Origin of the sequence: Streptomyces sp. NPDC059255 (genome assembly GCF_042752355.1) — a bacterium.
In the GTDB taxonomy this organism is placed as follows: Bacteria; Actinomycetota; Actinomycetes; order Streptomycetales; family Streptomycetaceae; genus Streptomyces.
The window spans coordinates 56,307-113,188 of record NZ_JBHYZP010000020.1; the positions used below are offsets into that span (position 1 = coordinate 56,307).

Annotated in this window: 46 protein-coding genes and 1 pseudogene (1 of these 47 only partly in view); 24 read left to right on the plus strand and 23 right to left on the minus strand. The window is 72.2% G+C overall.

The genetic code is table 11. The features are described 5' to 3' along the window. The 4 genes from ACFXKG_RS23090 to ACFXKG_RS23105 form a co-directional block, all read left to right on the plus strand. On the plus strand, positions 1-544 hold the 3' portion of the coding sequence (locus ACFXKG_RS23090) for a TIM barrel protein (RefSeq protein WP_384842108.1). Its footprint begins 299 nt before the window's first position; only the last 544 of its 843 coding nucleotides appear in the window; the start codon falls outside the window, past its left edge; the stop codon is at positions 542-544. Positions 545-610: 66 nt separating this feature from the next. Next, on the plus strand, positions 611-1,501 hold the full coding sequence (locus ACFXKG_RS23095) for a 2-hydroxy-3-oxopropionate reductase (RefSeq protein ID WP_384842111.1): 891 nt from the start codon (positions 611-613) through the stop codon (positions 1,499-1,501). A 216-nt stretch (positions 1,502-1,717) separates the two neighbouring features. Then, positions 1,718-2,560 carry a hypothetical protein gene (locus ACFXKG_RS23100; protein ID WP_384842114.1) on the plus strand — a complete coding sequence of 281 codons (843 nt, stop codon included), beginning with the start codon at positions 1,718-1,720 and terminating at the stop codon, positions 2,558-2,560. 49 nt (positions 2,561-2,609) lie between these two features. Next, positions 2,610-3,227, plus strand: a complete 618-nt coding sequence (locus ACFXKG_RS23105) for a GNAT family N-acetyltransferase (protein ID WP_384842117.1) — start codon at positions 2,610-2,612, stop codon at positions 3,225-3,227. 35 nt (positions 3,228-3,262) lie between these two features. On the opposite strand, the gene ACFXKG_RS23110 is transcribed toward ACFXKG_RS23105, so the two are convergent. Together ACFXKG_RS23110 and ACFXKG_RS23115 are read right to left on the minus strand one after the other, a co-directional pair. Further along, complete coding sequence (locus tag ACFXKG_RS23110) at positions 3,263-4,915, minus strand: AMP-binding protein (RefSeq protein ID WP_384842120.1); 1,653 nt, start codon at positions 4,913-4,915, stop codon at positions 3,263-3,265. Continuing rightward, positions 4,912-6,699 carry an AMP-binding protein gene (locus ACFXKG_RS23115; RefSeq protein ID WP_384842123.1) on the minus strand — a complete coding sequence of 596 codons (1,788 nt, stop codon included), beginning with the start codon at positions 6,697-6,699 and terminating at the stop codon, positions 4,912-4,914. Before ACFXKG_RS23115 ends, ACFXKG_RS23110 begins: the two co-directional genes overlap by 4 nt. Positions 6,700-6,801: 102 nt before the next feature. Between ACFXKG_RS23115 and ACFXKG_RS23120 the strand changes: the two genes are divergently transcribed. Next, positions 6,802-7,650, plus strand: a complete 849-nt coding sequence (locus tag ACFXKG_RS23120) for a response regulator transcription factor (protein WP_384842125.1) — start codon at positions 6,802-6,804, stop codon at positions 7,648-7,650. A gap of 531 nt (positions 7,651-8,181) precedes the next feature. Here the strand turns inward: ACFXKG_RS23120 and ACFXKG_RS23125 are convergent. Next, positions 8,182-9,150 (minus strand): helix-turn-helix domain-containing protein, encoded by a 969-nt coding sequence (locus tag ACFXKG_RS23125; protein WP_384842128.1) that lies wholly within the window; start codon positions 9,148-9,150, stop codon positions 8,182-8,184. Positions 9,151-9,454: 304 nt separating this feature from the next. On the opposite strand from ACFXKG_RS23125, the gene ACFXKG_RS23130 reads away from it, so the two are divergent. Further along, positions 9,455-9,625: an SDR family oxidoreductase gene (locus tag ACFXKG_RS23130; protein ID WP_384842131.1), complete on the plus strand. Its 171-nt coding sequence runs from the start codon at positions 9,455-9,457 to the stop codon at positions 9,623-9,625. Between the two features lie 112 nt (positions 9,626-9,737). On the opposite strand, the gene ACFXKG_RS23135 is transcribed toward ACFXKG_RS23130, so the two are convergent. Next, a complete protein-coding gene (locus ACFXKG_RS23135; RefSeq protein ID WP_384842134.1) occupies positions 9,738-10,604 on the minus strand; it encodes a hypothetical protein in 867 nt (288 codons plus the stop codon). Then, entirely contained in the window at positions 10,604-11,878 is a 1,275-nt protein-coding gene (locus ACFXKG_RS23140) for a VWA domain-containing protein (RefSeq protein ID WP_384842137.1), read from the minus strand. The genes ACFXKG_RS23135 and ACFXKG_RS23140 overlap by 1 nt, the downstream gene beginning before the upstream one ends. A 214-nt stretch (positions 11,879-12,092) precedes the next feature. Here ACFXKG_RS23140 and ACFXKG_RS23145 point away from each other — a divergent pair, with 214 nt between their 5' ends. Beyond that, positions 12,093-13,121 (plus strand): LacI family DNA-binding transcriptional regulator, encoded by a 1,029-nt coding sequence (locus ACFXKG_RS23145; protein WP_384842140.1) that lies wholly within the window; start codon positions 12,093-12,095, stop codon positions 13,119-13,121. Between the two features lie 302 nt (positions 13,122-13,423). On the opposite strand, the gene ACFXKG_RS23150 is transcribed toward ACFXKG_RS23145, so the two are convergent. Together ACFXKG_RS23150 and ACFXKG_RS23155 are read right to left on the minus strand one after the other, a co-directional pair. Beyond that, positions 13,424-13,645, minus strand: coding sequence for a DUF397 domain-containing protein (locus tag ACFXKG_RS23150; protein ID WP_384842143.1), 222 nt, complete (start codon positions 13,643-13,645; stop codon positions 13,424-13,426). Further along, positions 13,642-14,490: a Scr1 family TA system antitoxin-like transcriptional regulator gene (locus ACFXKG_RS23155; RefSeq protein WP_384842146.1), complete on the minus strand. Its 849-nt coding sequence runs from the start codon at positions 14,488-14,490 to the stop codon at positions 13,642-13,644. Before ACFXKG_RS23155 ends, ACFXKG_RS23150 begins: the two co-directional genes overlap by 4 nt. A gap of 233 nt (positions 14,491-14,723) precedes the next feature. Between ACFXKG_RS23155 and ACFXKG_RS23160 the strand changes: the two genes are divergently transcribed. Beyond that, on the plus strand, positions 14,724-15,350 hold the full coding sequence (locus ACFXKG_RS23160; RefSeq protein WP_384842149.1) for a LysE family translocator: 627 nt from the start codon (positions 14,724-14,726) through the stop codon (positions 15,348-15,350). Positions 15,351-15,408: 58 nt separating this feature from the next. Here the strand turns inward: ACFXKG_RS23160 and ACFXKG_RS23165 are convergent, their stop codons facing one another. From ACFXKG_RS23165 to ACFXKG_RS23185, 5 genes are all read right to left on the minus strand, one after another. After that, positions 15,409-16,095 (minus strand): pentapeptide repeat-containing protein, encoded by a 687-nt coding sequence (locus ACFXKG_RS23165; protein ID WP_384842152.1) that lies wholly within the window; start codon positions 16,093-16,095, stop codon positions 15,409-15,411. A 176-nt stretch (positions 16,096-16,271) separates the two neighbouring features. Further along, positions 16,272-17,423 carry an XdhC family protein gene (locus ACFXKG_RS23170; RefSeq protein ID WP_384842155.1) on the minus strand — a complete coding sequence of 384 codons (1,152 nt, stop codon included), beginning with the start codon at positions 17,421-17,423 and terminating at the stop codon, positions 16,272-16,274. A 56-nt stretch (positions 17,424-17,479) separates the two neighbouring features. Continuing rightward, positions 17,480-19,864, minus strand: coding sequence for a xanthine dehydrogenase subunit D (gene pucD, locus ACFXKG_RS23175; RefSeq protein ID WP_384842384.1), 2,385 nt, complete (start codon positions 19,862-19,864; stop codon positions 17,480-17,482). A 5-nt stretch (positions 19,865-19,869) separates the two neighbouring features. After that, positions 19,870-20,430 carry a (2Fe-2S)-binding protein gene (locus ACFXKG_RS23180; protein WP_384842159.1) on the minus strand — a complete coding sequence of 187 codons (561 nt, stop codon included), beginning with the start codon at positions 20,428-20,430 and terminating at the stop codon, positions 19,870-19,872. Between the two features lie 2 nt (positions 20,431-20,432). Next, on the minus strand, positions 20,433-21,332 hold the full coding sequence (locus tag ACFXKG_RS23185) for an FAD binding domain-containing protein (RefSeq protein WP_384842162.1): 900 nt from the start codon (positions 21,330-21,332) through the stop codon (positions 20,433-20,435). A 281-nt stretch (positions 21,333-21,613) separates the two neighbouring features. Here ACFXKG_RS23185 and ACFXKG_RS23190 point away from each other — a divergent pair, with 281 nt between their 5' ends. Next, positions 21,614-23,545: a PucR family transcriptional regulator ligand-binding domain-containing protein gene (locus tag ACFXKG_RS23190; protein WP_384842165.1), complete on the plus strand. Its 1,932-nt coding sequence runs from the start codon at positions 21,614-21,616 to the stop codon at positions 23,543-23,545. A 112-nt stretch (positions 23,546-23,657) separates the two neighbouring features. On the opposite strand, the gene ACFXKG_RS23195 is transcribed toward ACFXKG_RS23190, so the two are convergent. After that, positions 23,658-24,131, minus strand: a complete 474-nt coding sequence (locus ACFXKG_RS23195) for a hypothetical protein (protein ID WP_384842168.1) — start codon at positions 24,129-24,131, stop codon at positions 23,658-23,660. A gap of 572 nt (positions 24,132-24,703) precedes the next feature. Between ACFXKG_RS23195 and ACFXKG_RS23200 the strand changes: the two genes are divergently transcribed. Beyond that, entirely contained in the window at positions 24,704-25,474 is a 771-nt protein-coding gene (locus ACFXKG_RS23200; RefSeq protein ID WP_384842171.1) for a hypothetical protein, read from the plus strand. 39 nt (positions 25,475-25,513) lie between these two features. On the opposite strand, the gene ACFXKG_RS23205 is transcribed toward ACFXKG_RS23200, so the two are convergent. After that, entirely contained in the window at positions 25,514-27,340 is a 1,827-nt protein-coding gene (locus ACFXKG_RS23205; protein ID WP_384842174.1) for an ABC transporter ATP-binding protein, read from the minus strand. Further along, positions 27,337-29,121, minus strand: coding sequence for an ABC transporter transmembrane domain-containing protein (locus tag ACFXKG_RS23210; protein WP_384842177.1), 1,785 nt, complete (start codon positions 29,119-29,121; stop codon positions 27,337-27,339). The genes ACFXKG_RS23205 and ACFXKG_RS23210 overlap by 4 nt, the downstream gene beginning before the upstream one ends. A gap of 614 nt (positions 29,122-29,735) precedes the next feature. On the opposite strand from ACFXKG_RS23210, the gene ACFXKG_RS23215 reads away from it, so the two are divergent. The 7 genes from ACFXKG_RS23215 (at position 29,736) to ACFXKG_RS23245 (ending at position 35,990) form a co-directional block, all read left to right on the plus strand. After that, positions 29,736-30,938 carry an ATP-binding protein gene (locus ACFXKG_RS23215; protein WP_384842180.1) on the plus strand — a complete coding sequence of 401 codons (1,203 nt, stop codon included), beginning with the start codon at positions 29,736-29,738 and terminating at the stop codon, positions 30,936-30,938. Further along, complete coding sequence (locus tag ACFXKG_RS23220; protein ID WP_384842183.1) at positions 30,935-31,345, plus strand: roadblock/LC7 domain-containing protein; 411 nt, start codon at positions 30,935-30,937, stop codon at positions 31,343-31,345. The genes ACFXKG_RS23215 and ACFXKG_RS23220 overlap by 4 nt, the downstream gene beginning before the upstream one ends. After that, the gene (locus tag ACFXKG_RS23225; RefSeq protein WP_365808176.1) at positions 31,342-31,722 is read left to right on the plus strand and encodes a DUF742 domain-containing protein; all 381 of its coding nucleotides are present in this window, start codon (positions 31,342-31,344) and stop codon (positions 31,720-31,722) included. Before ACFXKG_RS23220 ends, ACFXKG_RS23225 begins: the two co-directional genes overlap by 4 nt. Continuing rightward, on the plus strand, positions 31,697-32,287 hold the full coding sequence (locus tag ACFXKG_RS23230) for an ATP/GTP-binding protein (protein ID WP_384842187.1): 591 nt from the start codon (positions 31,697-31,699) through the stop codon (positions 32,285-32,287). Before ACFXKG_RS23225 ends, ACFXKG_RS23230 begins: the two co-directional genes overlap by 26 nt. Before the next feature lie 12 nt (positions 32,288-32,299). Next, the gene (locus tag ACFXKG_RS23235; RefSeq protein ID WP_384842190.1) at positions 32,300-33,673 is read left to right on the plus strand and encodes a cytochrome P450; all 1,374 of its coding nucleotides are present in this window, start codon (positions 32,300-32,302) and stop codon (positions 33,671-33,673) included. Between the two features lie 398 nt (positions 33,674-34,071). Then, positions 34,072-35,028 carry a cytochrome P450 gene (locus ACFXKG_RS23240; RefSeq protein WP_384842193.1) on the plus strand — a complete coding sequence of 319 codons (957 nt, stop codon included), beginning with the start codon at positions 34,072-34,074 and terminating at the stop codon, positions 35,026-35,028. Between the two features lie 194 nt (positions 35,029-35,222). Continuing rightward, entirely contained in the window at positions 35,223-35,990 is a 768-nt protein-coding gene (locus tag ACFXKG_RS23245) for an enoyl-CoA hydratase/isomerase family protein (RefSeq protein ID WP_384842195.1), read from the plus strand. 67 nt (positions 35,991-36,057) lie between these two features. Here ACFXKG_RS23245 and ACFXKG_RS23250 read toward each other — a convergent pair whose 3' ends face one another. Further along, positions 36,058-36,960 carry a GntR family transcriptional regulator gene (locus ACFXKG_RS23250; RefSeq protein ID WP_384842198.1) on the minus strand — a complete coding sequence of 301 codons (903 nt, stop codon included), beginning with the start codon at positions 36,958-36,960 and terminating at the stop codon, positions 36,058-36,060. A 153-nt stretch (positions 36,961-37,113) separates the two neighbouring features. On the opposite strand from ACFXKG_RS23250, the gene ACFXKG_RS23255 reads away from it, so the two are divergent. Together ACFXKG_RS23255 and ACFXKG_RS23260 are read left to right on the plus strand one after the other, a co-directional pair. Beyond that, positions 37,114-37,962, plus strand: coding sequence for a (2Fe-2S)-binding protein (locus ACFXKG_RS23255; RefSeq protein ID WP_384842201.1), 849 nt, complete (start codon positions 37,114-37,116; stop codon positions 37,960-37,962). A gap of 211 nt (positions 37,963-38,173) precedes the next feature. Next, a complete protein-coding gene (locus ACFXKG_RS23260; RefSeq protein ID WP_384842204.1) occupies positions 38,174-39,226 on the plus strand; it encodes a DUF2637 domain-containing protein in 1,053 nt (350 codons plus the stop codon). Positions 39,227-39,400: 174 nt separating this feature from the next. Here the strand turns inward: ACFXKG_RS23260 and ACFXKG_RS23265 are convergent, their stop codons facing one another. After that, a complete protein-coding gene (locus tag ACFXKG_RS23265; protein ID WP_384842207.1) occupies positions 39,401-39,793 on the minus strand; it encodes an ATP-binding protein in 393 nt (130 codons plus the stop codon). Between the two features lie 269 nt (positions 39,794-40,062). Here ACFXKG_RS23265 and ACFXKG_RS23270 point away from each other — a divergent pair, with 269 nt between their 5' ends. Then, a complete protein-coding gene (locus ACFXKG_RS23270; protein WP_384842210.1) occupies positions 40,063-43,212 on the plus strand; it encodes an alpha-mannosidase in 3,150 nt (1,049 codons plus the stop codon). A gap of 104 nt (positions 43,213-43,316) precedes the next feature. Here ACFXKG_RS23270 and ACFXKG_RS23275 read toward each other — a convergent pair whose 3' ends face one another. Both ACFXKG_RS23275 and ACFXKG_RS23280 read right to left on the minus strand, forming a co-directional pair. Next, positions 43,317-45,059 (minus strand): pyruvate dehydrogenase, encoded by a 1,743-nt coding sequence (locus tag ACFXKG_RS23275; protein ID WP_384842213.1) that lies wholly within the window; start codon positions 45,057-45,059, stop codon positions 43,317-43,319. Positions 45,060-45,163: 104 nt separating this feature from the next. Continuing rightward, positions 45,164-46,747 carry a protein phosphatase 2C domain-containing protein gene (locus tag ACFXKG_RS23280; protein ID WP_384842216.1) on the minus strand — a complete coding sequence of 528 codons (1,584 nt, stop codon included), beginning with the start codon at positions 46,745-46,747 and terminating at the stop codon, positions 45,164-45,166. Positions 46,748-47,109: 362 nt separating this feature from the next. Between ACFXKG_RS23280 and ACFXKG_RS23285 the strand changes: the two genes are divergently transcribed. Next, complete coding sequence (locus ACFXKG_RS23285) at positions 47,110-48,102, plus strand: helix-turn-helix domain-containing protein (RefSeq protein ID WP_384842219.1); 993 nt, start codon at positions 47,110-47,112, stop codon at positions 48,100-48,102. Between the two features lie 99 nt (positions 48,103-48,201). Next, positions 48,202-48,573, plus strand: a pseudogene (locus ACFXKG_RS23290) (DUF456 domain-containing protein); the annotation flags it as partial. On the opposite strand, the gene ACFXKG_RS23295 reads toward ACFXKG_RS23290, so the two are convergent. The 3 genes from ACFXKG_RS23295 to ACFXKG_RS23305 all read right to left on the minus strand — a co-directional run bounded on the left by ACFXKG_RS23295 (position 48,525) and on the right by ACFXKG_RS23305 (position 51,972). After that, on the minus strand, positions 48,525-50,204 hold the full coding sequence (locus tag ACFXKG_RS23295; protein ID WP_384842387.1) for an AlkA N-terminal domain-containing protein: 1,680 nt from the start codon (positions 50,202-50,204) through the stop codon (positions 48,525-48,527). The pseudogene ACFXKG_RS23290 and the gene ACFXKG_RS23295 sit on opposite strands and share 49 nt — an antisense overlap. Positions 50,205-50,328: 124 nt before the next feature. Next, complete coding sequence (gene rsgA, locus ACFXKG_RS23300; protein WP_384842222.1) at positions 50,329-51,453, minus strand: ribosome small subunit-dependent GTPase A; 1,125 nt, start codon at positions 51,451-51,453, stop codon at positions 50,329-50,331. 297 nt (positions 51,454-51,750) lie between these two features. Next, positions 51,751-51,972, minus strand: a complete 222-nt coding sequence (locus ACFXKG_RS23305; protein ID WP_382885464.1) for a hypothetical protein — start codon at positions 51,970-51,972, stop codon at positions 51,751-51,753. A gap of 188 nt (positions 51,973-52,160) precedes the next feature. Between ACFXKG_RS23305 and ACFXKG_RS23310 the strand changes: the two genes are divergently transcribed. Continuing rightward, positions 52,161-53,282, plus strand: a complete 1,122-nt coding sequence (locus tag ACFXKG_RS23310) for a zinc-dependent alcohol dehydrogenase family protein (RefSeq protein WP_384842226.1) — start codon at positions 52,161-52,163, stop codon at positions 53,280-53,282. A gap of 43 nt (positions 53,283-53,325) precedes the next feature. On the opposite strand, the gene ACFXKG_RS23315 is transcribed toward ACFXKG_RS23310, so the two are convergent. Next, positions 53,326-55,722 carry a phosphoketolase gene (locus tag ACFXKG_RS23315; RefSeq protein ID WP_384842229.1) on the minus strand — a complete coding sequence of 799 codons (2,397 nt, stop codon included), beginning with the start codon at positions 55,720-55,722 and terminating at the stop codon, positions 53,326-53,328. Positions 55,723-55,920: 198 nt separating this feature from the next. Between ACFXKG_RS23315 and ACFXKG_RS23320 the strand changes: the two genes are divergently transcribed. Then, positions 55,921-56,796: a hypothetical protein gene (locus ACFXKG_RS23320; protein ID WP_384842232.1), complete on the plus strand. Its 876-nt coding sequence runs from the start codon at positions 55,921-55,923 to the stop codon at positions 56,794-56,796. Positions 56,797-56,882 lie beyond the last annotated feature (86 nt).

Sequence of the window (56,882 nt, forward strand, 5' to 3'; positions counted from 1 at the left end):
CCGGTTCCGCGCCAATGTGGCGGTCGCGGCCGAATTCGCCGCCGCCACCGGCTGCACGGCACTCAACGCGCTGTACGGGAACCGGGTCCCCGGCGTGGACCCGGCCCGCCAGGACGCCCTGGCCCTGGAGAACCTGGCCCTGGCCGCCCGCGCCGCCGACGACATCGGGGCGCTCCTCCTGATCGAGGCCCTCAACCGGCCCGAGTCCCCGGACTATCCGCTGGTCAGCGCCGCCTCCGCCGTGGAGGTCGCGGACCGGGTCAACGAGGCCACGGGGCTCGGCAACGCCGCGTTCCTGCTGGACCTGTACCACCTGTCGATGAACGGCGAGGACCTCGCCGCGGCGATCGACCGGTACGCCGGCCGGACCGGCCACGTACAGATCGCGGACAACCCCGGGCGCGGCGCGCCGGGCACCGGGGAGCTGCCGCTGGAGGAACTGGTCGACCGGCTCCGCAAGGCCGGTTACGCCGGCTGGATCGGCCTGGAGTACAAGCCGGGCGACCGTCCCAGCGCCGAGTCCTTCGGCTGGCGCACCCCCTGAGCAGCCCCCGCTGCGCAGCCCCCCGAGCAGCCCCCTGAGCAGCCCCCTGAGCAGAGGAGCATCCTCATGAGCGGACTTCCCCGTGTCGCCTGGATAGGACTCGGCATCATGGGCTCCCCCATGTCCGAGCATCTGATCAAGGCCGGTTACGCCGTGACCGGCTACACCCTGGAGCGGGAGAAGCTGGACCGGCTGGCCGCGGCCGGCGGCACCGCGGCCGGATCGGTCGCCGAGGCGGTGGCGGGCGCCGAGGTGATCATCACCATGGTGCCCGCCTCTCCGCAGGTCGAGGCGGTCGCGTACGGCGACGACGGCATCCTCGCCCACGCGGCGCCCGGGGCCCTGCTGATCGACATGTCCTCGATCACCCCGGAGACCTCCGTGGAGCTGGCGCGGAACGCGGCGGCCAAGGGCATCAGGGTGCTGGACGCACCGGTCTCCGGCGGTGAGGCCGGGGCGGTCGAGGCCGTCCTGTCCATCATGGTCGGCGGCGAGCAGGCCGTGTTCGACGAGGCGAGGCCGCTGCTGGAGGTGCTGGGAAAGACCGTCGTGCTGTGCGGGCCGCACGGCGCGGGCCAGACGGTGAAGGCCGCCAACCAGCTGATCGTGGCGGTCAACATCCAGGCGTGCGCCGAGGCGGTGGTCTTCCTGGAGAAGTCCGGCGTGGACCTTCCGGCGGCGCTGGACGTCCTCGGCGGCGGGCTGGCCGGCTCGACCGTGCTGGCCCGAAAGCGGAACGCGTTCCTGAACCGCGACTTCGCCCCCGGCTTCCGGATCGATCTGCACCACAAGGACATGGGCATCGTCACGGACGCCGCCCGGGCCGTCGGCGCGCCGCTGCCCGTGGGGGCCGCCGTCGCCCAGCTCGTCGCGTCGCTGCGCGCGCAGGGCGACGGGGGGCTGGACCACTCCGCGCTGCTGCGCGGGGTGGAGCGCCTCGCGGGCCGGCAGGTCTGACCCAGGGCCCCGTGGAGGGGCCCCCTCGAACGCCGGACGGCGGCGGCGCCGACACCTGTACGGTCGCGCCCCGGCACCGCCGCCGCCCGGTGCACACCGCCGACGGGCCCCGGACCCCCTCCCGGGCGACCGGCATTCAATGGCCGAACCGCTCCCCGTCGCCTCGCTCTTGGTGGACGATGGAACACTGAGAGCAATCGAACAGAGGGGGCCGTGATGGGTGAGAGCGTTCCGGTGAGCTGTCCGTCCTGCGGCGGCGGGCACACCTTCACGGCGCCGGTCTACCCCTGCGTGTGCGGGGCTCCGGTGGCCCCGCCGCTCGCCGCGGGCGCGCCGGTGGAGCCCGTCACGCACCGCACGTGGGAGGACGAGTGGGTGACGGTCCGCTGCGCGGAGTGCGGTATCGCGTGCGACCAGCCCCGGCCCGAACTGGGCTGCGCGTGCGGGGCGGTGCTGCGGATCCCCGTACGGTTCGAGTACGCCGCCGACCCGTCGGCCGGGGCCGCCGAACCGGCCGAGGCGGCGCCGTCGGCCCAGCGGAGTGAACGGAGTGAGCCTGTCGCTCCGGTCGAACGCCCAAGACGCCCCGAACTCCCAGAACTCCCCCGGCGGGCCGAGCGGTTCGAACAGCCCGAACGGCCCGCGCACATCCCGCTGCCCAGGACCGCCGCCTCGCCCCGCCCTGCGTTCCGCCCGCTGACGATCCGTACCTCCCACGACGCGGTGACCGCGGCCGGGCTCTACCTTCGCTGGCTGGGGTTCAAGAGCGTCGTCCAGGCGGACGAGCGGCCCGCCTCCGGCATCGATCTGCGCGGCCCCGATGTGATCGCCCAGGTCGACCCGACCATGAGCCCGGCGTCCGTACGCTCCGTCGAATGCCTCTGGCTCAACGGACTCAACGCGTCCGCGGTGAGCGTCTACTTCTCCCTGGCGGGGTACGCGGACGATGCCCGGGCGCGCGCCGACGACCTCGGGCTGCCGCTCTTCGTCATGGATCTCACGGGCTCCCCGAAACCGGTCAACGGACCGGCGGACGAGCTGGTCTCCTCCGGGGCGTGACCGGGGAAATCCGGGCGCCGCGGCGACCGGGCGCCGTCATACTCGCTCCATGCTGATCCGGCCCCCGGCCATCCGCCACGCCACCCGAACCGACCTGCCGTTCCTCCAGGACATCGAGGCGGCGGCCGGCGAGGCGTTCCGGGCGCTGGGGATGGCCGCCGTCGCCGACGACGCGCCACCCGCTCTCGCCGTGCTGGAGCGTTACCGGAGCGCGGGCCGGGCGTGGGTCGCCGGGACCGGGGGTGACGGGAGCGCCGGGGACGGGAGCGCCGGGGACGGGAGCGCGGGGGACGGGAGCGCGGGCGGCCGGACCGGGGGCGACGGGCGCCCCGTCGCGTATCTGCTCCACGACCCGGTCGACGGCGCCGCCCACGTCGAGCAGGTGTCGGTGCACCCGGACGCCGCCCGTCTCGGCATCGGCCGGGCGCTGATCGACCACCTCGCGGCGCGGGCCGTCGGCGCCGGGTTCACCGCCCTCACCCTCACCACCTTCGCCGACGTGCCGTGGAACGCCCCGTACTACGCGCGCCTCGGCTTCCGCACCCTCACCGAGGACCAGCTCACCGACGGACTGCGGGAGATCCGCCGCGCGGAGGCCGCGCACGGACTCGACCGCTGGCCCCGGGTCTGCATGCGGCGCGCGCTCCCGACGCCCCTGCGCCGGTGAGCGGCCCCGGCCGGCGTGTACCAGGTGCGCCCGGTTCACCCCGGTCCGGGCGAGAAGCGCTCCCGCAGCTCGACCTTCCTGACCTTCCCGCTGACCGTCATGGGGAAGCTGTCCACGATCTCCACCCGGCGCGGGATCTTGTAGTGCGCGAGCCGTTCCCGGCAGTACGCCGTGATCTCGTCCGGCGTCGGCGGGTCCGCCGGGTCGCGCGGGATCACGCAGGCCACGATCTCCTCGCCGTACTTCGCGTCGGGGACCCCGACCACCTGTATGTCGCTGACCTTGGGGTGGCCGTACAGGAACTCCTCGATCTCGCGGGGGTAGACGTTCTCGCCGCCCCTGATGATCAGGTCCTTGATCCGGCCGACGATCTGCGCGTAGCCGTCCTCCCTGATCACCGCGAGATCGCCGGTGTGCATCCAGCGCCCGGCGTCGATCACCTCGGCCGTGCGCTCCGGCTCGTTCCAGTAGCCGAGCATCACGCTGTACCCGCGGGTGCACAGCTCGCCCGGCTCGCCGCGCGGCAGTGTCACCCCGGTCGCCGGGTCGACCACCTTCACCTCGATGTGCGGCAGGGCCCGTCCGACCGTGCCCGTACGGCGCTCCAGGTCGTCGTCGCGCCGGGTCGCCAGGGAGACCGGCGAGGTCTCGGTCATGCCGTAGCAGATGGCCACCTCCCGCATGTTCATCTCGGCGACGACCCGCTTCATCACCTCGACCGGGCAGGGCGCCCCTGCCATGATCCCGGTGCGCAGGGAGGAGAGGTCGTACGCGGCGAAGCCGGGCAGGTCCAGCTCGGCCATGAACATCGTGGGCACCCCGTAGAGCGCGGTGCAGCGCTCCCGCACGACCGCGTCCAGGGTGGCGGTGGCCTCGAACGATGGCGCGGGGATGACGACGCACGCGCCGTGCGAGGTGGCGGCGAGATTGCCCATCACCATGCCGAAGCAGTGGTAGAAGGGCACGGGCAGACAGATCCGGTCCCGCTCGGTGCAGCCGATCGCCTCCCCCACGAAATAGCCGTTGTTGAGGATGTTGTGGTGGGAGAGCGTGGCTCCCTTCGGGAAGCCGGTGGTGCCCGAGGTGTACTGGATGTTGATGGGGTCGTCGCAGGAGAGCCCGGCCTCCCGCTCCACCAGCTGACGATCCGTCACTTCACTTGCGTGGAGCAGGAGTTCGTCCCAGGTCGGATCTCCGATGTAGTGCACGGAACGCAGTCCGGGGCAGCGTCCGCGTACCCGCTCGACCAGTGCGCGGTAGTCGCTGCCCCGGTGGGCGAGGGACGCGAACAGCACGGAGATCCCCGACTGGTCGAGGACGAACTCCACCTCGTGCGCGCGGTAGGCCGGGTTGATGTTGACCATGATCGCGCCGATCCGCGCCGTGGCGTACTGCACGAACACCCACTCGGGGCAGTTGACGGCCCAGATCCCGACCCGGTCGCCCTTGGCCACCCCGCGCGCGAGCAGCGCCCTGGCCAGTGTTCCGACCTCGGCGCCGAACTCCCGGTAGGTCCAGCGCCGTCCCGACGCCATGTCGACCAGTGCCTCGCGGTCGGGGAAGGCGGCGACCGCCCGGTCCAGGCCGGCGCCGATGGTGTCGCCCAGCAGCTCCGTCGTGCCCGTACCGTGCGCGTACGACAGCGCCACCGGCTCCGTCGTCGCCGGTCTCCCCGTCGTCGCGGTCACCTCAGGTCCCCCTCGTCGTACTCGGCCCCGGAGCCCTCGGCCGTCCGCTCGCGCAGCTCGATGCGGCGGATCTTCCCCGACACGGTCTTGGGCAGCTCGGCGAACTCCAGCCTGCGGATCCGCTTGTACGGCGCGAGGAGCCCCCGCGAGTGGGCGAAGAGCACCTTGGCCGTGTCGGGACCCGGCTGCCACCCCTCGGCGAGGACGACGTACGCCTTGGGCACGGCCAGCCGCAGCGGGTCGGGCGCGGGGACGACGGCGGCCTCCGCGACCGCTTCGTGCTCCAGGAGCACGCTCTCCAGCTCGAAGGGCGAGATCTTGTAGTCGGACGACTTGAAGACGTCGTCGGAGCGGCCGACGTAGGTGATGTACCCGTCGGCGTCGCGGGCACCGATGTCGCCGGTCCGGTAGTAGCCGCCCGCCATCGCCTCGGCCGTACGGCCGGGATCGCCGTGGTACCCGGTCATCAGGCCGACCGGGCGGGCGGCGAGGTCGAGGCAGATCTCGCCCTCGGTGACGCCCGGTTCGCCGGTGACCGGGTCCAGCAGTTCGACCTTGAAGCCGGGGGTGGGCCGCCCCATGGAGCCCGCCTTGAGCAGCTGGCCGGGCGAGTTGGCGACCTGGACGGCCGTCTCGGTCTGGCCGAAGCCGTCCCTGATCGTCACGCCCCACTCGCGGCGTACGGTCTCGATCACCTCGGGGTTGAGCGGTTCGCCCGCCGCTACGGCCTCGCGCGGCGCGGTGCGCAGCAGGGAGAGATCGGCCTGGATCAGCATCCGCCAGACGGTGGGCGGGGCGCAGAAACTGGTCACGCCCGCCTCGTCCATCTCCGCCATCAGCCGCGCCGGGTCGAAGCGCGTGTAGTGGTGGACGAAGACGGTCGCCTCGGCGTTCCACGGCGCGAAGAGGTTCGACCAGGCGTGCTTGGCCCAGCCCGGTGAGGCGATGTTGAGGTGGACGTCGCCCGGCCGCAGCCCGATCCAGTACATCGTCGCGAGATGGCCGACCGGGTACGAGACATGGGTGTGCTCGACCAGCTTGGGGCGGGCGGTGGTCCCCGAGGTGAAGTAGAGCATCAGCGGGTCATCCGCACGGGTGACACCGTCCGGCTCGAAGTCGGCGGACCGGTCGCGGGCGTCCTCGTACGCGTGCCAGCCGGCGGGGGCGCCGCCCACGGCGATACGGGTGAAGTCGCCCGGGATGCCGTCGAACTTGCCGGTGTCCTCCGTGCGGGCGATCACATGGGCGGCCCGGCCGCGCTCGATCCGGTCCCGCAGGTCGGCGGTGCCCAGGAGGGGCGTGGCGGGGATGACGACGGCCCGCAGTTTCATCGCGGCGAGGGCGGTCTCCCACAGCTCGGCCTGGTTCCCGAGCATCACGACGATACGGTCGCCGGCCCGTACCCCGCGCTCGCGCAGCCAGTTCGCGGCCCGGCCGGAGCGGGCCGCCATCTCGGCGTACGTCACGCGGGTGCGGCGCCCGTCCTCCTCGACGATGTGCAGGGCGAGCCGGTCGTTGCCCTGCCCGTCGGGGCCCTCGGCGATCCGGTCGAACCAGTCGAGCGCCCAGTTGAAGCGTTCGAGGCGCGGCCAGGTGAACCCCTCGTACGCCGCCGTGTAGTCCTCGCGGTGGGCGAGGAGGAAGTCCCGGGCGGCCCGGAACCGCTCGGTCCCGGCGCCGGCCGACGGGCCACCGTGCCCGGCGGTGGCCTCGTCCGCGGTGGCGCCCTCGTGCCCGGCCGGACTGCCCGGACCGTTCGGACTGGTCGGTGTCCGTGCCGTCATGTGTCCTCCTCGTTGCGGGACCGTTCACTAACATCGTGTAATCAGTGACGCAGGTCTCACCACCCCCGGACGGGGGTGGTGGCGCGGGCGGAAGGAAAAGGCATGGCCGAAGAGGGCACGCCCGAGGTGACCGAGGCGGTGGAGATGCGGGCCGCCCTGGGGTGGCTGCGCAGGACGACCGGGCTGCCCATCGCCTTCGGCGGGCTCCTGCCCGAGTCGGGACACCTGCGGATCGCCGAGCTGAACGGCGCGGCGACGGGCGCGCTGCGCACCCTGGCGATCTCCTCGGGCAACGGTCTGGGCGGCAAGTCGATCGCGCTGTCGCGGCCCTGCGCGGTGACGGACTACGCGGTGGCCCGGCACATCAGCCACGAGTACGACGCGGCGGTGGCGGCGGAGGGCCTGCGCTCGGTGCTCGCGGTGCCCGTGGTCGTACGGCGCAAGGTGCGCGGTGTCCTGTACGGCGCCCTGCGCAGCGCCCTGCCGATCGGCGAGCGCACCTTCGACGCGGCGGTGGCCGCCGCGCGCGACGTGGAGCAGGCGCTGGTCGTACGGGACGAGGTGCGGCGGCTGCTCGCGGTGACCCGGGAGCCGGCGGCGGGCCCGGACGCGTGGGAGGAGGTCCGCGCGGCCCACAGCGAGCTGCGCGCGCTGGCGCCCCGGATAGTCGACACGGAGCTGCGCGAGGAACTCCTCACCGTCTGCGGCCGCCTGGCGGGCGCGGCCGGCCCGGCCGACGCGCGGTCCGGGCAACCGCCGGCGCTGGCGCCGCGCGAGGTGGACGTGCTGGCGTGTGTCGCGGCGGGCTCGACCAACGCGAAGGCGGCCGAACTGCTGGGCCTGCGCCCGGAGACGGTGAAGGGATACCTGCGCTCGGCGATGCGCAAGCTGGGCGCGCACACCCGGCTGGAGGCGGTGGTGGCGGCGCGCCGGGCGGGGCTGCTGCCGTAGCGGCCGCCGGGCCGCGAGACCTCGGCCGCCGGGACGAGCCCCCGGGGGTGTGTCCCCGGGGGCTCGTTGCGCGGCGTGCGTGACCTGAGGGCGGAGTGACCAGCCGTGAGCGTTGTCCGCGACAAGGCGCCTGGGACGAAGCCCCTTACGCGCGGCTGCAGGCGGTCTGAGCATGGGAAGGGGCCACATCCCTGGTGTTCAGCAGTATGGCGATGCAGCTGGGGTGGGGGCCACCGAGAAACCGGCCGTAGCTGCATGCCGACCGGACCTTAGGTCCGACCAAGTAGCCCTTTCCCGCCAGGTAGTTCACGCACTGGCTCTGCGTGGCCTGTGCCGAGGTGGCCGTCACCATGGGCACTCCCACGGCTCCCACGGTCATCGCGAGAGCGACCAGCGCTCGTTTCATCTTCATGCTTCCCCCTTGTTGGCTCAGGGTGTTTCCCCAGAGGCGTGTGATGGTGACGGGATCGATCGTGCCGGGGTGTCGCCCGAGCGTCTTTGGCGTAGGGACCACACTGCTTGACGATGCGTCTATATCGCCGTCCCGAGCAGTCGCAGCTCCGTCGGGCCCGTGTCCGAGAAGCGTGTCCCGTGGGCCTGGTGACGGTAGTCGCGGGGTGAGAGGCCGTATGCGGCGGTGAAGGCGCGGGTGAAGGCCGCGTGGTGGGTGAAGCCCCAGCGGGTGGCGATGCGGTGGACAGGGGCCGTGTACTGGGTGCGGTCGGCCAGGTCGCGGCGGGCGTGTTCCAGGCGCTGGTGGCGTATCCAGGCCGAGACGGTGCGGTCCTGGTCGCGGAAGAGGGCGTGCAGGTGGCTGGTCGAGATGTGGTGCGCGGCGGCGATCGCGCCGGGGGTGAGATCCGGGTCGTGCAGATGGTGCTGGATGAAGGCCCGGATGCGCAGTGGCAGGCTCCGGTGGTGGGTCTCGGGCGGCAGGTCGTCGTCCGCGTCGAGGTGAGACGCCAGCGTGGCGGTGAACAGATCGATCAGGATCGTCTCCAGCCGCTGTTCATCGGCGGCCTTGTACGCATCACTGTCCTCGGCCAGGCGGGTCAGGAATCCGCCGAGCAGCGCACCCATCCCTTCCTGGGCCGGCAGCCGCCGGGTCAGCAGCCGGCCGACGGCGCCCACGGGCAGCGGCACGAGCGACTTGGGCACTTCGAGCCCCACGCCGCGGAGGGGTCCGTCGAACACACGGCATTCATAGGGCTGTGAGGTGTCGACGACATACATCTCGTTGGCACGGTGCACAGCCTCGCGCCCGGCTTGTGAGACGGCCATCGAACCGTTCATCGGCAGGGAGAGGTGGTAGTTCTCCGGATCGGACTGCCGGATCAGCCAGGGAGTCCGCCGGCAGCGCATCGGCTGCCGCATGGCTCCCGGCCAGATCGAGAGGGAGCCGAGTTGGAGGAGGCGCGTCTCCGCGTGGAACGGCATGTCGTTGCCGCTGTCCCCGTCCACGTTCATATCCATGTCCATGGGACACAGCAACTGGGTCATGCACTCACGCCAGTATCCGAATCGTTCCGTCGCAGGCACGCCCTCGGTCCGGAACACCGTCTCGATCAACGCCGTCCCCTCTCGTACGGGGCTCGAACACACGGCGCGCGGTTCGGGCGGCCACGAGGTTCCCAAGCTTCCACGGTGCACTCCTCCGGCGTTGTCAGGTGGCTATGCCTACGTGGACGGGACGGCTCCCCCAGGTTGTGACATGACCGAAGGTGACCTGCGTCCCCTCTCCCGCGCGGGCGGCTCACCTACGCCAATTTCCCAGACATGCCACCTCGCCTAAACAAAATTCCGAATGAGAAAAGACCGTTCGATTGAAAGGCATTCGGCGCATGCCGTCGGCCGGCCGCTGGGCAGGATCGGCACTCCCGAGGACATCGCCGCCGCCGTCACCTTCCTGGCGGGCCCGGACGCGGACTTCATCACCGGTACGGTGCTCACGGTCAACGACGGGGGCACCGTCTGAGCCAGCGGGGGGGGCGGCGGGGACGAAGTGTGCGGGCAGACTCCGATGTCACCGGAGTCTGCCCGCTGTCACCGGAGTCCGCCCGCCCGGTACTCGTCCGGCGTCGCCCGCGCTACGCGGCCGGACGGCGCGCGGGGCGCGCCAGGGTGTAGCCGCCGATGCCCGCGAGCGCGCCGAGCACGCCCCCGGCGACGGTCCACAGCCAGCGGTTCGACCACCGGCCGGAGGACCAGCCGTCCTCCGGCTCGACGCCGGAGGCGGCGAGCTGCGCGCCCTCGGCCGAGGCGCCGCCGCCCGCCTGCGAGACGGTGGTGCGGCCGGGCGTCAGCGGTACGGCCAGCTTGCCGTCGACCGCGTGGGCGCCGCCCTGGTCGGGGGTCTCGGCCTTGATCTCGGCCCGTACCGGCAGCCCGAGGTCCTTCTCGTCGGCGTCCCGGACGGTGAGCCGTACGTAGTAGCTGCCGGGCAGCGGATCGTTGGACCACGGCTCGGCCCACGCCCGTACGGTACGGAGTACGCAGCGCAGCTCGACGGTGTCCGCGGCGGCCGCGAGCGCCTTCGTCTGGGCGCCGTACATGCACGGCTGGCGACGGCGCAGGCCGTCGTAGACGTCCACCTGCCAGGTGGCCGCGCCCTTCCGCGCGGCGGCGGACTCGGGGAGCGTGACCTTGGCGGTGACGGTGGCGCGCTGCCCGATGTCCACGGGGAAGACCCAGTAGAGGTAGTCGCCCGAGGAGCCGTCCGCCGTCGCCGTCTGTCCCGGGCGGAAGGCGGTGGCCGTACGGAACGACGTACCGGCCTCGGTGGGTGCCCGCCCGCCCTCGGAATCGTCGGAGTCGGTGGCCTCGGCGGAGGGCGTGGGGCTGTCCTCCGCGACGGCGGCGCCCGCCGTGCCGAGGAGCAGGGTGCCCGCGAGGACGGACCCGGCGACCACGGACCGTACGGCCTTGGTGTGTGTGAACAGACCGGCGATACGCATCAGTTGCTCCAGACGATACGAAGGCGCGAGATCCAGCCCCAGAGCAGTCCGGCGAGCAGACCGGTCAGCGCCAGTACGCCGAGCAGCCACCAGCCGTGGCCGAGGCCGAAGGAGGCGACGTCGGACGCGGTGTCGGGCGCGTCGACGAGGTCGACGGTCAGCTCGACGGGCAGGCCCGGGGTGGTCTTGACGGAGGCGGGCGCGGAGAACGCGTTGCTGACCTGGAGGCAGACCGCCTCGGCGGCCGGCTTCTCGTCGGCATCGGCGTCGTCGTTCTCGGGCTTCGGGTAGCGCAGCCCGGCCGAGATCACGTCCGTACGTCCGTCGCCCGCTTCCGAGCCGCGGACGATCTCCCGGCCGTGGACGGTGACCGCGCGCAGCAGCACGCCGTAGTCCTGGTTGACGGCGCGGTCGGCGGCGATGCTCACCGAGGCGCGCAGCTCCTGGCCGGGGAGGACGTCCACCCGGTACCAGCGGTGCTCGGAGAACGTCTCGCGGTCGCTGTAGAGGCCGGGCTTGATCGTCGGGGCGTCGGCGCAGCGCGCGGCGCCCTCGGTCGCGACGGGGGTGACGACCGGGTCGGCGGCGCGGTCGACCAACTGCGTGACGCGGCGTGAGAGCTCGTCGGTGTGCTGGACGGAGGTGAAGGTGCCGCCGGTGGCCTCGGCGATGCAGGTGAGCTGGCGGCGGGTCTTGTCGTCGGGGACCAGACCCAGGGTGTCGATGGTGAGGTGGATGCCCTTGGCGGCGATCTCGCGCGCGACCTCGCAGGGGTCGAGCGGTGCGCAGGTGTCCTCGCCGTCGGTGATCAGGACGATACGGCGGGTGGCCTCGTCGTCCCCTTCGAGGTCCTGGGCGGCGCCGAGGAGGGCCGGGCCGATGGGCGTCCAGCCGGTGGGGGCGAGGGTGGCGACCGCGGTCTTCGCCTCCGTACGGTCCAGCGGCCCCACGGGGTAGAGCTGCTCGGTGTCCTTGCAGCCGACCTTGGTGTCCTTCCCGGGGTAGTTGGCGCCGAGCGTCCGGATGCCCAGCTCCACCTCCTGCGGAACGGCGTCGAGCACCTCGTTGAACGCTTGTTTCGCAGCCGTCATCCGGGACTGGCCGTCGATGTCACGGGTCCGCATCGAGCCGCTGACGTCGAGGACGAGATCGACCTTCGGCGCCGGCTGACCGGTGGGTTCGTCGGCGGCGGCAGCGGCGGGAGGAAAGAGTCCTACGGCCAGGGTGGCCACCAGACCGCACACGGCGGCTGCCGACCGTTTACTTATGATCATCGCCGGATGATAGTGATAGTGCACCCGGGGGGACAAACGGAAACTGACGGACCGTCAGCCGCTTTCCGGGAGATGACGGACCGGTGTCTCCCGGGCCACGGGGTATACACCTCAGGGTGATTTCGTGCATGGGAGCGCTCCCAGTGGTTGGATGACTGAAGCCCGTGCCCTGCGCACCGATCAGGCCGGGTTCAGGCTGACTGGAGGTCGCACGATGGTGACGAAGGCACGCACGGGCCAGCCCACCCTGGAGGAGGTCGCCGCGCTCGCCGGCGTCGGCCGGGGCACGGTCTCCCGCGTCATCAACAACTCACCCCGCGTGAAGGACACCACCCGCCACCTCGTCGAGCAGGCGATAGCCCAGCTGGGCTACATACCCAACCGCGCCGCCCGCGCGCTCGCGGGCAGCCGTACGGACGCGGTCGCGCTGGTCATACCGGAGACGGAGAAGCGGTTCTTCGCCGAGCCGTACTTCTCCGACATCGTGCACGGCGTGGGCGACGGGCTGGCCGACACCGATCTCCAGCTGCTGCTCACGCTCGTCCGTACCGAGAGCGAGCGGCAGCGCTTCCTCCAGTACGCGCGGGCCCGCCGGATCGACGGCGTCCTGCTGGTCTCCGTGCACGGCGACGACCCACTGCCCGACCTCCTCGCGGAGATGGAGATGCCGACCGTCCTGAGCGGCCGGCGCTCCGGCGAGGAGTCGGTGTCGTACGTGGACTCGGACAACGTGGGCGGCGCCCGCGCCGCCGTGCGCCACCTCTGGGAGTCCGGACGGCGCTCGATCGGCACGATCACCGGGCCGCTGGACATGTACGTGGCGCAGTGCCGGCTCCGGGGGTACGAGGAGGCCGTACGGGACACGTCGGGCGGCGGCCCCGGTCCCACGTGGATCGCGCACGGCGACTTCACGGAGGAGAGCGGACGCCGCGCGATGACCGAGCTGCTGACCACGAACCCCGGCATCGACGCGGTCTTCGCGGCCTCCGACGTGATGGCGGTGGGCGCCCTGCACGCGCTGCGCGCGGTGGGCCGCAGAGTCCCCGAGGACGTGGCCGTGGTGGGGTTCGACGACTCCCCCATCGCCCGCCACACCGACCCCCAACTGACCTCCGTACGGCAGCCGGTGGAGGAGATGGGCCGCACGATGGCCCGGGTGCTGCTGGAGATGATCAACGACTCCTCGGCCGCCTGGCAGCACGTGGTGCTCCGCACCGAACTGGTACGGCGGACCTCGGGGTGACCCGCCGGGCGGCCCCCCGGCAATCCGCCGCCCCGCGCACCGGCCGGCAGCGGCCAGGGCCCAACCCCGCGTCTCAGCAACGGTCTTGACAACGGTCGACGCCTCGACAAGGCTCATGGGAGCGCTCCCACACCGGAGGAGGCGGTTCCTTCCATCGCCGCCCCGCTCGGACTGCCGTAACCCGGCGCGGGGGCGCGTCCCTGCCCACCAGGCGGGGCCGGCGCCGTTCCGTCCCGCATCCGTGGGGGACGCGGGACGGAACGGCGCCCGACGGGCCGCCCCTCGGCGCGCCCGCGGCGCTGTCAGGCGCCTATGCCTTCCCGACCGCTCGCGAACCCGACGAACGTGCCCCATCCCGGGTCCGCGATGCGCAGGACTGGGCCGTCGGTGTTCTTCGAGTCACGGACACGTACCGCGCTGAGGTCAATCGCAACCTCCACACACTCGCCGCCGCTGGTGCCGCTGTAGCTGCTCTTGATCCAGGCCAGGTCGGAAGGACGGTCCGGAGACTGGTTGTTACTCATAGCTCTCCCATGACGCGCTCGATGAGACGTGCCGACTCTCCAATGTTGAGGGCCTGCGACCGGAGCATTCCATAGCGCAGTTGGAATTCGCTGACCTGGTGAGCCTCGGAGATCACTACACCGGTGTCCTGCGCCTCGATGTACGCGACGTTGCGGTGCTGCGCAGTCTCCACGAGCACCATGGAACCGTTGAGGCCGGCATGCGCGCCGAACGATGTCGGCATGATCTGCACTTGGACATTGCGCGCCTCGGCGCGCTCCAGAAGCTGCTTGAGCTGCCGCTTCATCACCTCCGCACCGCCCACCGGCCTCCGAAGGACGACCTCCTCGATCAGGAAGACCGACACGAGAGGCGGCTTCTCGCGCTTCAACAGCGCCTGGCGGTCGAGCCTGGCCGCCAAGCGCTCGTCGATGGTTTCGGCATCCAGCGGCGGGAAGTGGGCTGTCAGCAGTTCGCGCGCGTACTCCTCGGTCTGGAGCAGCCCAGGCATGACGTATCCGCCGTACCAGAAGAGGCTGACGGCCTCCAACTCGATCAACGCGAAGTTCTGGAAGAACGCCGGCAGTCGCGCCAGATCGACCTCGTCCTGCAGCACAGTCAGCGCGCCACCGGTGTTCAGTTCCTCGTCCGCAGCGCCGGTGAACGCCGACTTCGCAGGCCGCCGCCCCTGCTCGATCGACGCCACCTGCTCGTACGAGTACCCGACCGCGTCCGCGAGTTCCTGCTGCGTCAGCCCCGCCCGCTCACGGAAGAGCTTGACCAACTTGCCGTAGCCGACCCAGATGCCGGGTCGGTCGTCGGCCTGTGACCGTTGCTTCTTCTGGCGGCTGCCGTTGCTCCTCATGCGCCCTCACACCCCAACGTATCGATGTGCGAATGGTGTTCACGTACACAACGTGGGACACCCCGCCACGTCACGACCCGCGACCCGTACAACGGCGCACCCGCCCCGTACACCTCGTACCGGTACGTGCGTCCGTCCCGTCACGCTATCCGCGTAACGGACCAATCACCGTAGGGAGTCGTGAACTCGCCAACCGCCGTCAACCCAGGTCCCGCGCTGCGTAAGCTCGTTGCGTGCAATGGCATCTGGTATTCGGCTTCGTGGCCGCAGTCACTCCCCTGACATTGATCCCTGGCACGAGCTTGACGCTGGTCACGCATCAAGTGGTTGCGGGTGCGCGGTCCGATGGGGTGCGCGCCGCATTTGGCTCGGTATGCGGGCTCTTGGTCCACGCGACGTTTGCCGCGGTCGGCCTGTCTGCCCTCGTCATGTCGTCGGCCCGGGCACTGACGATGGTGAAGCTCCTGGGCGGTATCTATCTCATCTGGTTGGGCATAACCACGTGGCGTTCAGCACGTCGAGGCGTCGAATCAACGACCGGCAGGCGATGGCGCCTGCCGTGGACCCACCTGGGGGGATTTGGCCAGGGTTTGTGGTCCAACGTCCTCAATCCCAAGGCCGCGTCGGTCTATCTCACCCTGGTGCCCCAGTTCCTGACCTCCAGCCGCCCCATCGCGCCCCAGATCGCCATGCTTGCGGTCGTACACACAGCCGTCGTGCTGGTATGGCTACTGTTCTGGGTGTCCGTGGTCGCCGCCGCGCGCTCGGCAATCGACACACATCGATTCCGGCGTGGGATGACTCGCCTGGCGGGAGCCGTGCTGGTCGCCTTCGGGGTTCGCACAGCGGCAGCGAGCTGAGCCCGCGCGATCTCCAGTCCGGAGTACGCGGGCTACCTGCCGGTCACTGCCTGACGGTCTACGGCTCGAACAGGATTCCCGCTTCGCGGGCAAGGCTCAGAGCCAGCTCCATCGCCCCTGGGCCTTGCACCGTCGCCCCCTTGAGACTGGCGCCGCCGCCTACGTCGATGAGGGTGCAATTCTCGAAGCGGACGACGCCCATTTTTGCGTTTGCGAACTGCGCTCCGGTGAGGTCGCAGTTTTCGAAGCGCACGTTGTGCATTTCGGCTGCCTGAAAGTCGGCTCCGATCATTTTGCAATCGCTGAATACGACGCTGTAGAGCTTCATATGCCGGTACATTGCAGGGCTGATTTGACACCCTTCGATGCGCACGTCACGGAATGTTCCAGACTTCCATGACGCCCCGGTGATGCGGCTGCCGGTGACGTGACAGCGGATGAGCGAGACGTCCTGCGTGACCAGTTGAGCGAAGTCGCAGGTCTCGAACCGCGAGTCGCTGAACTGGGTTTGCCGCAGGTCAGTGCCAGTGAAGCGCACGTTTTCGAAGCTGCATCCCTCGGCTTCGAGGGCTTCGACCGAGAGACCGACGAAGCTGGTCCCGTCGTACCTCACCCCCCTGATGACTGCATCGTGTTCGAATTTGTCACGGGGCATCTCCGCCAATCGTGGATTCGCCGAAAGCTTGGGCGCTGCGGGGTTCTTGAATCTCGCGTTCCTCGCGCCCTTCCGAGCGATCTGAGCCATGCGATTAATCCATTCTCGGGGTTCCTGAGACGCAGCACAGTCTAAGGGAAAAGGCTGTCCACTATCGCCAGTCGATCAGCTTCGGGGCGAATCTGAATCCGACATTCGGAGAGGACGCCTTGCGCCGTTTCCCTTCCGCTCCCCCGTTCTGTACCGGCGCCCGACGGACCGGCCGGTCAGGCGGCGGACCCGAGCCGGCGGCGCCCCGCGCGTGCCCCGTCGTGGTGGATCGGGGTCCGGGCGTCCGTCAGCGGGGCGCCGGTGCCGCCTCGCCGGGTGGCGACGATTTCCGCCGCGATGGACAGGGCGGTCTCCTCGGGGGTACGGGCGCCGAGGTCCAGGCCGATCGGCGAGTGCAGCCCGGCCAGTTCGGCGGCGGTGAGGCCGGCCTCGCGCAGGCGCCGGTCGCGGTCGGCGTGGGTCCGCCGTGACCCCATCGCGCCGACGAAGGCCACGGGCAGCCTCAACGCCAGCTCCAGGAGCGGCACATCGAACCTGGCGTCGTGCGTGAGCACGCAGAGCACCGTACGGGCGTCGACCTCGGTCCGGGCGAGGTAGCGGTGCGGCCAGTCCACCACGACCTCGTCGGCGGCCGGGAACCGGTCGCGCGTGGCGAAGACGGGCCGCGCGTCGCACACCGTCACGTGGTAGCCGAGGAACTTTCCCGCTCCGGCCAGCGCGGCGGCGAAGTCGACCGCGCCGAAGACGATCATGCGCGGGGGCCGGGTGCTCGTCTCGACCAGCAGTGTCAGGGGCCGCCCGCAGCGCGCGCCCCGCTCGCCGATCAGGACCTGGCCCGTGGAGCCGGTGTCCAGCAGGGCGCGTGCCTCGTCCGCCGCCGTGCGGTCCAGCTCCGGACGGCCGCCGAAGCCGCCCTCGTACGAGCCGTCGGGGCGTACGAGCAGGGCGCGGCCGAGGAGTCCGGCCGGTCCTTCGGTGATCCGCGCGAGCGCCGCGGGCTCCCCGCGCGCGGCGGCGCCGAGGGCCTCCGCGAGCACCGCCCCGGCGGGGGTGCGGGGCCGGAGCGGGGTGATGAGGACGTCGATGACACCGCCGCAGGTGAGTCCGGCGGCGAAGGCGTCGTCGTCGCTGTATCCGAAGCGCTCCAGGACCGTGTTCCCGTCGCGGAGCGCCTGCCGGCACAGCTCGTACACGGCGGCCTCCACACAGCCGCCGGAGACCGAGCCGATCACCGCGCCCTCGCCGTCGACGGCGAGGGCGGCGCCCGGCTGCCGGGGCGCGCTGCCGCTGACGGCCACGACGGTGGCGACGGCGATGTCGCGGCCCTCCCCCGCCCAGCGGTGCAGCTCTTCGGCGATGTCCAGCATGTCGGTCGGTCTCCTCGGGGCGGGGCAGGGCGGGAACGGGGCCGCACCAACGGGTGTCAGGTGCCGGTGAGGTGTTCCGGGCGTACGGGCGTACGGTTCAGCTCCAGGCCCGTTGCCGCGCGGATCGCCGCGAGGACCGCCGGGGTGGACGAGAGGGTCGGCGCCTCGCCGACGCCGCGCAGCCCGTACGGCGCGTGGTCGTCGGCCAGTTCCAGGATGTCGACGGGCATGGTCGGCGTGTCGAGGATCGTCGGGATCAGATAGTCGGTGAAGGACGGATTGCGCACCTTCGCCGTGACGGGGTCCACGATGATCTCCTCCATCACCGCGACGCCCAGCCCCTGCGTGGAGCCGCCGTGGATCTGGCCGAGGACGGAGAGCGGGTTGAGCGCCTTGCCGACGTCCTGCGCGACGGCCAGTTCGACCACCTTGACCAGCCCGAGCTCCGTGTCGACCTCCACGACCGCGCGGTGCGCGGCGAACGAGTACTGGACATGGCCGTTCCCCTGTCCCGTACGGAGGTCGAACGCCTCGGTCGGGCGGTGCCGCCACTCCCGCTCCACCTCGACCGCCTCGTCCTCCAGGACGTCCACCAGGGCGGCCAGCACCTCGCCCCCGTCGGTGACGACCTTGCCGTCCTCCAGCAGCAGTTCGGCCGTGGCCCAGGCCGGGTGGTACATGCCGAACTTGCGCCGGCCGATCTCCAGGACCCGCTCCCTGACGTGCTCGCAGGAGTTCTTGACGGCGCCGCCGGTGACATAGGTCTGCCGGGAGGCGGAGGTGGAGCCCGCCGAGCCGACCCGGGTGTCCGCCGGAACGATGGTGACCTGGGTGACGCCGAGTTCGGTACGGGCGATCTGCGCGTGGACGGTGACCCCGCCCTGGCCGACCTCGGCCATCGCGGTGTGCACGACGGCGACGGCCACCCCGCCCACCACTTCGAGCCGTACGCGCGCGGTGGAGTAGTCGTCGAAGCCCTCGGAGAAGCCGACGTTCTTGATGCCGACCGCGTAGCCGACGCCGCGCACCACCCCCTCGCCGTGCGTGGTGTTGGAGAGGCCGCCGGGCAGCGCCCGTACGTCGGCCTCCTCGCCCGCCACCAGCCACTGCCGCTCGGGCGGGAGGGGGCGGGCCTTGACGCGGCGCAGCAGTTCGGCGACGGGCGCCGGGGAGTCGACGCGCTGGCCGGTCGGCAGCAGGGTGCCCTGTTCCATGGCGTTGATCCGGCGGAACTCCACCGGGTCCATGCCGAGCGCGGCGGCCACCTTGTCCATCTGGGCCTCGTACGCGAAGCACGCCTGGACGGCGCCGAAGCCGCGCATCGCGCCGCAGGGCGGGTTGTTGGTGTAGAGGGCGAGAGCCTCGATGTCGACGTCCTCCACGGCGTACGGTCCCGCCGAGAGGGAGGCCGCGTTGCCGACGACGGCCGGGGAGGACGAGGCGTACGCGCCGCCGTCGAGGACGATCCGGCACTTCATGTGGGTGAGCCTGCCGTCGCGCGTCGCGCCGTGCTCGTAGTGGAGCCTGGCCGGATGGCGGTGGACATGGCCGAAGAAGGACTCGAAGCGGTTGTAGACGATTTTGACCGGCCTGCCGGTGCGCAGCGCGAGCAGGCAGGCGTGGATCTGCATGGAGATGTCCTCGCGGCCGCCGAAGGCCCCGCCGACGCCGGAGAGCGTCATGCGGACCTTCTCCTCGGGGAGGCCGAGGACGGGCGCCATCTGGGCGAGGTCGGCGTGCAGCCACTGGGTGGCGACGTAGAGGTCGACGCCGCCGTCCTCGGCGGGCACGGCTAGGCCGGACTCGGGGCCGAGGAACGCCTGGTCCTGCATGCCGAAGACGTAGTCGCCGGTGATGATCACATCGGCGCGTTCGGCGGCCCGGGCGGCGTCGCCGCGGATCACCGGCTGACGGTGGAGCACGTTGGGGTGCGGGACGTGGCCCGCGTAGTGGTCGGTGCGGTGCTCGTGGATCAGCGGGGCGCCGGGGGCGGTCGCGGACGCCTCGTCGGTGACGACCGGCAGGTCCGCGTAGTCGACCCGGATCTTCGCGGCGGCGCGGCGGGCGGTCTCCGGGTGGTCGGCGGCGACGAGGGCGACCGGCTCGCCGTGGTGCCGGACCTTGCCGTGGGCGAGGACGGGGGTGTCCTTGATCTCCAGGCCGTAGTGGGTGACGGCGGCGGGGAGGTCCTCGTACGTCAGCACGGCGTGGACGCCGGGGGTGGCCAGTGCCTCGGCGGTGTCGATGGAGCGGATCTCGGCGTGGGCCACGGTGGAGCGCAGGGTGTGGCCCCAGAGCATGTCCTCGTGCCACAGGTCGGAGGCGTACGCGAACTCGCCGGTGACCTTGAGGGTGCCGTCGGGGCGGAGGGTCGACTCGCCTATGCCGCCGCGGGTGCCGGAGCCCTGGGTGAGGCTGGTGGGGATGCCGGTGGTGGCCATGGCGGTCACACCGCCCTTTCCTGGCGGGCGGCCTGCCGGGCGGCCGCGAGGCGGACCGCGTCCAGGATCTTCTCGTACCCCGTGCAGCGGCAGAGGTTGCCGGAGAGGGCCTCGCGGATGTCGCCGTCGCTCGGGGAGGGGTGGCGCTCCAGCATCTCGTCGGCGGCGACCAGCAGCCCGGGGGTGCAGAAGCCGCACTGAACGGCGCCCGCTTCGACGAACGCCCGCTGGATCGGGGCGAGTTCGTCGCCGTCGGCGGTCTCTTCGGCGGCCGTCCCGTGGGCGGCGGCGGTCCCATTGGCAGCGGCGGCGCGTTTCCTGGCGTGGTCGGCCAGGCCCTCGACGGTGAGGATGTCCCGCCCTTCGGCCTGCCCGGCCGCGACCAGGCAGGCGCACACCGGGACGCCGTCGAGCCGTACCGTACAAGAACCGCATTCGCCCTGCTCACAGGCGTTCTTGGCGCCCGGCAGGCCCATCCGCTCGCGCAGCACGTAGAGCAGGCTCTCGCCCTCCCAGACGTCGTCGGCCTCCTGCTCGCGCCCGTTGACCGTGAAATGGACACGCATGGTTACGCAGCTCCTTCGAGTCCGCCGGGGCCGTGACCGGAGGCCCGGTACCGCTCCCAGGCCCAGCCGAGCTGACGGCGGGCCATGATGCCGACCGCGCGCCGCCGGTAGGGGGCGGTGCCGCGGACGTCGTCGATGGGGTTGCAGGCGGCCGCGGCGAGGTCCGCGAACTGCTTCACGATCGACGGTGTGATGACCTTTCGGCTGTCCCAGAAGCCGCCCTCGTCGAGCGCCGCGTTCAGGAACAGCTCGGCGTCGCGCGCCCTGACGGGGGTGGGGGCGGCGGAGCCGATGCCCGTGCCGACCGTACGGGTGCGGGGGTGCAGCGCGAGCCCGAAGGCGCAGACGGCGATGACCATCGCGTTGCGCGTGCCGACCTTCGAGTACTGCTGCGGTCCGTCCGCCTTCCTGATGTGGACGGCCCTGATGAGTTCGTCGGGCGCGAGCGCGTTGCGCTTCACACCGGTGTAGAACGCGTCGATCGGGATGCGCCGGGAGCCGCGTACGGACGCGACCTCCACCTCGGCGCCCGCGGCGAGCAGCGCCGGGTGCGCGTCGCCCGCCGGGGAGGCGGTGCCGAGGTTGCCGCCGACGCCGCCGCGGTTGCGGATCTGCGGGGAGGCGACGGTGTGCGAGGCGAGGGCGAGACCGGGCAGTTCGGCGCGCAGGTGCTCCATGATGCGGGTGTACGGGACGGACGCGCCCAGCGCTACCTCCGTCTCGCCGACCTCCCAGTCGCCCAGTTCGCGGATGCGGTTCAGGTCCAGGAGGCGGTCCGGCCGCCGGTGGTCGAAGTTGATCTCGACCATGACGTCGGTGCCGCCCGCGATGGGCACGGCGGTGGGGTGCTCGGCCTTGGCGGCGAGCGCCTCCTCCCAGCTTCCGGGACGAAGGAAGTCCATGAGTGGCTCTCTTCTTGGAGCGGCTGGAGCGGCACGTGCACGGCGGTCGGCCGCGGAGCGGCTGCCCACCAGTACACAAGCCGCCGACGCGCCCGGTGCAGTCACCGAAACCATGAAGGAGTTGGCTGGTCCGCCACTCCGTCTTGTAGATTCGAACGAATGATGGGGTTCCGGTAACCGAGAGGTCTTCCCATCGCAACGTAAGGCACTTCCGGTGGGGTGGCAGCTCCGCGCGAGCGGCCCCCGGACAGCGGACGAGGAAAGAGATCGGCGGCGACACGATGCGGCTGCGCGCACTGCTGGAGACCGACGCGCTGGGGCTGCGGCTGCTCGGCGGCGAGGACGAGCTGGACCGGACCGTGCGCGGGGTGATGACCACCGACCTGCGGGACCCGAGCCGCTATCTCTCGGGCGGCGAGCTGGTCCTCAGCGGCCTCGCCTGGCGCCGGGGGGCCGAGGACTCGGAACCGTTCGTACGGATCCTCGCGGGCGCCGGGGTCGCCGGGCTCGCGGCGGGCGAGGCGGAGCTGGGCGACATCCCCGCCGACCTGGTCGCGGCGTGCGCCCGCCACCGGCTGCCGCTCTTCGCGGTGCACGAGAAGGTCGCGTTCGCCACGATCACCGAGCACGTGGTCCGCCAGGTCTCCGGGGTGCGCGCCGGGGATCTGGCGGCCGTGGTGGACCGGCACCGCCGGCTGATGACCTCGGGTCCGGCGGGCGGCGGCCCCGAGGGGATACTCGGCCTCCTCGGCTCCGATCTCGACCTGCGGGCCTGGGTGCTCTCCCCCACCGGGCGGCAGATCGCGGGGTCCGGCGCGCCGCTGCCCGCGGCGCGGGCCGCCGCGCTCGCGGGCGACCATCTCTCCGCCGCGCGCGCGGGCCTGCGGAGTCCGTACCGTACGGCCGTCGACGGCGTCGTGTACTCCCTCTTCCCGGTCCGTGCGCAGGGCGGCGGCGCGGCCGGGGCGCGCGGGGCGGCGCTGGCCGACTGGCTGCTGGCGGTCGAGGCGGACGCGGGCGAGTGGCCGGAGGAGCGGCTCGACCTGCTCCAGGGCGTCACCCAGCTCATCGCGGTGGAGCGGGACCGGCGGGACGCGGCCCGTACGGTACGGCGCCGGCTCGCCCAGGAGGTGCTGGAGCTGGTCCAGGCGGGCGCGGCCCCCGCGGAGACGGCAGCCCGGCTGCGGGTGGCGGCCCCGGTCCTGCTGCCTGGGCTCAGCGGGGCCGTGCCGCACTGGCAGGTCGTGGTGGCGCGGATCGAGTGGGCGGAGCCGGAGGCCGCAGGAGGGGGCGGCGACGGCGCCCCGGTGGTGCGGGCGCTGCTGGAGGAGATCCTGGCGGGACCGGTGGGACCTGCGGGACCGGTGGGACCTGCGGGACCTGCGGGACCGGTGGGACCTGCGGGACCGGTGGGACCTGCGGGACCGGTGGGACCTGCGGGACCGGTGGGACCTGCGGGACCGGTGGGAACCGACTCGGGGGACCGTATCGCGGTAGCCCACATGGGTGACGAGGCGATCGCGCTGGTACCGCTGACGGCTGCGGAGGGGGAGGGCACGGGGACACCGGCGCCGGACCCCGTCCGACCGACGGCACCGGGAACGGCTCCGGCCACTTCGGCACCGGCACCGGCACCGGGGGCCGCTCAGCCGACGGTGCCGGGGGCGGCCTCGGCGCGGGTGCCGGACGCGGCGGGCGGTACGGGGCCGGCGGATCCCCGGCTGCACGCGGAGGCGCTGCTGGCCGCCGTACGGGCGCCGCTCGCCGCGGGGCTCGGGGACGACGGCCGGCTGACGCTCGGTGTGAGCGCCGCGGTGCACTCCGCCGAAGGGCTCAGGGGCGCCCTGGAGGAGGCCCGGCACGCCCGCCGTGTGGCGGCGGCCCGTCCGGGCCGTGTCTGCGCGGCCGGCCACCACGAACTGGCCTCGCACGTCCTGCTGCTGCCGTTCGTCCCCGACGACGTACGCCGGGCGTTCACCGCGCGGCTGCTGGACCCGCTGCGCGACTACGACCGCCGCCACCGGGCCGAACTGATGGCCACGCTGGAGGCGTTCCTCGACTGCGACGGCTCCTGGACCCGCTGCGCGGCGCGACTGCATCTGCATGTGAACACGCTGCGGTACCGGGTGGGCCGGATCGAACAGCTGACGGGGCGCGACCTGTCGCTCCTGGAGGACAAGTTGGACTTCTTCCTGGCGCTGCGCATGAGTTAGGGCCGCGACCGGCACCAGGACCCGCCGTTCGGACCGGGCTCACGGTCCGGTCCGAACGACAGATCCTGGGCGCCGGGCCGCCGCGCCGCCGGGCCCCGCCGCCGAACGGCCGTCAGGACCTGCGGAAGCTGTCGACCGGGCCGCCGAAGCCGCCTTCGGGGCCGGCCCAGTCGATCGCCAGGGCGTCCTCGCCCTTCATCTTGACGGTGCCCGCGCCTCGCCCTCCGTCCGTGCCGTCCCCGCACGACAGGGTCAGGGAGGGTGCGTCCGCCCCGCCCTTCCCGGCCGTGTCGAGGGTGCCGGTGCAGTCGAGCTTCGGGCCCTTGGCCGTGACCTTGCCGTCCGCGACGGTCAGGGTCTCCAGGGCGTCGTCGGACGTCGCGTCCACGATGGACTTCCAGGACCCGGCGGCGCGGTCGGTGAGCGTGCCCCCGGCCGGGGTCTCGGGGCTCGGCGCCGCCTCCCCCGCCCCGGTGTCCGACCCCGCGCCCGTGCCGGTGCTCGCCGCGCTCGCCTTCGGATCCGCCGTGTCGCCGTCACCGCTTCCACAGCCGACGAGCACCAGTCCCGCGACGATCGTGGCCACCGAGGCAACCGTCCTGTGTACCGCCTTGCGCACTTCTCTCCCCCTCCGTTGACTGACCGGACCCACAAGCTAACAGCCGCTGGTCAGACGCCTTTTGCGGGCGGCGATCAGCACGCGACCGCCATACCTTCACCACGCACCGGCCACGTCTGCGCCACGCGGACCACCTCATGGACCACCCCAGGCACCACCTCACGGACCGCCGTGCGCGCTGTCGCGTCCCGTTGACCGCCGTCACCCGAACCGGCCATGGGGCGTTCGGCGGCCGGAGCCTGCGGGAGCCGCGCCGGGCCGTGGCGGGCGGTGACCGGCGGCTGCCGCCCGGCCTCGTCCCGGGGCGGGGCGATCGCCCCAGGTGGCAGGGGTGACGGCCGCGGCTCCTGCCCCGTACGGCCGGAGAGGGGCCACCACGGGCACCCGGGCCGCGCGCCCCCAGTACCACCCCCGGCGCTCAAGTGATTGTGAATTTTTTCACCTGACCTATTGGCCCGGCGTGCTGATCCATGCTGAGATGCGTCCACACTCAACAGCACAATGGCGCGCTTGGGGAGGGCAATGTGGCGTATACCGCCATGTCCGGTTCCGGAACCACCGCTGGTGACGACCCGCTCCAGACCGCGGTATGGCGGCTGCGCTCACGCGGTTGCTGGACCGACGCGGCCGCGTTGCTGGCGCCGCACGCCAACTCCCCCGACCCGGCGCTCCAGCGGGCCGCGCTGCTCGTGGAGCGCTGTCTGTTCACCGGCGACGGCTGGCCGGAGGCCGAGGACGCGCTGCGCGCGGCGGAGGCGGCGGCCCGTGAGGACCACGAGCGGGGCGCCGCGGCGTGCGAACGGGGGCATCTCGCCTACGCCTCGACCGTCCTCGGCGTCCGGGACCGCGCGGACGAGGCGCGCTCGGCCCTGGGACGTGCCGCCGCGCTGCTGGACCCGACCGAGCCGGGCCGCGCCCTGCTCGACTTCCGGCGCGGGCTGGTTGCCGAACACCTCTCGGACTCCCCCCAGTCGGCCCGCGCCGCGTACCGCAGGGCGCACGCCGCGGCGACGGCGCACGGCCACACACTGCTGCTCTCCTTCACCTGGCGCCATCTCGCCGGACTGGCCCTGAGAGAGGGCGAGTTGGCCGAGGCGCGACACGGTTTCGGCGAATCCCTGCGGATCCGGGAGGAGTTGGGCTACCTGGTCGGTACGGCCCCGGCGCTGGCGGCGCTGGCCGACGCGGAGCCCGAACCGGAGGCCTCCCGCCTGCGCGCCGAGGCGGCCCGGCTCTTCCGCCTCCTGGGCGGCGTCCCCACCTGGCTCGCGGAGCAGCTCACGCCGTCGCCCCCGGCGCCGGTGGCCTGACGGGGCCGAGGCCGGGGGCCTGACGGGGCCGGGGGCCGGCTACCGCGACGCGTCCCCGTGCCATGAACCCCACAGCTTCGCGTACGCGCCGCCCTCGGCCACCAGCGCGTCGTGCGTGCCCAGTTCGGTGAGCCGGCCGTCGTCCATCACGGCCACCCGGTCGGCGTCGCGCGCCGTCTGGAGCCGGTGGGCGATGGCGATGACCGTACGGCCGTCGAGGACCGCCGCCAGCGCACGTTCCGCGTGGCGCGCGGTCGCCGGGTCGAGCAGGGCGGTCGCCTCGTCGAGGATCAGCGTGTGCGGGTCGGCCAGCACCACGCGCGCCAGGGCCAGTTGCTGCGAGCGGGCGCCGTCCAGTTCGACCCCGCCCGCGCCCAGCACGGTGTCGAGGCCGTCCGGCAGCTCGTCGGCCCAGTCCGCGCCGACGGTGGCGAGGGCCGCGCGCAGCTCCGGGTCCGTGGCGCCGGGCGCGGCGATCAGGAGGTTGTCCCGGACGCTGTCGAGGAAGACATGGTGTTCCTGGGTGACCAGGACCACCTGGCGGCGCAGATCCTCGGGGTCGAGCGCGGCGATCGGCACCCGACCCACCGTGACCGAGCCCTCCCCCGGCTTCTCGATGCCCGCCAGCAGCCTGCCGAGCGTGGACTTCCCGGCGCCGGAGGGTCCGACGACGGCGAGCCGTTCGCCGGGCCGTACGGTCAGATCGACACCGCGCAGCACGTCGCGCCCGCCGTCGTACGCGTACCGCACACCGGTGACCTCGATCCGGTCGCCGTCCGGAACGAGGCGCCGCCGGGCCGGGCTCCCGGGCCGGTGACCGCCCGGCGTCTCCCCCAGCCCTTCGACCCTGGCGAAGGACGCCCCGCTGCTCTGCACCTGCTCCACCCACCGCAGGATCTCGTCGAGCGGCTGGTCGAGCTGGCGCATGTACAGCGCGCAGGCGACGACGGCCCCGAGACTCACCAGGCCCTGGTCGTGCAGCGCGCCTCCGGCCAGCAGGACCGCCACGACCGGGACGATGTACGAGGCGTCGACCGCGGGGAAGAGGACGCTGCGCAGGAACAGGGTCCTGGTACGGGTGCGTTCGCACCGCTTCACCGCCTCCTCGCAGGCGTCGAGGCGGCGCTGCTGGAGCCCGAACGCCTCGACCGTGCGCGCGCCCGCCGCCGTCGCCGAAAGGATCTCCGCCAGCGCCGAGTTGGCCTCGCCCTCCGCCAGGTACGCGGTGTGCGCCCGGCGCAGGTACCAGCGGGTCGCGAACCAGATGCCGACCAGGCCGATCAGCCCACAGGCACCGAGCGGCGGAGCCAGGGCGACGACCGCGCCCAGGATGAACAGCACCTGGATCCCGGCGATGAAGACGTCCGGGCCCGCATCACGCAGTGTGGTGCCGACGGCGGTGACATCGGTGGTGCCGCGCGCCGTCAGATCACCGGCGCCGGCCCGCTCCACCACGGGGGCGGGCAGCCCGAGGGCCCGGTCGACGAACTGTTCGCGGATCCGCGCCGAGGTCCGTTCGCCGAAGCGGTGTCCGACGTAGCGGGCGTACCGGGTCAGCAGGAGCTGGGCGAGCGCGCACACCAGGATGATCAGCGCGTACCGGTCGACGGCGGCCACACCGCCACCGTCCCGGACGGTGTTGACGATGCGGCCGAGCAGCCAGGGGCCGGCGAGACCGGCCACCGCCGCGAGGGCGTTGAGGCCGATCGCGGCGGCGAAGGCGCGTCCGTCCTGGCGCACCAGCGCGAGCGCGGCACGGCGTACCCGCGGCGGATCGGCCACGGGCAGTCCGGCCGGCGTTCTCCGGGCGCTCTCCGTCCTCTGCTCGCCTTTCTCCCTCTTCTTGTTCTTCTCGCCCGCGGTCATCGCACGGCCTCCTCGTACCGGTCCGGCTCGTCGTCCTCCGTGCCGCGTGCCACGAGGGCGCGGTAGCCCGCCTGTTCGGCGAGCAGTTCCCGGTGGGTGCCGACCGCCTCCGTACGGCCGTCGACCAGGTAGTGGACCGTATCCGCGTGCTCCAGCATCAGCGGGGAGGTGGTGGTGACGAGGGTGGTGCGGCCCGCCCGGGCGGCGCGCAGCCCGGCGGCGAGCGCGGCTTCCGTGTGGGCGTCGACGGCCGAGGTGGGTTCGACGGCGATCAGGATCTCGGGGTCGGCGAGCAACGCCCGCGCCAGCCGAACCCGTTGGCGCTGACCGCCGGAGAGGTTACGGCCCTGGCCGAGGAGGTCGGAGTCGAGGCCGTCCGGCAGGCCGAGGACGATGTCCTGGGCCGCGGCGGCGGCGATCGCCGCTTCGACGGCCTCGTCCTCGCGGCGTCGGCGGCCCTCGACGGCGTCGCGGAGGGTGCCCGCGAAGAGGTCGGCCTCGTTGTCGGCGACGAGGACGCGGTCGCGGATGTCGCGGAGGGGGATCGTGTCGAGCCGGGCCCCGCCCCAGGTCGCGCCGGAGGCGGTGAACCGGCCCAGCCGGTCGGCCACTTCCATGGCGTCCGAGGGGCGGGCGCCGACGAGCGCCGTGAGGCTCCCGGGCGTCACCTCGACGCCGGAGGCGGGATCGCGCAAGGGGGCCGGGGACGCGGGCGCCCGCCCCGGCGTACCGCCGTCGTCCCCGTCGGCCGGATCCGCGCCGGCTCCGGAACGCGCGTCCGCGTCGGCCTGTTCGGGCTTCAGTTCCAGGAACTGTACGACCCGCCGCGCGCAGACCAGGCCGCGGCTCACGTCGTAACCGCCCTCGATGAAGAACCAGACGGGGACGACGAGAACGGCCGTGTAGCCGTACACCGCGACGAGTTCACCGAGGGAGATCTCTCCCCGGGCGGCCAGCCGCGCCGCCAGCCAGGTCACGACGGCCAGGAAGAGCGCGGGCAGGCCGACGCCGAACGCCGCGATCCAGCTGGTCACGGCCCCGACCCGGTACCCCTCGTCCCTGAGGCGCCCGGAGTCGCGCCGGTAGCGCGCCGCGTACACGTCCTTGCCGCCGAGTCCGCCGAGCACGCGCAGCCCGCCGACGATGTCGACGAAGCGTGCGGCGAGCGCGCCCTGCCGCTCGCGGTACGCCGCCTCCCTGCCCTGCAGCCGCCCCAGCAGCGGGCCGAGTACGACCGCGAGCAGCGGTACGCCGAGCAGCACGACGGCGGCGAGGACCGGCGACACGGACATCAGGAGCCCGGCGACCACGACGTAGGCGAGGGCCGCGCCGACGCCGGGGCCGGTGACAGTCAGGGCCTGGCTCATCGCGATGACGTCGGATATGCCGATGGTGACGACTTCTCCGGCCGTGATCCGGTGCGGCAGTGTGGCGCCGAGCGTGGTCGCCTGGCGGACCACGACGCGTACGGTGCGGAACGTGGCGTCCATCCGGACCCGGGTCATGGTGCGGTGCCGCGCCAGGCCCACCAGCGCGTTGGCCGAGCCGACCGCGAGCAGCGCGCCGCTCCAGCCCCACAGGGCCGGCCCGTCTCCCGGTGCGAGGCCGTCGTCGATCGCCCGGGACAGCAGGTACGGCGGGAGCGTGAGGCCGGCCATCCAGACACTGCCCCACAGCGCGCCGGCCGCCACCCGTCCCCGCTGACTGGTCACCAGCCACCACAGGTAGCGCGCGGCGCTCCGCCGGTCCGGCGTGCCGGGATCCTTGTATGTGTCACCCATTCCCGCACCCTAACGAGACCGCCGCCGGGACTCCTCCGAATTGACGGCGGCAGGGACCGGGGCACGGGCCGGTCGAGGGGGCCCACAGGTCCCCACACCTCTCCACACGATCGCTCACGGTCGCGCACGTCCCCACACATCACCACGACCTCCCCACGACCTCCCCATCACCTCATCACGGGCGTGCCTCCGGCATGTGACAGCCCATGGCGCAAAAGGGAGGTTTACCCGCAAGGGCAGGCAACGACACGGGGCCGGACGGGCCTCCGACCGGCGCCCAACGATCACCAACGACCCCAAAAGGGAAACACCGCTGAATTACCGTCAGACGCCAGAAAGAGAACAGAACGACCTGGCCGGAGGCACATGCCGTGGTGATAAGATCGCCGAGCTTGCCAAGTGGTGCCAAACCCGCTATGGCATAGAAGGAAAGTCAGCGCATCGGCCCAGAAATCCGCCGTCCCGGGGAGAACTATGCCATTAGCCGGGCCTTTCAAGGCAGTCCGGCAGGCGAGCGTGCGCGGCCTATCCCGTATGTCTGTGACCGCGAGCCATTCTCAACGCATTCTCCAGACATTCAGTACCCGGTGGCCTACTCGCCCGAAGAGAGCCTTATGACGCAATACCTCCAGGATCCAGCGCTTTGGGGTCTCATCGCTGGTACTCCTCTCGCCGCGACCGCGATCATTCGCGGTAGGAAGTCAATTGCCGAGCTGAGAAAGGAGAAACAAGAGCTCAAGGCGCATTACGCGAATCTTGAGGACCATTACGCCGAGGCCGTCGAAGAGGCCAAGGACAGGGCGGAAGAAGCCACCAAGACCGCGCTGAAGTCGGCGATGCGAACGCTTCAGGGTCTGGCGAGCGAGCAGCAGCTCGCCATCACCAAGCTTCAGGACAAGTACGGGGAACTCCAGATTCTCCAGGACCTCCTCGACATCGACCACATGAACTCGCAGTTCGCGCGGCGCGCCCAGTCCATCGCCGTTCTCTGCGACGGATGGCTGGGCCGGCAGCGCGCCGCCGCGTCGCTCTACGACGTGGTGCGCAGCGCCAAGGGCCGTATCCGCCACTTCACGCGTGTGGAAATCCGCGCCCAGAGTAATTTCGCGATCGTCAGCCGGGCGGTGGAGCCCGTCGCGCTCACGCTCGCCGAACTCCTCGACAACGCCACCAGTTACTCCGCGCCGGAAACGATCATCGAGATCAACATCCGGCCGGTGCCCAAGGGCGTCTGCATCATTGTCGACGACGCAGGTGTCGGCATGAACGAGGAGGAGAAGGCCAGGGCGGCGGGGCTGCTGTCGAGCGAGCGTTCTCCCGGCGTATCGGGTCTCGGCAATCCTCCGCAGTTCGGTTTCACCGTGATCGGTGTGCTGGCCGCGCGGTACGGCTTCACCGTGTCCGTGGATTCCACCTCTCCCTACGGCGGGGTGCGCGCGGTCGTGCTGCTGCCCGAGGAGCTGCTCACCGCCATGCCGGAGCCCGAGGCCAAGCCCGCTCCCCAGCCCGAGCCCAAGCCCTCGCGGCGGCCGGAGCTCAAGCCCGCGCACCGGCCCGAGCCCAAGGAGTTCCCCACCGTGGCCGCGTCCTCCCCGATGCCGCCCGAAGAGACTCCGGCGGCGCCCACGACCACCTTCGGGGGTCTCCCCAAACGCCGTCGCCGAGGCGCGATCTCGATCGTTCCGGCCGCCGAGACCACGGAGGCGCCGACTCGTGACCACGAGCAGGCCGCTTCCGTGATGGGCGCGTTCCAGCGCGGAACGCAGTCCGGCCGCCGTTTCAACAACACAAGCAGTGAAGGGCATGAGAATCAGTGAATTACGATCTGTCATGGATGCTTGACAGTGCTCTGGAAGTGCCCGAAGCACGTCACGCGATTCTCGTCTCTGCCGACGGTCTCCTCATGGCTCGTTCCAAGGAAGTCGGCAAGGACCACGCCGACACCGTCGCCGCCGCGATGAGCGGAATGCAGTCGTTGAGCCGCACCCTGGCCGAGTTCTGCGGAACTCCGCCGAACAACCGGCCCCAGTGGCGACAGACGGTGGTCGAATTCGACCACGGCTGGGCATTCCTCATCTCGGCCGGCGAGGGCGCCTATCTCGGCGTATCGGCAACACCGGAGGTGGACATGGCCGAGATCACCTTCCGCATGCAGCAGCTCGTCGGCCAGCTCGGCAAGGCCTTGACCAGTCCCCCTCGCGAGATTGCTGATACGAAAGCATGACCACACCAGAAGAGCCGGATCAGGAACCAGTCGCCCCGCAATTAGTACGTCCGTATGTCATCACCAACGGCCGCAGTCTGCTCGATGACCACGAGTTCTCACTGATCACGCTGGTCACGACGGTTCAGGACACCCCCAGAGCGGGACATCTCGACCCTGAGAAGCGCGATCTTCTGGAGTTGTGCGCGGGTGGCCATCTCTCCGTCGCCGAAATAGTCGGACACACCCAGCTTCCTGTCGGGGTCGTGAAAATTCTGCTGTCCGATCTCACGCAGGAGGGGTACCTCGTCACCCGTGCCCCCATACCTCCCGCGAAGCTGGTCGAGCGGCACATACTTGAGGAGGTGCTGAATGGCCTTCAAGCCCGTTTTGGATGACGGCGTCTATCTGCGTGAGTCGGTACAGACCGCCGCGAAGATTCTTGTGGTCGGGCATTTCGCCGTCGGCAAGACGACATTCATCGGGACCATGTCCGAGATCCCTCCGCTGCGCACCGAAGAGGTGATGACGCAGGCGGGCGAGGACATCGACGACCTCAAGGGCACGCCCGGCAAGACCACCACGACGGTGGCGATGGACTTCGGCCGCCTCACCCTCAGCGACCGGCTGGTCCTCTACCTGTTCGGCACGCCGGGCCAGCAGCGCTTCGTCCAGGTGTGGGAGGACATGACCCGGGGCGCCCTCGGGGCCCTGGTCCTGGTCGACCCGGAACGGCTGGAGGAGTCCTTCCCCGTGATGGACCTCGTCGAGCACTACGGCATCCCCTACGCGATCGCCGTGAACCGGTTCGACGACCGGCCGAACCACGGGGACCAGGAAATCCGGGAAGCGCTCGACCTGCTCCCCGAGACACCCCTCGTCAGCTGTGACGCGCGGGACGAGCGTTCCTCGGCGAACGCTCTCATCTCCCTCGTCCGTTACCTTCAGTCACGCCTCAACTAGGAGCTTCGGCAGATGCAATCCCCTTCGGATTTCCCCTCCCCGCCACCGGGCTGCCCGGCGCACAACAGCGGGCAGGGGATCCCCCTGTACACGCAGGAGTTCGCCAGGGACCCGGACGCGTTCTACACCTACATGCGGCACTTCGGTCCCGCCGCGCCCGTCGAACTGGCCCCGGGGGTGGATGCGTCACTCGTCACGGACTACGCCGCGGCGCTCCACGTCCTCCAGAACCCCGACACCTTCGTCCGTGACTCGCGCCGCTGGCGTGCGCTCAACGAAGGCCGGATTCCGCAGGACAGCCCCATCGTCCCGATGATGGCCTACCGTCCGAACTGTCTCTTCTCGGACGGCGCGGAGCACATGCGGGTGCGCCAGGCGGTGACGGAGTCGCTCGGCCGGGTCGACACCCACCGGGTCAGCCGGCACGTGGACCGCGTCGCGCGCTACCTCATCAGCCAGTTCACCAGCCGGGGCCGGGTCGACCTGGTCACCGACTACGCGCAGCTCCTCCCGCTGCTGGTCTTCAACGACCTCTTCGGCTGCCCGGCGGAGATCGGCGACCGGCTGGTCTTCGGCATCGCCAGCCTCATGGACGGCGTCGACGTCGAGAAGGCGAACGAGGTGACGACGCAGGCTCTGCTGGAGCTGGTCGCCCTCAAGCGCGCCCAGCCCGGCGACGACATCACCTCCTGGCTGATGCAGCATCCGGCGCGGCTCACCGACGAGGAGATGATCCATCAGCTCATCACCCTCGTGGGCGCCGGCAACGAGCCGACGCAGAACGTGATCGGCAATGCCCTGCTCCTCCTGCTCTCCGACTCGAAGTACGCCGGTGACCAGAACGGCGCGGGTCTCCTCGTCGAGGACGCCATCAACGACGTGCTGTGGAACAGCCCGCCGATAGCCAACTACGCCGTGCACTACCCGGTGTACGACGTGGATCTGTCCGGAAGCAAGCTGGACGCGGGCGACCCCGTGGTCATCAGCTTCGCGGCGGCCAACACCGATCCGAGCCTGTCGACGAGCCGTCAGACGCTCAGCAAGCGCGCCCACCTCGCGTGGGGGGCGGGTCCGCACGCCTGCCCGGCCAAGGACCTCGGGATGCTCATCTCGGTGCTGGCGATCGAGAAGCTGCTCAACAGCCTGCCGGATGTCGAACTCAGTGTTCCCGCCGACAACTTGACCTGGCGGCCCGGCCCGATCCACCGCGCGCTCAATACGCTTCCCGCGCGATTCACACCGGTACGGAAACAAGAGGCGCCGTCGCCTTCCCGCACCCCGGGCACCCTTCGTACACCGGGCGCTGCCGCACAGCCCGCCGAACATCGGGGGCGTGCGCAGAAGGGCGGCTTCTGGAGCGGCTTCCTCACGTGGTGGAAAGCGTGAGATTGGCTACAACACCGAGTGACTGACTGCTGCATGAGCGTTACGGAACAAGGGTAGACAGGGCTGGCGAATCCCGCGTGATTTCTTGACAAGGAGTCCCCATGGATCCCTCCCTGACTTCCGCCGGCGACGGCCGACGGACCATCGTTTCCCTGTTCTCCAGACTGCGCTCCGCGAAGGGTCAGTCAAATCCTCTACCGCTCTACGCAGAATTGAGGGAACTGGGCGACACCATCCCCGCCCCGTGGGGCGGACACCTGGTGACCTCGTACAACCTGTGCGATCAGGTGCTCCGCAGCAGGGAGTGGAAGGTCCCCGACGACACGTGGCGAACCGGTCAGGGAAATAACGCACGCTGGCATTCACCCGCCTCTCGGCAAGCGGCGAAAACACTCCCGATGTTGAATCCGCCGCTGCACACGAAAATGCGCCGTTCCACGGGAACCCTCTTCGACAGGGGGTTCCTGGAACAGATCAAGATGTCGATGGACAGAACAGTGGCGGGACTGGTCGACACACTTGAGGAAGAACTGAGTTCGGGGGAGGCGGACTTCAATTCGCTGATAGCCGAGCAATTGCCGGTGATGTCGATAGGTGGATGGCTCGAACTACCCGCCGACGATTACCCGTTGCTTCGCTCGCTCGTCAATGAACAAGTGCTCACTCAGGAATTGTTTCCGCCCCCCAGTAAACTCACGCGATCGGATATCGCGACGCAGCGGCTCCAGGACTACTTCAGCGAAGTGATACGGGAGCGGCGCAGGACGCCCGGAGACGATCCCATCTCCTCCTGGATCAGGACGTGGGACGCCATGGAGCCCGACCGGGAACAGGCCGACGCGGCGGTCCACGCCCTGGCCTTCTTCGTCCTGGAAGCCGCGCTGGAGACCACGACCCACCTGCTCAACACCATGGCCCTGATGCTGCTGCGGCGCCCCGGCCGGTTCGACCGGCTGCGCGCCCGCCCCGAGCTCATACCCGGCGCGGTGGAGGAGTCCCTCCGCTACGACCCGCCGATCCACATGATCAGCCGGGTGGCGCCCGAGGACACCGTACTGGGCGACTCGAAGGTCCTCCGCGGGGAGATGGTGCAGCTCATGGTCGGTGCCGCGCACCACGACCCGCGGCAGTACAAGGACCCCGAAGTCTTCGACATCCGGCGCGGCGCGTCACATCTCAGCTTCGGCAGCGGAATCCACTACTGCCTCGGCGCTCCGCTGGCCCGGCTGGAGGCCGTGTCCCTGCTCACGGCGCTGCTCGACCGGGTACCGGGGCTGCGGCTCGCCGCACCGCCCGCCTGGGCCGGCCAGGTGACCTTCCGGCGGATCACCGAGTTCAGGGTGGCCCTCGCCTGAGAACGGCGCGGCACCTCACCACCCGCTGTGGCGAATCGTTTCAGCCAATTCCTCCCCGGCCCCAGCCGCCCCCTCCCCCGTCTCTTCTTTCCCGCCCCTTCTTCCTGTCCCTCTCTTCCCACCCGCCCCTCCGCGCGTGCTCTCCCCCTCCAGCCCCTCCAGAGTCGCTCCGCTCCCACAAAAACAAGGACGCCATGTTCGACGATCTCAAGGCTCTTCAGGTCATACATGAAGGCCCCCTGCTGAAGGTTCGGTTCGACAGTCCGGAAACCGGCAACGCTGTTTCCGGACTGCTTCTTGACGAACTCCTTTCCGTTCTCGGCGCACTGGACGATCACCCCGAGATCCGGGTGCTGATCCTCTCCGCGGCAGGCGACGACTTCTGCCTGGGCGGGGACCGCCGGGAATTCCCCTCGCTGCTCTCCGACGAGAACGGGCACGCGGCCATGCGGGCGCTCGGCAACAAGGCCCGCCGCGTGTGCGACCTGTTGGCCAACACCGGGGTGGTGACCATCGCACGGCTGCACGGCGCCGTGGTGGGGGCCGGCGTGGGGCTCGCGGTCCTCTGCGATCTGCGGGCCGGGGCCGACAACTGCCGGTTCCGCCTGCCGGAGCTGGGGCTCGGCGTCCCGCCGGCCTGGGGCGGGATCATGGCGCGCATGTTCCACGAGTCGGGCGCCGCGCGCCTGCGCGAACTGGTTCTGACGGCCGACAACTTCGACGCCGCCAGGGCGGCCGAGCTGTCCATCCTCCACAAGGTCGTCCCCGAGGACCAGCTGGACGCCACGATCGCCCGCTGGACCAAACCGCTGCTCCGCCGTTCCCCCTCCGCCCTGCGCACCGCGAAGGCCATGATGAACTCCTACGCCGGCGCCCACCGCCTCGGCGACGCCACGCTGCTCGACGCGGAGCTGCTGACGTACGCCGTCGCCTCCACCGAAGCGGCCAGGGCGGCCCGCTGAGCTCTCCGGACGCCCACACCCGGTATCCGCAACACGCGGGCAGGGTCCCGCACGGCGCCGTGCCCCGTCAGCGGGCCGCCTCCGTGACATGCGCCCGAACCAGCGACTGGACCAACGGCAGATCGCCCGCCGCCAACGCCTCCAGCAGCGCCAGGTGCTGGGCGGCGTGCGCGATCAGGTCGGCGCGGCGTACGGCGGGAGCGCCGTCCGGCGGCCACTGCGAGCGCCGGTGTACGTCGTCGGCGACAGCGACCAGCTGCCGGTTGCCGGAGAGGGAGAGCACCGCGCGGTGGAACGCGCGGTCGCGCTCCGCGTAGGCCGCGTGGTCACCGAGGGCGGCGGACACACCGGCCGCCTCCGCCAGCGGACGTATGTCCGCCCAGCGCTCGGCCGGGACGGTCCGGGCGAGACGGAGCATCACCGGCACTTCGAGCAGGGACCGCACCTCGGCCAGCTCGGCGATCTCCCCAGGGGTGCGCCGGGTCACCCGGAACCCCCGGTTCGGGACCGTCTCCACCGCCCCCTCCAGCGCGAGCTGCTGCATGGCCTCGCGCACGGGGGTGGCGGAGACCCCGAAGCGCTCGGCGAGCACGGGCGCCGAGTAGACCTCGCCCGGCACCAGCTCGCCGCCGACGAGCGCGTCGCGCAGGGCGGCGAGGATCTGGCCGCGTACCGAATGGCGCCGTACGGAGTGACCAGGATCACCGGACCGGTCCCCGGCGCCGGCCGCCGCCCCCGCCGCCGTCTCCGTCCGGCGCGCGGGCGGCGCCACGGACCGGTCACTGTGCGTGTGCTCTCCACGCGCCGGCTCGCGCGCGTCCGTACGCGCCTGCTCCAGCAGCCGAGCACCTCCGGACCCGGCTCCGGGCGCCCCTCCGGACGTCCGGGGGACCCCCGACATCCCGGGCACGGCGGCCCGGGACGGGTACGGCACCGGCGCGGTGGACTCACGCGCTCCGCCCTGCTCCACTCGGGTCCTCCTCGGCCGTCCGGTCGGTCCGTTCACCAGGAGGTCCGGGTCCTCCCCGTGCACGATAGGCCGACCGGGGCGCAGTTCACACCTCGATCACATCGGGTAAGGTAAGGCTTACCTGCAAAACGATCCCGATTCGGTGGTCCCAGCATGACCGTGCCCACTGTTCTGCCCGGGCTTCTCGCCTCTCCTGTGACGGGCGCCTACGCCCGGCTGACCGAGGTGTTTCCCGCGCTGAGCATCCATCAGCTCACCGACGGCAAGCAGCCGCCCGTCGGCGGCGGCTGGGTGAGCGCGGTGGAGCTGGCGGCGGGCGGCCCGGCCCTGGACACCTTCCTCGCCTGGGACGAGGCGCAGGTGCTGCGCGACCACGGACGGCAAGCCCGGCCCGATGTGATCGCGAGCTTCGCACTGCACCGCTACGCCTGGCCGGCCTGTCTGCTGATCACCGTGCCCTGGTTCCTGCACCGCCGGGTGGTCCGGGTCCCGGTCGAGTCCGTCTCGTTCCAGCGGGCGCTGGGCCGGATGACGGTCCGTGTGCACGAGTTCGCCTGTCTGCCGGACGACCCCGCCGCGGCACTGCCCGGCGCCCGGGTCGTACCGGACGAGGAGGCGCTGCGCGACGAGGTGCGGACGGCCGTCGCCGAACACCTCGGTCCGGTCCTGGACGGGTTCGCCCCGCGGATGCGGCGCGGCAGGCGGGCCCTGTGGGGCATGGCGACCGACGAGATCGTCGAGGGGCTCTGGTACGTCGCGCATCTGCTCGGCGAGGAGCGTCGGGCGATGGCGGAGCTGGAACTGCTGCTGCCGGGGGCGACCAAGCCGTACGTCGGCGCCGCGGGCTTCCGCGAGCTGACCGGCCCCCGCGGCGAATCTTTGCCGACCCGTGACCGAGCGAGTTGCTGCCTTTTCTACACGTTGCGCCCCGAGGACACCTGCGTCACGTGCCCGCGTACCTGCGACGACGACCGGGTCAGGAAGCTCGCCGCGAGCGTCTGACGGTCCGTCACCCGTGGATTCCACGCCTCCGTCAGTAGTGATATTAATCGAACATGACAGCCACCTGCCGAACGGCAGCTCTAGGCGATCGTGCATATTTGTGTGCCACACCGCCCCGTTGGTGTTCTCTTGTCCCAAAACCCCCTGAGGGGCACCGCACTTCCGTCAAGATGGCGTCCCAAACGCCCTACTGCGATGCAAGGAACACCGCATGCGACTGACTGACATATCGCTGAACTGGCTGATCCCCATCGTCGTGCTGGTCGTCGGAGCCCTGGTGACGGTGGCCGTACTCGCCGGTGGCAAGCGCGCCCGGGAGAAGCCGGCTGTCGAGGACTCCTGGGAGCGCAGCGAGGAACGCCGCAGACGCAAGGAGGCCATCTACGGGATGGCGTCCTACGCACTGCTGTTCTGCTGCGCCGCCGTGGCCGCGGCCCTCTCGTTCAAGGGCCTGGTCGGCTTCGGCCAGGAGAACCTGGGCCTCTCCGGCGGCTGGGAGTACCTGGTGCCGTTCGGTCTCGACGGCGCGGCGATGTTCTGCTCGGTCCTCGCCGTGCGTGAGGCCAGCCACGGTGACGCGGCCCTCGGCTCGCGCCTGCTCGTGTGGACGTTCGCCGGTGCCGCCGCCTGGTTCAACTGGGTGCACGCGCCCACGGGCCTCGGCCACGAGGGCGCCCCGCACTTCTTCGCCGGTATGTCCCTCTCGGCGGCGGTGCTCTTCGACCGCGCGCTGAAGCAGACCCGCCGGTCCGCGCTCCGCGAGCAGGGGCTCGTCCCCCGTCCGCTGCCGCAGATCCGGATCGTACGGTGGCTCCGGGCACCGCGTGAGACCTTCGCCGCCTGGTCGCTGATGCTGCTGGAGAACGTACGCACGCTGGACGAGGCCGTCGACGAGGTGCGCGAGGACCGGCGCCAGAAGGAACAGGGACGTCTCCGCAGGCGCGAGCAGGTGAAGCTGGAGCGGGCGCAGATCAAGGCGCTCAACCGGCAGCACCGCGCCTGGGGCCGTGGCCGCGGCGGCCGTCAGGTCGCGCTGCCCTCGGCCGGTCCGGGGGCGGGCTCGCCACCGGCCGTCGAGGCCGCAGCGGAGCCTGCCATAGGAGAGCAGCCGCAACTTCCCCAGCGTTCCCGGCTCTCCCTTCAGGCCGTGAAGGGTACTGAGGCCCGTACGGTGGACCTCACCGCCGAGGACGACACGCAGGCCCTGCCGAGGCTCGACTCCCTGGAGCGCAAACTCAAGGAGATGGAGCGGCAGTTCGGCTGAGCCCGAACGGCCCGGCGAGCAGGCGCCACCGGCGCCACCAGCACGACAGGCGGGACCGCGCGGAGTTGTCGCGGCTCCCTCCTCCGGACCGGCGTGACGGACGACCGTCACGCCGGTCCGCTGCCGTTTCCCCCGCACCACCCCTGGTGACACCGTCCGTTCAGGAACCATCCGTTACGCGGCCTCGCCGTTCAGCTCGAACCAGACCACCTTGCCCAGCGGCCTCGTCCGTATCCCCCAGTCGTCCGCGAGACTCCGGACCAGCGCGAGACCCCTGCCGTTCGTGGCGTCGTCGGGGACCGGCCTGGCCGGCTCGGGCGGCGCGGACAGGCCGGCGACGAAGTCCCGTACCTCCACGCGCAGTCGCGAGTCGGCGAACGTCGCCGTGACCACCGCGCCCCGCTCCGTGTGCACCAGCGCGTTCGTCACCAGCTCACTCATCAGCAGCTCGGCCACGGCGGCGGAGTCCCGCTCCCGCCAGTGGACCAGCATCTCCCGTAAGGCGTGCCGCACCTCGGGGACGGCCGCCAGATCGGCGCCCCCCACTCTGCGCCGTAGCCCACTCATCACTTTCGTCCCCCCGCTCGTCACTTCTGTCCTCCGACTTCTGTCCCCCGCCGGAAATAGCCCGTGGCGCATGCGTACAAGAGGTGTATTCCCCTTGCCGGAATGGGCCACTCATGGTGTGCGTCACCTGTCGTCTCCACGCCGAACGGCGCGCCGCCCGACGCGCCGCCCGGCCTCCGTCCGAGCGCCGTGCGCCACCGCCGGACGGATGCGGACGGCGGGTCCGGGGAAGCTCTGGGGGGAGCGATTCCGAGAAGCGAGGAGCCCCGATGCACGACGACCGCACTCAGGTGGAAGGGCGGCTGGAGCGCGCGCTGCGCCAGTTCATCCGCCCCGCGCAGTACGCGGCGCGGCAGCCGCTCACGCTCGCCGTCTGGCACGCGCCGGGCGAGCCGGTGCCGGTGGAGCGGGCGCTGCGCGGCGCGTACGAGCCGTTCGCGGCCGGTACGGAGTGGGGTTCACCGTGGTCGACGAGCTGGTTCCGGCTGACGGGCACCGTGCCGGACGGCTGGGCGGGGCGCCGCGTGGAAGTGGTGATCGACCCCGGATTCACCGGTGAGGGGCCCGGGTTCCAGGCCGAGGGAATGGTGTACGACGCGTCGGGGGTGCCGGTCAAGGGCGTCCATCCGCGCAACCGGCACGTCCCGGTGGCCGCCCCGGCGGCGGGCGGCGAGTCCGTGGAGCTGTTGCTGGAGGCGGCGGCCAACCCGGCCGTGCTCCATGACTTCGAGCCCACGCTCCTCGGGGACGTGCTGACCGCGGGGGACCGTCCCCTCTACCGGTTCGCCTCGGCCGAGGTCGCCGTCCTGGACGAGGAGGTGTGGCATCTCGTCCTGGACATCGAGGTGCTCTCCGAGCTGATGGCCGAGCTGCCCACCGACCGGTCGCGGCGCCATGAGATCCTGCGCGCCCTGGAGTCAGCGCTGGACGCGCTGGACCTGCACGACGTGGCGGGCACGGCGGCCGGGGCCCGCCGGGAGCTGGCGGACGCGCTGGCGCGCCCCGCCTCGCCGAGCGCGCACCGCCTCTCGGCGGCGGGCCACGCCCATATCGACTCGGCGTGGCTGTGGCCGCTGCGCGAGACCGTACGGAAGGCGTCGCGGACCTTCGCCAATGTCACGGCGCTCGCCGCCGACTACCCGGAGCTGGTCTTCGCCTGTTCGCAGGCGCAGCAGTACGCGTGGGTGCGCGACCATCAGCCGCACATCTGGCGGCGCATCAAGCAGGCGGTCAAGGAGGGGACCTGGGCGCCGGTGGGCTCGATGTGGGTGGAGTCCGACGCCAACATGCCCGGCGGTGAGGCGCTGGCCCGGCAGATCGTCCACGGCAAGCGCTTCTTCCAGGAGGAGCTGGGCGTGGAGACGGAGGAGATCTGGCTGCCGGACTCCTTCGGATACACGGCGGCGTTCCCGCAGTTGGCGAAGTTGGCCGGGGTGAAGTGGTTCCTCACGCAGAAGCTGTCCTGGAACCAGTCGAACCGGATGCCGCACCACACCTTCTGGTGGGAGGGCATCGACGGCACCCGCGTCTTCACCCACTTCCCGCCGGTCGACACGTACAACGCGCAGTTCCACGGCTCCGAACTGGCCCACGCGGAGCGCAACTTCAGGGAGAAGGGGCGCTCGTCCCGCTCCCTGGTGCCGTTCGGGTGGGGCGACGGCGGGGGCGGCCCCACCCGGGAGATGCTGGAGAAGGCGCGGCGGCTGGCATCCCTGGAGGGCTCGCCCCGCGTGGAGATCGAGCACCCGGCGGCGTTCTTCGCGGCGGCGCGGGAGGAGTACGGGGAGCGGGCGCCGGTCTGGTCGGGCGAGCTGTACCTGGAGCTGCACCGGGCGACGTACACCACCCAGGCCAAGACGAAGCAGGGCAACCGGCGCAGCGAACACCTGCTGCGGGAGGCGGAGTTGTGGGCGACGGTGGCGGCGCTGCGCGCGCACCCCGGTCCGGGTTCGCGGCCGTACACGTACCCGTACGAGGCGCTGGACCGGCTCTGGAAGACGGTGCTGCTGCACCAGTTCCACGACATCCTGCCGGGTTCGTCGATCGCCTGGGTGCACCGGGAGGCGCGGGCCACGTACCGGGCGGTGCGGGAGGAGCTGGAAGGGATCGTCGCGGACGCGGTGGCGGCGCTGGGCGGGGGCCGGCCCGCCGTGCTGAACGCGGCGCCGTTCGCGCGCCGGGAGCCGGTCGAGTTCGAAGCGGCCGACGTGCCCTCGTCCGTACGGGCGCAGCCGCTGGCGGGCGGCCGGGTGCTGGCCGCCGCGTTCACCCGGTCGCTGGCGACGGGGTCGTTCACCGGCGCCCTGGACCGGTCGGGGGTCTCCGGTGTGTCCGGGGACAGGTCGATCACGCTCCGGAACCAGCTGGTGGAGGTGGTGATCGACGCGGACGGGCTGCTCACCTCCGTACGCGACCTCGTGGCGCGCCGCGAGGTGCTGGCGCCCGGCGGCCGGGGCAATCTGCTCCAGCTCCACCCCGACCACCCCAATCAGTGGGACGCCTGGGACATCGACCGGCACTACCGGCACCGGCACACCGATCTCACCGCCGCCGAGTCCGTCGAGCTGACCGAGGCGGGTCCGCTGCGGGCGTCGGTGCGGGTGGTGCGGGTGTTCGGGGCGTCCCGGATCACCCAGGAGATCCGGCTCACGGCGGGCAGCAACCGGATCGATGTCGTCACCGACATCGACTGGCGCGAGTCGGAGAAGGTCCTCAAGGCGGCGTTCCCGCTCGATGTGCACGCCGAACGGTCCACCGCCGAGATCCAGTTCGGCCATGTGCACCGGGCCACGCACGACAACACCGGCTGGGACGCGGCCCGGTTCGAGATCTGCGCGCACCGCTGGCTGCGGGTCGCCGAGCCCGGGTACGGCGTGGCGGTGCTCAACGATTCGACGTACGGGCACGACGTGACGCGGACGCCCCACGCGGAGGGCCTGGGCACGACCGTACGGCTGACGCTGCTGCGCGCCCCGCACAGCCCGGACCCGGAGACGGATCAGGGCAGGCACCGGTTCCGCTACGCGCTGCTGCCCGGCGCCACGGTGGAGGAGAGCGTGCAGGAGGGGCTGGCGCTCAATCTGCCGCTGCGGGTGGCGACGGCTCCCGAGCTGGCGCCGCTGGTCGACATCGACAACGCCGCGGTGACCGTGGAGGCGGTCAAGCTCGCCGAGGACCGGAGCGGCGATGTGATCGTACGGCTCTACGAGTCGGCCGGCGGCCGGGCCGAGGCGACGCTGCGCGTCGGTTTCCCGGTGCGCGAGGCGCGGGTGACGGATCTGCTGGAACGGCCGCTGCACGCCGCGGAGCCGGGCGAGGAGGGACTGCGGCTGCGGCTGCGGCCGTTCCAGATCCTGACGCTGCGGCTCACCCCGGGGGTGAGCCCGCCGGCCGGGCGCACGGCCGGGCCGGCGGCCTGACGGAGAGGGGCGGCGGTCCGGCCGGGCCGGCGGCCTGACGGGGCCGGCGGCCTGACGGGGGCGGCGGTCAGGCGGTGGCGGCGGTCCGGCGGTGGACGGCGAGGTCAGGGCCGGGGCACGTTCCGCAGGTTGGAGCGGGCCATCTGCACCATCCGGCCCACCCCGCCGTCCAGGACGATCTTGCTCGCGGAGAGCGCGAAGCCCGTCACCATCTCGGCGCTGATCCTCGGCGGGATGGAGAGCGCGTTCGGGTCGGTGACCACGTCCACCAGCGCGGGACCCCGGTGCTTGAAGGCGTCCTTGAGGGCGCCGGCGAGCTGCCGGGGCTTCTCTACGCGTACGCCGTAGGCACCGGCGGCGCGGGCGAGCGCGGCGAAGTCGGGGTTGTGGTTGGTCGTGCCGTACGAGGGCAGGCCGCCCACCAGCATCTCCAACTCCACCATGCCGAGCGCCGAGTTGTTGAAGAGGACGACCTTCACCGGCAGGTCGTACTGGACGAGCGTGAGGAAGTCGCCCAGCAGCATGGCGAATCCGCCGTCGCCGGACATCGAGACGACCTGCCGGTTCCGGTCGGTGAACTGGGCCCCGATGGCCTGCGGCAGGGCGTTGGCCATGGAACCGTGGCTGAACGAACCGATGACGCGGCGCCGCCCGTTGGGGGTGAGGTAGCGGGCCGCCCATACGTTGCACATCCCGGTGTCGACGGTGAACACGGCGTCGTCGTCGGCGAGTTCATCCAGGACGGAGGCGACGTACTCGGGGTGGATCGGGATGTGCTTCTCGACCTTGCGGGTGTACGCCTTGATCACGCCCTCCAGCGCGTCGGCGTGCTTCTTCAGCATCCGGTCGAGGAAGCGGCGGTCCGCCTTGGCCCGTACGCGGGGGGTCAGGGAGATCAGCGTCTCGCGGACGTCGCCCCACACGGCGAGGTCCAGCTTGGAGCGGCGGCCGAGGCGTTCGGGTCTGATGTCGACCTGGGCGATCTTGACGTCATCGGGGAGGAAAGCGTTGTACGGGAAGTCCGTGCCGAGGAGGAGCAGCAGATCGCACTCGTGGGTGGCCTCGTAGGCGGCGCCGTAGCCGAGCAGTCCGCTCATGCCGACGTCGTACGGGTTGTCGTACTGGATCCATTCCTTGCCGCGCAGCGCGTGACCGACCGGGGACTTGATCCGTTCGGCGAACTCCATCACCTCGGCGTGCGCGCCGGCGGTGCCGCTGCCGCAGAAGAGCGTGACGCGGTCCGCCTCGTCGATCATGCGGGCGAGCTTCTCGATCTCCGTGTCACCGGGGCGTACGGAGGGCCGTGCGGTGACGAGGGCGTGCTCCACCGCCTTCTCCGGGGCGGGTGCGGAGGCGATGTCGCCGGGCAGGGTGACCACGCTGACGCCGCTCAGGCCGATGGCGTGCTGGATGGCGGTCTGGAGCAGCCGGGGCATCTGCCGGGGGCTGGAGATCATCTCGTTGTAGTGGCTGCACTCGTTGAACAGCCGTTCCGGGTGGGTCTCCTGGAAGAAGCCGAGGCCGATCTCGGCGGAGGGGATGTGGGAGGCGAGGGCGAGCACGGGGGCCATGGAGCGGTGGGCGTCGTACAGGCCGTTGATGAGATGCAGGTTGCCGGGTCCGCAGGAGCCAGCGCAGGCGGCGAGCCTGCCGGTGATCTGGGCCTCGGCGCCGGCCGCGAAGGCGGCGGTCTCCTCGTGCCTGACCTGGATCCAGTCGATGGCGGGGGTGCGGCGGATCGCGTCGACGACGGGATTGAGGCTGTCGCCGACGACTCCGTACAGCCGCTGGACACCCGCTCTGACGAGGATGTCGACGAACTGTTCCGCCACGTTCTGCTTGGCCATGGGTCCGCGCCCTCTCCGGTGACGGTCGGGACGGCCGGCCCGCCCCGCACTCCCCATCAACCCATGGCGGGCCCGGACGCGCCTGCTGGGCCTGTCGTTCGGCGTCAGGCCTCCCAGACGGCGACCGCCGTACGGTCGTCGGCGTAGCCCCGCACCCGGAGCGCGGTGTCGGCAAGGAAGGCGGCCGGCCCCGGTGGCTCCGGCGCGTCCCAGCGGCGGGCCAGTTCGCCGGCGAGCGCGGGCTCCGCGCGCAGCGGCTCGGCCAGCCCCGCGCTGCACAGCAGGAGGGTGTCGCCCGGCCGGGCGACCGACGCCCGGAACAGGAACGGCTCGGACGGCGGGGGCGGCGGGCCCTCGATGTAGGGGGCACGGTCGTTCGTGATCGCCAGGTCCATGGTGAGCCGGTCGCCCTCGGGGGTCTCGGCGGGCGGGGAGCCGGCGGTGGCGCGGGCGGCGACCGGGGGCTCCAGGTCCTCCCAGCCGCCGTCCCTGAGCCGGAAGAGCCCTCCGGCGCCGGCCCCGAAGAACACCCGGTTCCGGCAGTCGGGGTCGGCGGTGAGCAGCAGGCAGCGCAGACTCGCGGTGTACGCCCCGGGCGCCAGCCCCAGTTCGGCAGCGCGGGCCCGGAGCTTGCCGAACCCCCGGTCGGTGAGCCGGTGCAGACCGGATTTCAGCTCACCCCTGCGACCGGCCCTGATGTCCTCGGAGAGCCTGCTGTGGTCGCGTCCGACGGCGCCGCCGATCCAGTGGCAGACCTCGGCGGCGGCCCGGTGGCCGCCCTCGCCCGCGCGGGCCCCGCCGGCGACGGCGACGAGGACGAGCGCGCCGGGGCCGGTCCCGAACCGGGCGGTGAGCAGCGCGTCGCGGCGGGGCTCGCCGCGGTGCCGCGCGGCGTCGCCCCGTACGGAAACGGCCCGCAGGGTGTACGACCCGTAGGAGGCGCCGTCGAGGACGGTGTCGGCGACGAGTTCGTCCAGCCGGTCGGGGTGGGCGGCGGGCAGCGCGACCGGCCCGGCGTCATGGCCGGGCGGCCGGTCACCGGGAGAGGCACCCCGCGCGCGGTCCGGGGCAGGGGCGGGAACGGGGGCTTTCCCCGGCGCCGCCCGCGGATCGGGAACGGCCCGTGCACCGGGGGCGTTCGCGGGCGGAGGGGACGGGGGCGGGGCGGGCGAAGGCGGACCCTGCGTCGGAGGGGAAGCCGGAGGCGGTGGCTTCGGAGCCGAAGGGGACGGCGCCTCGGGAGGTACGGCGTCCCCGCCGAAGCCCGGCCCCCGCCGCGCCTCGGCGGGTACGGCGTCTTGGGCGTCCGTCCTCGGCAGCGGCCGGGCGTCGCTCGGCGCGTACGGGGCCGGTGACGGCGCCTGCTCCCACCAGGCCCGTGCGGGCCCCGTCGAGCCTCCGGCGCGGTCGCCCGCCGCTTCCGCGGCGGGAGCCGGCGGCGGGTCCGCGGGGTCCGCCGCCGGCCCTCCCGCCCAACCCGTCGCCGGCCCCGGATCCACCGCCGGACCCGGATCCGCCAACCGACCCTGATCCGCCGTCGCGCCCGCCCGCACCGCGTCCGCCGCGGAGTCGAAGCGGTCGTCGAGCGTGTCCCCGGACTTCGCCGCGGGCCCCGTGTCCGGCGCCGACGCGTCGTACAGGCGGTTCCACCAGTCGTCGTCGGGCGGTCGTTCCCCCTGCTCGCTCATGTCCCTTATTGTCGACCGCTCCAGGGGGGCGAAAACGGCCGTCGCCGAAAATGAGTCCGCCGGGCGACCCCACCCCCCACGGGAAGGACGCCCGGCGAACGGTCACAGATCCAGCGCGGGCGCGGACACGGGCGGCCGGACCGCACGCGTCGTTCACCCGTGCACAATCCGGCCGGAACCTCCACGGAGGCATATGACCGGGACTGTTGCTGCTGTGATGGCGCCACCATGACAGAGTGCCGGGGCTTACAGGGGATGATGGGCGCGGCGGGTTTACGCCGTGGCCGGTATCCGCCACGGCGGGCCGGGGTACGTACGCGTCCGAGGAGGTCGCGCGGGGTGAGCGGGGAGGGGTGGACAGGGTGCTGGGAGCGATAGGCCTTGACGAGAGACACGAGGCGGCGTATCGGGCGCTGGTGTCGATCGGGGCCGCGGAGGTGGCGGATCTGGCACACCGGCTCGCCCTCCCCGAGCCGGACACCGAACGGGCGCTGCGCAGGCTGGAGCGGCAGGGTCTCGCCGCCCAGTCCTCCTCCCGGGCGGGCCGGTGGGTCGCCGCGCCGCCCGCCGTCGCGCTGGGCGCGCTGCTGACCCAGCACCGCCATCAGCTCGAACAGGCGGAGCTGGCTGCGGTGCTGCTCGCCGAGGAGTACCGGGCGGAGGCGGCCGAGCCGGCCGTGCACGACCTGATCGAGGTGGTGACGGGCGCCAGCGCCGTGGCCCACCGCTTCCTCCAGCTCCAGCTCGGCGCCACGGAGGAGGTCTGCGCGCTGGTCACGGGGCAGCCCGTGGCGGTGACGGGGCGGGAGAACGAGGCCGAGGACCGGGCGGCGAGCCGTGGGGTCGCCTACCGGGTGGTGATCGAGCGTGAGGTGCTGATCCAGCCCACCGGGCTCACCGAACTGGCCGCCGCGCTCGGCCGGCAGGAGCGGGTCCGGGTCACCGAGCGGGTGCCGACGAAGCTGGTGATCGCGGACCGCGCGCTGGCGATGGTGCCGCTGACGGGCCGCGGCGCCGGGCCCGCGGCCCTGGTCGTACACGCCAGCGGGCTGCTGGAGTCGCTGATGGGGCTCTTCGAGGCGGTGTGGCGCGAGGGGCTGCCGCTGCGGCTGGGTACGGACGGGGCGGTACGGGAGGACGGCCTGCCCGGCCCCGACCCCACCGACCTGGAGATCCTGTCGCTGCTGCTCGCCGGGATGACCGACGCGAGCGTCGCGAAACAGCTCGACCTGGGGCTGCGGACCGTTCAGCGCCGGGTGAAGGGGCTGATGGAGCTGAGCGGGGTGACGACCCGTCTGCAGCTCGGCTGGCACGCGTACGAGCGGGGCTGGGTGGCCCGCGGCCCCGGGGGCTGAACACGACCGCCAAGGGCGCGAACGCGCCCTGCGGGAACGGGCGCCGTCCGGCACAGTTGGCGGATGGAAGTGTGGCAGCTCGTGCTGGTCGCCCTGGTCATGCTGCTCGGTCTGTTCGGCGTGCTCGTCCCCGGCGTGCCGGGACAGGCGATCGTCTGGGCCGCCGTGCTCTGGTGGGCGCTGTCCGACACCACCCGGGCCGCCTGGGGGCTGCTGATCGGCGCGACGGCGCTGCTCCTGCTCAACCAGGCGCTCCGGCCGCTGCTGCCGGCCCGCAGGACCCGCCGGGCGGGGGTGCCGCGCCGCACGCTGCTGACCGGCGGGGTCGCGGGCATCGCGGGGTTCTTCGTGGTGCCGGTGGTGGGCGGGATCCTGGGGTTCGTCGGGGGGATCTACGGTGCGGAACGGGTGCGGCTGGGCAGTCACCGGGACGGCTGGGCGTCCACCCGTACGGTCATGCGGACGGCGGGGGCGTCGCTGCTGGTGGAGCTCTTCGCGTGTCTGCTGGTGGTGGGCGCGTGGCTGGTCGTGGTGGTCCGGGGCTGACCGGCACGACGGTCGCGGGCCGCGCGCAGATGGCTCCCGGCGTAGGACCGCCAGGGCCGCCACGCCTCCTCGTCCCGCTCCCCCTCGGGCGCCACATCGGGGTCGCCGAGGGCCCTCATGCGGATCAGCGCGGCGGTGCGGGGCGTCACGCCGGGGACGGCCAGGAGCGCCTGTCCGGCCGCGTCCCGGTCGGCCCCCGCGTCGAGCCGTACGGTGCCGTCGGCGAGCGCGGTCGCGAGCGGCCCCGCCACCGGGTGGCCGCGCAGCGCGGCGGGCTCGGGGAAGAGCCGGGTGAGCCCGCCGGGCGCCTGCTCCAGCGTCTGGCCGTACGTCGCCACGGCCTGCCGGGCCGCCGCCGCCCCGAGCAGGGCGCGCAGCGCGTACTCGGCCGGCTCCGCCGCGCCGGGCGAGCGCAGTCCGGGGCGGGCCGCGACGAGGGGCGCGAGGCGCGGGTCGGCGCCGAGGCGTTCGTCCACGGCGTACGGGTCGGCGTCGAGGTCGAAGAGGCGGCGCAGCCGCTGGACGGCGGTGGTGAGGTCACGCAGGTCGGTGAGGTGGATCCGCGCCTCCAGCCAGCCGTTGGCGGTCCGGCCCGCCGGGTCACCGGCGGCCGGGCGTGCCTCGTCCACGGCGACGGCGCCGGGGCCGTGGGGCAGGCGCAGCGTACGGCGGTAGGTGCGGGCGCCCGGCGGGCCCGTCACCTCCTCGACGGAGGGCAGGGCCTCCTGGGCGAGCAGGTCGAAGACGGCGGAGGCGGCGTACGGGCCGCGGTGGGCGAGCCGGAGCGGGATCCCGGCCAGGGCCGGCGGACCGGAGGCACCGCCGGCCGGTACGGGAACGTGCGCGGCACCGGCCGCCGTGGCGGAGCCGGCGGCGCGGGCAGGACCGGTGCCCGTAGCGGCACCGGCGGCCCGGGCGGAACCCGCGGCCGTGGCGGAGCCGGCTGCCCGGGCGGAACCGGCGGCCCGGGTGGTGCTTCGGGCCCTCGCGGCCGTTCCCGTACCGGATTCGGTGCGCAGCGCGCTGGGCGTACGGGCGTAGATCTGCCGGATCGTGTCGTTGAACTGGCGGACGCTCGCGAACCCGGCCGCGAACGCGATCTCCGTGACCGGCAGGCCGGTCGTCTGGAGCAGGACCCTGGCCGTGTGGGCGCGCTGGGCGCGGGCCAGGGCGACGGGTCCGGCACCCAGCTCGGCGGTGAGCTGGCGCTGGATCTGCCGGGTGCTGTAGCCGAGCCGTCCGGCCAGCCCCGACACGCCCTCCCGGTCCACGATCCCGTCGCCGATCATGCGCATGGCGCGGCCGACGAGATCGGCGCGCACATTCCACTCCGCCGACCCGGGCACGGCGTCCGGCCTGCACCGGCGGCAGGCGCGGAAGCCGTGGCCCTGGGCGGCGGCAGCGGTCGGGTAGAAGCGGATGTTCTTGCGTTTGGGGGTGCCGGCGGGGCAACTCGGCCGGCAGTAGATGCCGGTGGTCTCGACGGCGAAGAAGAACGCGCCGTCGAACCGGGCGTCACGGCTGGCCACCGCCTCGTACCTGGTCTCTTCGTCCATCACGAGTCCAGTGTGCGCCGCCCGGGGCGGGGCGTACTCGCGGTTTTCGGACGCCGTGTCCGCCGCTCGCCGCCCCGCCGCCGCTCACCGCTCCCCGGCCCTCCGCCCCCGCCCCCGCCCCCGCTCAGCGGAGGCGGCCGCGCTTCGCCTCCATCGCGGCGCGGCCCTCGGCGCCCTTGCGCTTCCACTCGCGCCGGATCTCGCCGCGCAGCCGGGCGTCGGTCTTGGCGACGATGCGCTGGTTCTCCCGCAGCAGCTTGCGGTAGCTGTCCAGCCGCCGTTCGGCCAGCGCGCCGTCCTCGACCGCGGCGAGCACCGCGCACCCGGGCTCCGCCGTATGGGCGCAGTCCTGGAACCGGCACCCCTCCGCCAGGCCCTCGATCTCCGAGAACACCTGGCCGACCCCGGTCACCGCGTCCCAGAGCCCGACACCGCGCAGCCCCGGCGTGTCGATGAGGACGCCGCCGCCGGGCAGGACGAGGAGGTTGCGGGTCGTGGTGGTGTGCCGGCCCTTCCCGTCCACGTCGCGCGCGGCCTGAACCTCCATCACGTCGGTCCCGAGCAGGGTGTTGGCGAGCGTCGACTTCCCCGCCCCGGACGCGCCGAGCAGCACGCTCGTACCGCCCGAGAGCACGGCGGACAGGACCTCGATCCCCTCCCCCGTCTCCGAGCTGACGGCGAGCACCTGCACCCCGGGCGCGGTGGTCTGGACGTCCTCGACGAGATGGGCCCGTACGGCGGGGTCCGCCACGAGGTCGGCTTTGGTGAGCACGATGAGCGGGAGGGCGCCGCTCTCCCAGCCGAGGGCGAGGAACCGTTCGACCCGGCCGAGGTCGAGCTCGACCGCCAGGGAGATCGCGATGATCGCGTGATCGACGTTGGCGGCGAGGATCTGTCCCTCGGACCGCTTGGAGGAGGTGGACCGTACGAAGGCGGTACGGCGCGGCAGGTACTCCCGGACGAACCGGGGGTCACCGCCCGCCGGGTCGACGGCCGCCCAGTCCCCGGTGCAGAGGACCCGCAGCGGGTCGTGCGGGGTCACGAAGGCCGTGTCGGCCCGCACGACCCCCTCGGCGGTGGCCACGTCGCACTGGCCGCGGTCGACACGGACGACCCGGCCGGGCAGCAGCCCCCGCTCGGCGTGGGGGGCGAACTCCGCGGCCCAGCCCTCGTCCCAGCCGTACGGGGCGAGCGGGTGAGCGGCGGAGGAAACCTCGAAGGAGGCAATTGAGGCAAGCGGGAAAAACAAGGGAAACCCTTCGAAGGGTGGCCCCGGCACGCCCGCACGGGCGTGGAAAAAGAAAGGAGAGTCAGCCGGAGACCACAGGGGTGAGCCTGATGAACTTCTGAACCTGGGCGCCGCCCAGCACCGTGACAGTCATCAATGTCCTCACCCCTTATCTCTCCCGGCGCGCCCGCAGCAGCTCGTGCTCCGCGCGCTCGACGGCCGACGCGCACCACCATAACCGGCCCCCGGGACGCGGCGCGAGGGACTTTCCGCGCCGCGTCCCGGGTCTCCTCGGTGCTCCCCGGTGGTGCGGGGGTGCTACTTGGCGGAGGTGTCGAGCGTGGCCAGCGCCTGCGCCCAGCGGGCGTACTTCAGGTTGGCCAGATCTGCCACCGTCTTGACGCCGAACGCCTCGTCAAGAAGCTTGCCCTGGCGGTCCGAGACCCCCTTCAGCGCGGAGACCGGCGCGTCGAGCACGGCGGGCAGGTCCTTGTCCGCCCACGCCTTGTCCAACACCTTGTCGAGGTCGATCTGGGCCACTGCTGCCTCCTGGAGTACGGTGTGCCCCGCCACTGCGGCGGGCGGCCGCGAGTGCGGCCGCAGGCTGAACGTCCGTGGAAGGTAAAGAGGTTCCCAAGAACCCGGCCGGACGATCGCTTCCGGCCACTCCGCGCACACCCTGGGTGGCGTCGCTTGCCGGTGCCACGCGCCCGTCGCACCCTGGAGTCATGGCTGCTCCCGATCCCGCGTCGGGCCCCGGTCCCACGTCAGGTCCCGGTCCCGCGCCGGCCCCAGGGCTCGCGCCGGACCCAGGGCTCGCGACGAAAACCGGCGCCACCGGGGCCACGCTGAGCGGCTGGGCCGTCGGAACGCCCGGCCCGGTCCGTACCGGCCCGCTGGTACGGGTCCGCCGCCCGGTCCCGGTGCCGGGCCCCGGTGAGCTGCTGCTGCGCGTGGAGGCGTGCGGTGTCTGCCGTACGGATCTGCACCTCGCCGAGGGCGATCTGGCGCCGCACCGCCCGGCCACCGTGCCGGGACACGAGATCGTCGGCCGGGTGGTCGCCGTGGGCGAGGGGGTGGGCCTGTTCCGTACCGGGGAGCGGGCCGGCGGGGCGTGGCTGCGCTCGACCTGCGGTGCCTGCCGGTGGTGCCGGTCCCGGCGGGAGAACCTCTGCCCCCGCTCCCGCTACACCGGGTGGGACGCGGACGGCGGCTTCGCGGACCTCACGGTCGTGCCCGAGGCATTCGCGTACCGGCTGCCGGAGGAGCGCGACGCCGCCACGCTCGCGCCGCTGCTCTGCGCGGGGATCATCGGCTACCGGGCGCTGCGCCGCAGCGCGCTCCCGCCGGGCGGGCGGCTGGGGCTCTACGGCTTCGGCGCGTCGGCGCATCTGGCGGCCCAGGTCGCGCTGGCGGAGGGTGCCACCGTCCATGTGCTGACCCGGTCGCCGGAGGCGCGCGCACTCGCGCTGGAACTGGGCGCCGCCTCCGCGGGCGGTGCCGACGACCCGCCGCCGGAGCCGCTGGACGCGGCGGTGCTCTTCGCCCCGGTGGGCGATCTGGTGCCGGTGGCGCTGGCCGCGCTGGACCGGTCGGGCACGCTCGCCGTCGCCGGGATCCATCTCTCCGACATCCCCGTGCTGAACTATCAGCGCCATCTCTTCCAGGAGCGGGACCTGCGCAGCGTCACCTCCAACACCCGGCAGGACGGCCGCGACTTCCTCGCGGTGGCCGAGCGCGTCGGGATCCGCGTGACGGTCACCCCGTACCCCTTGGACCGGGCGGACCAAGCCCTCGCGGATCTCGCCGCCGACCGGGTGCGCGGCGCCGCCGTGCTCGTACCGGGCTGACGGCGTACTCGTACCGGGCCGGCGCCCCGGCAGCGAGCCCGGCTCAGTCGGGATCGGGGGGCAGAGGGACGGGCTGCCAGCTCCACTCCACGACCTCGGGCAGGTCGGTGCCGTGCGCGCGGATCCAGGCGTGGTGCCTGAGCCGGGCGTCCTCCATGGTCTGGCGTACGCCCGTGGCGCGTACCGCGAGTCCCGGGACGCGGTCGATGACGTCCATGACGAGCCGGTAGCGGTCGAGGTCGTTGCGGACGACCATGTCGAAGGGGGTCGTGGTGGTGCCCGACTCCTTGTAGCCGCGTACGTGCAGGTCCGGGTGGCCGGTGCGGCGGTAGGCGAGGCGGTGGATCAGCCACGGATAGCCGTGGTAGGCGAAGACGACGGGTTTGTCCGGGGTGAACAGCGCGTCGTACTGGCGGTCGGAGAGTCCGTGCGGATGCTCCGTGTCCGGCAGCAGCCGGGCGAGGTCGACGACGTTGACGACCCGGACGGCGAGCCGTGGCAGATGGCGGCGGAGCAGCAGGGCCGCCGCCAGGACCTCCTGGGTCGGGACGTCCCCCGCGCAGGCGAGCACCACGTCGGGCGCGGCGCCCTCGCGTTCGGTGCCCGCCCACTCCCAGACGCCGGCGCCGCGCGCGCAGTGGGCGCGTGCCCCGTCCAGGGTGAGCCAGTCGTAGCAGGGCTGTTTGCCGGCGACGACGACATTGACGTGGTCGCGGCTGTGCAGGACGTGTTCGGCGACGCAGAGCAGGGTGTTGGTGTCCGGTGGCAGGTAGACGCGTACGACCTCGGGGGACTTGTTGAGCACATGGTCGACGAAGCCGGGGTCCTGGTGGGAGAAGCCGTTGTGGTCCTGGCGCCACACGTGCGAGGTGAGCAGGTAGTCGAGGGAGGCGATGGGGCGGCGCCACGGCAGGGCGCGGGAGACCTTCAGCCATTTGATGTGCTGGTTGACCATGGAGTCGACGATGTGGACGAAGGCCTCGTAGCAGGAGAAGAGGCCGTGCCGGCCGGTGAGGAGATACCCCTCCAGCCAGCCCTGGCAGGTGTGTTCGGAGAGGATCTCCAGCACCCGGCCGTGCCGGTCCAGATCCTCGTCCACCGCCGCGGACTCCGCCTGCCACGCCTTGCCCGTGGCCCGGTAGAGGGCCTGGAGCCGGTTGGACGCGGTCTCGTCCGGGCCCATGACGCGGAAGTCGCGGCGCCCGGCGGTGGCTTCCATGACCGCCGCCAGCAACTCACCGAGCACCCTGGTCGGTTCGTGCAGGGTCACCCCGGGCCGGTCGACCGCGACGGCGTACCGCTCCAGCGGGGGTACGGGCAGGTCGCGCAGGAGGAGGCCGCCGTTGGCGTACGGGGTGGCGCCGAGGCGGCGGTCGCCCCCGGGCACACAGGCGAGCACCTCGGGGCGGGGGCGGCCCCGGTGGTCGAAGAGGTCCTCGGGCCGGTACGAGCGCAGCCACTGCTCCAGCTGCCGCAGATGCGCGGGGTTGTCGCGTACGCCGGACAGCGGCACCTGGTGCGCGCGCCAGGTCCCCTCGACGGGCCGGCCGTCGACGGTGGCGGGGCCGGTCCAGCCCTTCGGCGTCCGCAGCACGATCACCGGCCAGCGGGGACGCTCCGTGATCCCCTCCTCACGGGCGGTGTGCTGGATCAGCGCGATCCGGTCCAGTGCGGTGTCCATGGCCGCCGCCAGGGCGCGGTGGACGGTCTCCGGGTCGTCGCCGCCGACGTGCAGCGGCTCGTGCCCGTAGCCGCGCAGCAGCTCGTCCAGCTCCGCCTCGGGGATCCGGGCGAGGACGGCCGGGTTGGCGATCTTGTAGCCGTTGAGGTGGAGGATCGGCAGCACCGCGCCGTCATGGACCGGGTCGAGGAACTTGTTCGAGTGCCAGGACGCCGCCAGCGGCCCGGTCTCCGCCTCCCCGTCGCCGATCACACAGGCGACCAGCAGCTCGGGGTGGTCGAAGGCGGCCCCGTAGGCGTGCGCGAGGGAGTAGCCCAGCTCGCCGCCCTCATGGACGGAGCCCGGCGTCTCGGGGGCGACATGGCTGGGCACTCCGCCCGGGAAGGAGAACTGCCGGAAGAGCCGGGCCATGCCCTCCGCGTCCCGGCCGATGTCCGGGTACGTCTCGGAGTAGCTTCCCTCCAGCCAGGAGTTGGCCAGCACCGCCGGGCCGCCGTGGCCCGGGCCCCAGACGCACAGGACGGGCAGGTCACGCGCCTTGATCACCCGGTTGAGATGGGTGTGGACGAGGTTCAGCCCCGGCGACGTGCCCCAGTGGCCGAGCAGCCGGGGCTTGATGTGCTCCGGGCGCAGGGGCTCGGTGAGGAGCGGGTTGTCCAGGAGGTAGATCTGCCCGGCCGCCAGGTAGTCGGCCGCGCGCCAGTGGGCCATGAGACCCGCCAGCTCCGCGTCGCTCATGGTCGTGTTCGTCTCGGACATCCGCTTCCTCCGGAGCCTCGTACCGTCCCTTGTCCGTCGCCCCTCCCCTCTCCCGTCCCTCCCCTCTCCCCACGTTCCCCGTGATGGACGGAACCCGCCAACGCGCGGCAACCTTTCGGCGCGCGGCGGAGACCTGGGGGTGGGCGGGCCGCAGGGCTCGCCCACCCCCACAGCCCCCACACCCCGAGAAGAGCCGTGATGTCCTTACCCGCACTGCGTACCGCCGTGGTCGCCCTGATCGTCGGCGCGCTGACCGTTCTCGGCCTCGTCACCCCCGCGGGCGCCGTCCCCGTCGTCGCCGGCGCCGCGCCCACGGCGGCCGTGCCGGCGGCCGCCTGGAACCCGCCCGCCCAGCTCGTCCGGCCGCTGGACGAGGTCTGGCGGCACGTCGAGTCCACCTACCCCGATCTGTACGGCTTCCGGAACTACGGCTGGGACCAGGTGATGGCCAACCGGGGCCGGATCGCCTACTGCGTCCGCTGGGAGTCCGACCAGCCGGTCAGCGCGCAGCTGCGCGACGAGATCCACGCCGCGCTCAAGCGCCAGTCGAAGAAGTGGACGGACACCGTCGCGGGCTTCGAGGGCTTCCCGTACGCGCAGGTCCCGGTCGACATCGTCGGCTGGGCCGTCAAGAACCGCTCCACGCTCCAGTGGACCGACAACTCCGTCGACATCTACACCAATGTGCTCGACGGCGGGGGCGCACCGCAGTGCGCGCCCGACTGCGGGCGTTTCTTCCACCAGAACGGCGACTACTCCAGGTGTCCCGGCGGCGCCGCCCGCCACTACGACCAGTCGCTGTGGCTGACCAAGGGCTTCCAGGGCGGCGCGGGCGGTGACTGGGGGCAGCGCATCGGCAGCGAGTACATGGTCGGCGCGCGCGGCCAGGAGGACATCCACATCCTGGAGCACGAGATCGGGCACACCTACGGCCTCGACGACTTCTACGACTGGACGCCGACCGGTGTCGGCGGCTTCATCATGCAGGCGGGCAGCGCCACCCGGATCACCGAGTTCGACCAGTGGATGTACCGGGACTTCTGGCGTCACCTGAAGAGCCGTTACGGCCTCTGACACACGCCCTGGGGGCGGGCGGGACGGGTGAGGTCGGTCCCGTCCGCCCCGTTGACCTCCCCGTACCGCACCTCTACGGTTTCGGC

Coding starts and splice junctions, on each gene's coding strand:
- ACFXKG_RS23095 (WP_384842111.1), top strand. CDS start 611: ATGAGCGGACTTCCCCGTGTCGCCTGGATAGGACTCGGCATCATGGGC.
- ACFXKG_RS23100 (WP_384842114.1), top strand. CDS start 1,718: ATGGGTGAGAGCGTTCCGGTGAGCTGTCCGTCCTGCGGCGGCGGGCAC.
- ACFXKG_RS23105 (WP_384842117.1), top strand. CDS start 2,610: ATGCTGATCCGGCCCCCGGCCATCCGCCACGCCACCCGAACCGACCTG.
- ACFXKG_RS23115 (WP_384842123.1), bottom strand. CDS start 6,699: ATGACGGCACGGACACCGACCAGTCCGAACGGTCCGGGCAGTCCGGCC.
- ACFXKG_RS23120 (WP_384842125.1), top strand. CDS start 6,802: ATGGCCGAAGAGGGCACGCCCGAGGTGACCGAGGCGGTGGAGATGCGG.
- ACFXKG_RS23125 (WP_384842128.1), bottom strand. CDS start 9,150: ATGACCCAGTTGCTGTGTCCCATGGACATGGATATGAACGTGGACGGG.
- ACFXKG_RS23130 (WP_384842131.1), top strand. CDS start 9,455: ATGAGAAAAGACCGTTCGATTGAAAGGCATTCGGCGCATGCCGTCGGC.
- ACFXKG_RS23135 (WP_384842134.1), bottom strand. CDS start 10,604: ATGCGTATCGCCGGTCTGTTCACACACACCAAGGCCGTACGGTCCGTG.
- ACFXKG_RS23140 (WP_384842137.1), bottom strand. CDS start 11,878: ATGATCATAAGTAAACGGTCGGCAGCCGCCGTGTGCGGTCTGGTGGCC.
- ACFXKG_RS23145 (WP_384842140.1), top strand. CDS start 12,093: ATGGTGACGAAGGCACGCACGGGCCAGCCCACCCTGGAGGAGGTCGCC.
- ACFXKG_RS23150 (WP_384842143.1), bottom strand. CDS start 13,645: ATGAGTAACAACCAGTCTCCGGACCGTCCTTCCGACCTGGCCTGGATC.
- ACFXKG_RS23155 (WP_384842146.1), bottom strand. CDS start 14,490: ATGAGGAGCAACGGCAGCCGCCAGAAGAAGCAACGGTCACAGGCCGAC.
- ACFXKG_RS23165 (WP_384842152.1), bottom strand. CDS start 16,095: ATGGCTCAGATCGCTCGGAAGGGCGCGAGGAACGCGAGATTCAAGAAC.
- ACFXKG_RS23170 (WP_384842155.1), bottom strand. CDS start 17,423: ATGCTGGACATCGCCGAAGAGCTGCACCGCTGGGCGGGGGAGGGCCGC.
- pucD (WP_384842384.1), bottom strand. CDS start 19,864: ATGGCCACCACCGGCATCCCCACCAGCCTCACCCAGGGCTCCGGCACC.
- ACFXKG_RS23180 (WP_384842159.1), bottom strand. CDS start 20,430: ATGCGTGTCCATTTCACGGTCAACGGGCGCGAGCAGGAGGCCGACGAC.
- ACFXKG_RS23185 (WP_384842162.1), bottom strand. CDS start 21,332: ATGGACTTCCTTCGTCCCGGAAGCTGGGAGGAGGCGCTCGCCGCCAAG.
- ACFXKG_RS23190 (WP_384842165.1), top strand. CDS start 21,614: ATGCGGCTGCGCGCACTGCTGGAGACCGACGCGCTGGGGCTGCGGCTG.
- ACFXKG_RS23200 (WP_384842171.1), top strand. CDS start 24,704: ATGTCCGGTTCCGGAACCACCGCTGGTGACGACCCGCTCCAGACCGCG.
- ACFXKG_RS23205 (WP_384842174.1), bottom strand. CDS start 27,340: ATGACCGCGGGCGAGAAGAACAAGAAGAGGGAGAAAGGCGAGCAGAGG.
- ACFXKG_RS23210 (WP_384842177.1), bottom strand. CDS start 29,121: ATGGGTGACACATACAAGGATCCCGGCACGCCGGACCGGCGGAGCGCC.
- ACFXKG_RS23215 (WP_384842180.1), top strand. CDS start 29,736: ATGACGCAATACCTCCAGGATCCAGCGCTTTGGGGTCTCATCGCTGGT.
- ACFXKG_RS23225 (WP_365808176.1), top strand. CDS start 31,342: ATGACCACACCAGAAGAGCCGGATCAGGAACCAGTCGCCCCGCAATTA.
- ACFXKG_RS23230 (WP_384842187.1), top strand. CDS start 31,697: ATGGCCTTCAAGCCCGTTTTGGATGACGGCGTCTATCTGCGTGAGTCG.
- ACFXKG_RS23235 (WP_384842190.1), top strand. CDS start 32,300: ATGCAATCCCCTTCGGATTTCCCCTCCCCGCCACCGGGCTGCCCGGCG.
- ACFXKG_RS23240 (WP_384842193.1), top strand. CDS start 34,072: ATGTTGAATCCGCCGCTGCACACGAAAATGCGCCGTTCCACGGGAACC.
- ACFXKG_RS23245 (WP_384842195.1), top strand. CDS start 35,223: ATGTTCGACGATCTCAAGGCTCTTCAGGTCATACATGAAGGCCCCCTG.
- ACFXKG_RS23255 (WP_384842201.1), top strand. CDS start 37,114: ATGACCGTGCCCACTGTTCTGCCCGGGCTTCTCGCCTCTCCTGTGACG.
- ACFXKG_RS23260 (WP_384842204.1), top strand. CDS start 38,174: ATGCGACTGACTGACATATCGCTGAACTGGCTGATCCCCATCGTCGTG.
- ACFXKG_RS23265 (WP_384842207.1), bottom strand. CDS start 39,793: ATGAGTGGGCTACGGCGCAGAGTGGGGGGCGCCGATCTGGCGGCCGTC.
- ACFXKG_RS23270 (WP_384842210.1), top strand. CDS start 40,063: ATGCACGACGACCGCACTCAGGTGGAAGGGCGGCTGGAGCGCGCGCTG.
- ACFXKG_RS23275 (WP_384842213.1), bottom strand. CDS start 45,059: ATGGCCAAGCAGAACGTGGCGGAACAGTTCGTCGACATCCTCGTCAGA.
- ACFXKG_RS23280 (WP_384842216.1), bottom strand. CDS start 46,747: ATGAGCGAGCAGGGGGAACGACCGCCCGACGACGACTGGTGGAACCGC.
- ACFXKG_RS23295 (WP_384842387.1), bottom strand. CDS start 50,204: ATGGACGAAGAGACCAGGTACGAGGCGGTGGCCAGCCGTGACGCCCGG.
- ACFXKG_RS23310 (WP_384842226.1), top strand. CDS start 52,161: ATGGCTGCTCCCGATCCCGCGTCGGGCCCCGGTCCCACGTCAGGTCCC.
- ACFXKG_RS23315 (WP_384842229.1), bottom strand. CDS start 55,722: ATGTCCGAGACGAACACGACCATGAGCGACGCGGAGCTGGCGGGTCTC.
- ACFXKG_RS23320 (WP_384842232.1), top strand. CDS start 55,921: ATGTCCTTACCCGCACTGCGTACCGCCGTGGTCGCCCTGATCGTCGGC.